At 71.1% G+C, this 56103-nt stretch carries 53 protein-coding genes, 2 tRNA genes and 1 pseudogene (2 of these 56 only partly in view); 26 read left to right on the top strand and 30 right to left on the bottom strand.

Annotated elements, in window-relative coordinates; all coding sequences use genetic code 11:
- Positions 1 to 64 carry the 5' portion of a decarboxylase gene (locus ACF088_RS10905; RefSeq protein ID WP_392375298.1) on the bottom strand. 680 nt of this gene lie to the left of the window's left edge, so only the first 64 of its 744 coding nucleotides appear in the window; the start codon lies at positions 62 to 64; its stop codon lies beyond the left edge, outside the window.
- A 281-nt stretch (positions 65 to 345) separates the two neighbouring features.
- Positions 346 to 1260 (bottom strand): decarboxylase, encoded by a 915-nt coding sequence (locus tag ACF088_RS10900; RefSeq protein ID WP_392375297.1) that lies wholly within the window; start codon positions 1258 to 1260, stop codon positions 346 to 348.
- 208 nt (positions 1261 to 1468) lie between these two features.
- Here ACF088_RS10900 and ACF088_RS10895 point away from each other — a divergent pair, with 208 nt between their 5' ends.
- Both ACF088_RS10895 and ACF088_RS10890 read left to right on the top strand, forming a co-directional pair.
- Entirely contained in the window at positions 1469 to 2434 is a 966-nt protein-coding gene (locus tag ACF088_RS10895; protein ID WP_392375296.1) for a D-2-hydroxyacid dehydrogenase, read from the top strand.
- Positions 2435 to 2514: 80 nt separating this feature from the next.
- Positions 2515 to 3936: an amidase gene (locus tag ACF088_RS10890; protein ID WP_392375295.1), complete on the top strand. Its 1422-nt coding sequence runs from the start codon at positions 2515 to 2517 to the stop codon at positions 3934 to 3936.
- 105 nt (positions 3937 to 4041) lie between these two features.
- Here ACF088_RS10890 and ACF088_RS10885 read toward each other — a convergent pair whose 3' ends face one another.
- A complete protein-coding gene (locus ACF088_RS10885) occupies positions 4042 to 4545 on the bottom strand; it encodes a DUF3830 family protein (protein WP_392375294.1) in 504 nt (167 codons plus the stop codon).
- A gap of 136 nt (positions 4546 to 4681) precedes the next feature.
- Here ACF088_RS10885 and ehuB point away from each other — a divergent pair, with 136 nt between their 5' ends.
- The 6 genes from ehuB (at position 4682) to ACF088_RS10855 (ending at position 9207) form a co-directional block, all read left to right on the top strand.
- Positions 4682 to 5593 carry an ectoine/hydroxyectoine ABC transporter substrate-binding protein EhuB gene (ehuB, locus tag ACF088_RS10880; protein WP_392375293.1) on the top strand — a complete coding sequence of 304 codons (912 nt, stop codon included), beginning with the start codon at positions 4682 to 4684 and terminating at the stop codon, positions 5591 to 5593.
- The gene (gene ehuC / locus ACF088_RS10875; protein WP_392375292.1) at positions 5590 to 6321 is read left to right on the top strand and encodes an ectoine/hydroxyectoine ABC transporter permease subunit EhuC; all 732 of its coding nucleotides are present in this window, start codon (positions 5590 to 5592) and stop codon (positions 6319 to 6321) included. Before ehuB ends, ehuC begins: the two co-directional genes overlap by 4 nt.
- Positions 6322 to 6353: 32 nt before the next feature.
- Positions 6354 to 6971 (top strand): ectoine/hydroxyectoine ABC transporter permease subunit EhuD, encoded by a 618-nt coding sequence (ehuD, locus tag ACF088_RS10870; RefSeq protein ID WP_392375586.1) that lies wholly within the window; start codon positions 6354 to 6356, stop codon positions 6969 to 6971.
- Positions 6961 to 7776 carry an ectoine/hydroxyectoine ABC transporter ATP-binding protein EhuA gene (gene ehuA, locus ACF088_RS10865; RefSeq protein ID WP_392375290.1) on the top strand — a complete coding sequence of 272 codons (816 nt, stop codon included), beginning with the start codon at positions 6961 to 6963 and terminating at the stop codon, positions 7774 to 7776. The genes ehuD and ehuA overlap by 11 nt, the downstream gene beginning before the upstream one ends.
- Before the next feature lie 525 nt (positions 7777 to 8301).
- On the top strand, positions 8302 to 9060 hold the full coding sequence (locus ACF088_RS10860) for an IclR family transcriptional regulator (RefSeq protein WP_392375289.1): 759 nt from the start codon (positions 8302 to 8304) through the stop codon (positions 9058 to 9060).
- Positions 9061 to 9133: 73 nt separating this feature from the next.
- Positions 9134 to 9207: transfer RNA gene (locus tag ACF088_RS10855), tRNA-Lys, on the top strand.
- Positions 9208 to 9361: 154 nt separating this feature from the next.
- On the opposite strand, the gene ACF088_RS10850 is transcribed toward ACF088_RS10855, so the two are convergent.
- The 4 genes from ACF088_RS10850 to ACF088_RS10835 form a co-directional block, all read right to left on the bottom strand.
- A complete protein-coding gene (locus tag ACF088_RS10850) occupies positions 9362 to 11200 on the bottom strand; it encodes an AMP-binding protein (protein WP_392375288.1) in 1839 nt (612 codons plus the stop codon).
- Between the two features lie 204 nt (positions 11201 to 11404).
- Complete coding sequence (locus tag ACF088_RS10845; RefSeq protein WP_392375286.1) at positions 11405 to 11998, bottom strand: lytic polysaccharide monooxygenase; 594 nt, start codon at positions 11996 to 11998, stop codon at positions 11405 to 11407.
- 321 nt (positions 11999 to 12319) lie between these two features.
- On the bottom strand, positions 12320 to 13504 hold the full coding sequence (locus ACF088_RS10840; RefSeq protein ID WP_392375284.1) for a hypothetical protein: 1185 nt from the start codon (positions 13502 to 13504) through the stop codon (positions 12320 to 12322).
- Between the two features lie 326 nt (positions 13505 to 13830).
- Positions 13831 to 14250, bottom strand: coding sequence for an SsgA family sporulation/cell division regulator (locus ACF088_RS10835; protein ID WP_392375282.1), 420 nt, complete (start codon positions 14248 to 14250; stop codon positions 13831 to 13833).
- Positions 14251 to 14707: 457 nt separating this feature from the next.
- On the opposite strand from ACF088_RS10835, the gene ACF088_RS10830 reads away from it, so the two are divergent.
- The 3 genes from ACF088_RS10830 to ACF088_RS10820 all read left to right on the top strand — a co-directional run bounded on the left by ACF088_RS10830 (position 14708) and on the right by ACF088_RS10820 (position 20145).
- Positions 14708 to 14781, top strand: a tRNA-Lys gene (locus ACF088_RS10830).
- Between the two features lie 1375 nt (positions 14782 to 16156).
- Positions 16157 to 18193, top strand: a complete 2037-nt coding sequence (locus ACF088_RS10825; RefSeq protein WP_392375280.1) for a glycosyltransferase family 2 protein — start codon at positions 16157 to 16159, stop codon at positions 18191 to 18193.
- Positions 18190 to 20145 (top strand): galactose oxidase-like domain-containing protein, encoded by a 1956-nt coding sequence (locus ACF088_RS10820; protein WP_392375278.1) that lies wholly within the window; start codon positions 18190 to 18192, stop codon positions 20143 to 20145. The genes ACF088_RS10825 and ACF088_RS10820 overlap by 4 nt, the downstream gene beginning before the upstream one ends.
- A gap of 134 nt (positions 20146 to 20279) precedes the next feature.
- Here ACF088_RS10820 and ACF088_RS10815 read toward each other — a convergent pair whose 3' ends face one another.
- The 12 genes from ACF088_RS10815 to ACF088_RS10760 all read right to left on the bottom strand — a co-directional run bounded on the left by ACF088_RS10815 (position 20280) and on the right by ACF088_RS10760 (position 33212).
- Positions 20280 to 21359, bottom strand: coding sequence for a glycoside hydrolase family 6 protein (locus tag ACF088_RS10815; protein ID WP_392375276.1), 1080 nt, complete (start codon positions 21357 to 21359; stop codon positions 20280 to 20282).
- A gap of 142 nt (positions 21360 to 21501) precedes the next feature.
- Positions 21502 to 22554: a sortase domain-bontaining protein gene (locus tag ACF088_RS10810; protein ID WP_392375274.1), complete on the bottom strand. Its 1053-nt coding sequence runs from the start codon at positions 22552 to 22554 to the stop codon at positions 21502 to 21504.
- A gap of 121 nt (positions 22555 to 22675) precedes the next feature.
- Positions 22676 to 23221: a hypothetical protein gene (locus ACF088_RS10805; RefSeq protein WP_392375272.1), complete on the bottom strand. Its 546-nt coding sequence runs from the start codon at positions 23219 to 23221 to the stop codon at positions 22676 to 22678.
- A 338-nt stretch (positions 23222 to 23559) separates the two neighbouring features.
- Positions 23560 to 24339, bottom strand: coding sequence for an HAD-IIA family hydrolase (locus tag ACF088_RS10800; protein WP_088797813.1), 780 nt, complete (start codon positions 24337 to 24339; stop codon positions 23560 to 23562).
- A 179-nt stretch (positions 24340 to 24518) separates the two neighbouring features.
- Entirely contained in the window at positions 24519 to 25598 is a 1080-nt protein-coding gene (locus ACF088_RS10795) for a 2-aminoethylphosphonate ABC transporter substrate-binding protein (protein WP_392375269.1), read from the bottom strand.
- A 148-nt stretch (positions 25599 to 25746) separates the two neighbouring features.
- A complete protein-coding gene (locus ACF088_RS10790) occupies positions 25747 to 26544 on the bottom strand; it encodes an ABC transporter permease (RefSeq protein ID WP_392375268.1) in 798 nt (265 codons plus the stop codon).
- The gene (locus ACF088_RS10785) at positions 26531 to 27607 is read right to left on the bottom strand and encodes a 2-aminoethylphosphonate ABC transporter permease subunit (RefSeq protein ID WP_392375266.1); all 1077 of its coding nucleotides are present in this window, start codon (positions 27605 to 27607) and stop codon (positions 26531 to 26533) included. The genes ACF088_RS10790 and ACF088_RS10785 overlap by 14 nt, the downstream gene beginning before the upstream one ends.
- On the bottom strand, positions 27600 to 28832 hold the full coding sequence (locus tag ACF088_RS10780) for an ABC transporter ATP-binding protein (RefSeq protein WP_392375264.1): 1233 nt from the start codon (positions 28830 to 28832) through the stop codon (positions 27600 to 27602). The genes ACF088_RS10785 and ACF088_RS10780 overlap by 8 nt, the downstream gene beginning before the upstream one ends.
- A 1-nt stretch (position 28833) precedes the next feature.
- Entirely contained in the window at positions 28834 to 29487 is a 654-nt protein-coding gene (locus tag ACF088_RS10775) for an HAD family hydrolase (protein WP_392375584.1), read from the bottom strand.
- Positions 29488 to 29645: 158 nt separating this feature from the next.
- A complete protein-coding gene (locus tag ACF088_RS10770; protein ID WP_392375262.1) occupies positions 29646 to 30767 on the bottom strand; it encodes a TIGR03364 family FAD-dependent oxidoreductase in 1122 nt (373 codons plus the stop codon).
- Between the two features lie 200 nt (positions 30768 to 30967).
- On the bottom strand, positions 30968 to 31741 hold the full coding sequence (locus ACF088_RS10765) for a GntR family transcriptional regulator (RefSeq protein ID WP_392375260.1): 774 nt from the start codon (positions 31739 to 31741) through the stop codon (positions 30968 to 30970).
- 310 nt (positions 31742 to 32051) lie between these two features.
- Positions 32052 to 33212 (bottom strand): ROK family transcriptional regulator, encoded by a 1161-nt coding sequence (locus tag ACF088_RS10760; RefSeq protein ID WP_392375258.1) that lies wholly within the window; start codon positions 33210 to 33212, stop codon positions 32052 to 32054.
- A 56-nt stretch (positions 33213 to 33268) separates the two neighbouring features.
- Between ACF088_RS10760 and ACF088_RS10755 the strand changes: the two genes are divergently transcribed.
- Together ACF088_RS10755 and ACF088_RS10750 are read left to right on the top strand one after the other, a co-directional pair.
- Complete coding sequence (locus ACF088_RS10755) at positions 33269 to 34390, top strand: Gfo/Idh/MocA family oxidoreductase (RefSeq protein ID WP_392375256.1); 1122 nt, start codon at positions 33269 to 33271, stop codon at positions 34388 to 34390.
- The gene (locus ACF088_RS10750; protein ID WP_392375254.1) at positions 34387 to 34908 is read left to right on the top strand and encodes a heme-degrading domain-containing protein; all 522 of its coding nucleotides are present in this window, start codon (positions 34387 to 34389) and stop codon (positions 34906 to 34908) included. The genes ACF088_RS10755 and ACF088_RS10750 overlap by 4 nt, the downstream gene beginning before the upstream one ends.
- Positions 34909 to 35226: 318 nt before the next feature.
- Here ACF088_RS10750 and ACF088_RS10745 read toward each other — a convergent pair whose 3' ends face one another.
- Both ACF088_RS10745 and ACF088_RS10740 read right to left on the bottom strand, forming a co-directional pair.
- Positions 35227 to 35580, bottom strand: coding sequence for a hypothetical protein (locus ACF088_RS10745; RefSeq protein ID WP_392375252.1), 354 nt, complete (start codon positions 35578 to 35580; stop codon positions 35227 to 35229).
- Between the two features lie 16 nt (positions 35581 to 35596).
- On the bottom strand, positions 35597 to 36319 hold the full coding sequence (locus tag ACF088_RS10740; protein ID WP_392375583.1) for a transcriptional regulator: 723 nt from the start codon (positions 36317 to 36319) through the stop codon (positions 35597 to 35599).
- A 60-nt stretch (positions 36320 to 36379) separates the two neighbouring features.
- On the opposite strand from ACF088_RS10740, the gene ACF088_RS10735 reads away from it, so the two are divergent.
- Positions 36380 to 36688, top strand: coding sequence for a hypothetical protein (locus tag ACF088_RS10735; RefSeq protein WP_392375595.1), 309 nt, complete (start codon positions 36380 to 36382; stop codon positions 36686 to 36688).
- A 33-nt stretch (positions 36689 to 36721) separates the two neighbouring features.
- Here the strand turns inward: ACF088_RS10735 and ACF088_RS10730 are convergent.
- A pseudogene (locus tag ACF088_RS10730) lies at positions 36722 to 36850 on the bottom strand (helix-turn-helix domain-containing protein); the annotation flags it as partial.
- Between the two features lie 228 nt (positions 36851 to 37078).
- Between ACF088_RS10730 and ACF088_RS10725 the strand changes: the two are divergent.
- The 6 genes from ACF088_RS10725 to ACF088_RS10700 all read left to right on the top strand — a co-directional run bounded on the left by ACF088_RS10725 (position 37079) and on the right by ACF088_RS10700 (position 40439).
- On the top strand, positions 37079 to 37246 hold the full coding sequence (locus ACF088_RS10725; RefSeq protein ID WP_392375250.1) for a hypothetical protein: 168 nt from the start codon (positions 37079 to 37081) through the stop codon (positions 37244 to 37246).
- Positions 37243 to 37449, top strand: a complete 207-nt coding sequence (locus ACF088_RS10720) for a hypothetical protein (protein ID WP_392375248.1) — start codon at positions 37243 to 37245, stop codon at positions 37447 to 37449. The genes ACF088_RS10725 and ACF088_RS10720 overlap by 4 nt, the downstream gene beginning before the upstream one ends.
- A 228-nt stretch (positions 37450 to 37677) precedes the next feature.
- On the top strand, positions 37678 to 37938 hold the full coding sequence (gene tgmA / locus ACF088_RS10715) for a putative ATP-grasp-modified RiPP (protein WP_392375246.1): 261 nt from the start codon (positions 37678 to 37680) through the stop codon (positions 37936 to 37938).
- Positions 37939 to 37943: 5 nt separating this feature from the next.
- Positions 37944 to 38903, top strand: coding sequence for an ATP-grasp ribosomal peptide maturase (tgmB, locus tag ACF088_RS10710; protein WP_392375244.1), 960 nt, complete (start codon positions 37944 to 37946; stop codon positions 38901 to 38903).
- A complete protein-coding gene (gene tgmC, locus ACF088_RS10705; protein ID WP_392375242.1) occupies positions 38900 to 40063 on the top strand; it encodes an ATP-grasp peptide maturase system methyltransferase in 1164 nt (387 codons plus the stop codon). The genes tgmB and tgmC overlap by 4 nt, the downstream gene beginning before the upstream one ends.
- Before the next feature lie 214 nt (positions 40064 to 40277).
- Positions 40278 to 40439 (top strand): hypothetical protein, encoded by a 162-nt coding sequence (locus tag ACF088_RS10700; RefSeq protein ID WP_392375240.1) that lies wholly within the window; start codon positions 40278 to 40280, stop codon positions 40437 to 40439.
- Here ACF088_RS10700 and ACF088_RS10695 read toward each other — a convergent pair.
- The 3 genes from ACF088_RS10695 to ACF088_RS10685 form a co-directional block, all read right to left on the bottom strand.
- Positions 40426 to 41283, bottom strand: coding sequence for a fumarylacetoacetate hydrolase family protein (locus tag ACF088_RS10695; protein ID WP_392375238.1), 858 nt, complete (start codon positions 41281 to 41283; stop codon positions 40426 to 40428). The genes ACF088_RS10700 and ACF088_RS10695 overlap by 14 nt on opposite strands.
- 138 nt (positions 41284 to 41421) lie before the next feature.
- On the bottom strand, positions 41422 to 42444 hold the full coding sequence (locus tag ACF088_RS10690) for a YidC/Oxa1 family membrane protein insertase (protein ID WP_392375236.1): 1023 nt from the start codon (positions 42442 to 42444) through the stop codon (positions 41422 to 41424).
- 144 nt (positions 42445 to 42588) lie between these two features.
- A complete protein-coding gene (locus ACF088_RS10685; RefSeq protein WP_392375234.1) occupies positions 42589 to 42894 on the bottom strand; it encodes a DUF6412 domain-containing protein in 306 nt (101 codons plus the stop codon).
- Positions 42895 to 43057: 163 nt separating this feature from the next.
- On the opposite strand from ACF088_RS10685, the gene ACF088_RS10680 reads away from it, so the two are divergent.
- The 3 genes from ACF088_RS10680 to ACF088_RS10670 all read left to right on the top strand — a co-directional run bounded on the left by ACF088_RS10680 (position 43058) and on the right by ACF088_RS10670 (position 47459).
- Positions 43058 to 44965, top strand: coding sequence for an AMP-dependent synthetase/ligase (locus ACF088_RS10680; protein ID WP_392375232.1), 1908 nt, complete (start codon positions 43058 to 43060; stop codon positions 44963 to 44965).
- A 213-nt stretch (positions 44966 to 45178) separates the two neighbouring features.
- Positions 45179 to 45826 (top strand): DUF4142 domain-containing protein, encoded by a 648-nt coding sequence (locus tag ACF088_RS10675; protein ID WP_392375230.1) that lies wholly within the window; start codon positions 45179 to 45181, stop codon positions 45824 to 45826.
- 148 nt (positions 45827 to 45974) lie between these two features.
- Positions 45975 to 47459, top strand: coding sequence for a DUF1996 domain-containing protein (locus ACF088_RS10670; protein WP_392375582.1), 1485 nt, complete (start codon positions 45975 to 45977; stop codon positions 47457 to 47459).
- A gap of 372 nt (positions 47460 to 47831) precedes the next feature.
- Here ACF088_RS10670 and ACF088_RS10665 read toward each other — a convergent pair whose 3' ends face one another.
- Positions 47832 to 48644 (bottom strand): PucR family transcriptional regulator, encoded by an 813-nt coding sequence (locus ACF088_RS10665; RefSeq protein ID WP_392375228.1) that lies wholly within the window; start codon positions 48642 to 48644, stop codon positions 47832 to 47834.
- Positions 48645 to 49209: 565 nt separating this feature from the next.
- Between ACF088_RS10665 and ACF088_RS10660 the strand changes: the two genes are divergently transcribed.
- From ACF088_RS10660 to ACF088_RS10650, 3 genes are all read left to right on the top strand, one after another.
- Entirely contained in the window at positions 49210 to 49959 is a 750-nt protein-coding gene (locus ACF088_RS10660; protein ID WP_392375226.1) for a hypothetical protein, read from the top strand.
- Entirely contained in the window at positions 49956 to 51509 is a 1554-nt protein-coding gene (locus tag ACF088_RS10655) for an NADH-ubiquinone oxidoreductase-F iron-sulfur binding region domain-containing protein (RefSeq protein WP_392375224.1), read from the top strand. The genes ACF088_RS10660 and ACF088_RS10655 overlap by 4 nt, the downstream gene beginning before the upstream one ends.
- Before the next feature lie 211 nt (positions 51510 to 51720).
- Entirely contained in the window at positions 51721 to 52680 is a 960-nt protein-coding gene (locus tag ACF088_RS10650) for an SCO0930 family lipoprotein (protein WP_392375222.1), read from the top strand.
- On the opposite strand, the gene ACF088_RS10645 is transcribed toward ACF088_RS10650, so the two are convergent.
- From ACF088_RS10645 to ACF088_RS10630, 4 genes are all read right to left on the bottom strand, one after another.
- The gene (locus tag ACF088_RS10645) at positions 52664 to 54238 is read right to left on the bottom strand and encodes a sodium:solute symporter (RefSeq protein WP_392375220.1); all 1575 of its coding nucleotides are present in this window, start codon (positions 54236 to 54238) and stop codon (positions 52664 to 52666) included. The two genes, ACF088_RS10650 and ACF088_RS10645, sit on opposite strands and share 17 nt — an antisense overlap.
- Positions 54235 to 54468 (bottom strand): DUF3311 domain-containing protein, encoded by a 234-nt coding sequence (locus ACF088_RS10640; RefSeq protein ID WP_392375218.1) that lies wholly within the window; start codon positions 54466 to 54468, stop codon positions 54235 to 54237. The genes ACF088_RS10645 and ACF088_RS10640 overlap by 4 nt, the downstream gene beginning before the upstream one ends.
- A 32-nt stretch (positions 54469 to 54500) precedes the next feature.
- Entirely contained in the window at positions 54501 to 55289 is a 789-nt protein-coding gene (locus ACF088_RS10635; protein WP_392375216.1) for a class E sortase, read from the bottom strand.
- A gap of 68 nt (positions 55290 to 55357) precedes the next feature.
- Positions 55358 to 56103, bottom strand: partial view of a DUF445 domain-containing protein gene (locus ACF088_RS10630; RefSeq protein ID WP_392375214.1) — the 3' portion only. The gene runs 607 nt beyond the window's last position; the window shows 746 of its 1353 coding nt (coding positions 608–1353); its start codon lies off the right edge, out of view — the gene reads right to left on this strand; it ends in the stop codon at positions 55358 to 55360.

Raw genomic sequence — 56103 nt, 5'->3', positions numbered from 1 at the left:
ATTCGAGCCGGGGGTAGTCATCCTCCGCGGAGTAGCCGGGGTAGAGGAAGCCGACCGATGCCATGCAGTTCTCCCTTGCGTGTACGGCTGCGGGTGCAGGGGCGTTTTTGGAGACGGGTGCGTTCGTGGAGAGCAGGTGCGTTCGTGGAGACGGGTGCGTTCGAGGAGACGGGTGCACTCGTGGAACAAGTGCATGCGTCGATGCGGGTGCATTCGTCGATGCGGGTGAATGCGGCAATGCGAGTGCCTTCACCGGGTGGTGCCGGGAGGTGCGGAAGGGGCGCTGCCGGCGCGTGGGACCACACCGGCAGCATCCGTGGTGGTGCGGGCGGGTGCGGACCCGCCTCACACCGGGGGCAGACCTCCCGTGTCCTCGGGTGGATAGGGCGGGGGTTCCAGACCGTCGAGGGCCTCCCCGTCCGGTACCGCGGCGGATCCGGCGAAGGCGGCCTCGGGGGTCGCCCGCGTAAGGCCTTCGCCCGGTTCCACAGGGTCCGATCCGGTCATCGCGGCCGGACCGCGGCGCGCCACCGGATCGAGCAGCGCCTGGTACGGGCCGACCGCCTGGACGCCGATGGCGCGCAGCGCCGCCCACATCGTGACCTGATTGGCGGACAGCACCGGCATCCGCAGTTCGGCCTCCAGCTGTGGGATGACGTCGTAGGTCGGCAGATTCGTACAGCTGATGAAGAGGGCATCGGCGGAGCCGACGACGGCCGCGCGGGCCATGTCGACGACGTCGCGGTACGGCACCTTCCAGATGTGCCGGGTCAGGCCGAGGTAGGCGCGGCCGGTGACCGTGATGCCTGCTTCACCGAGGTAGTCCTCCAGGGAGTCGGTGACCGATTTCGTGTAGGGCGTGACCACGGCGATGCGCCGTGCGCCGATCTCGCGCAGCGCTTCGATCAATGCGCCCGATGTCGTGAGGGAGGGAACCTCCCCCGCCTGGGCCATGGCGGCGCACATGGCCCGCTCGCCCGCCACCCCGGCGACAAAGCTGCCGGATGTGCAGGCATAGGAGATGACCTGCGGTGATACCGCGCACAACGCCTGGACGGCGGCGTGCAGCGTTTCGTGCTCGCTGACCAGACGGGCCAGATCGAGGCTGACCTCGACGGGCACAAAAGGGGTGCGGGTGAGGTGGAGGGACACGTCGTCGGGGACCCAGCGCCACAGCTCTCTGTCGAGAGCGAAGTCGAAGGGAGCGACGACGCCCACGCCGAGCTGCGGCTGTGGGCCACCCAGAAAAGAGACGTCCATGAAGGCCCCTAGAACAAAAACGAAGGGCTGGGATGGCCAGGCCAGTGGCCGGGGATGAGGTGCAGCCGGATCAAGCCGGGACGTCGGAACAGTGCCGTTGTTGACACGGTAGATACGACTTCTTAGCGTGGTCAATCCTCGCATCCCAGGCATCTGTCGGCGCCCCTTTCCATGGAAAGGGACTCACGTTTCAGAACGGTTTCTGGCTATGTCCGAAAGCACCGTCCTCGTCCTCGGTTCCGACCCGCCGCCGAAGCTCGACCGGCTCGCCGGCCGGGCTCGGGTGATCTTCACCGATGAGGACTCGCTCGCTGACCGACTCCCCTCCGCCGACGTGCTGTTGGCCTGGGATTTCACCTCCGATGCGATCCGCAGAGCCTGGCCGGAGAAGGGCCCCAGGCCCCGCTGGGTGCACACCGCCAGCGCGGGTGTGGACCAGCTGCTGTGCCCGGCGCTGATCGCCGACGACACGTGGGTGACCAATGCCCGGGGGGTTTTCGAGCAGCCGATCGCCGAGTATGTGGCCGGGCTGGTGATCGCCATGGCCAAGGACTTCTACGGAAGTTGGGAGCTGCAGCGGCAGCGGCGCTGGCAGCACCGCGAGACCCTGCGGCTGGCCGGCAGCCGGGCCGTCGTGGTGGGCTCCGGGCCGATCGGCCGGGCCATCGGCACCACCCTCCTGGCACTGGGTGTCAAGGTCGATCTGGTCGGCCGCCGGGAGCGCTCGGACGACCCGGAATTCGGCCTCGTCCATGCGAGTGACGCACTGAACGGCCTCCTGCCCCAGGCGGATTGGGTGGTCTGCGCGGCGCCCCTGACCGAGGCCACCCGCGGCCTGTTCGACAAGGCGGCGTTCTCCCGGATGTCGCCGCGGGCCCGGTTCATCAACATCGGGCGCGGGCCGCTGGTCGTCGAGGACGCCCTGGTGGCGGCGCTGCGCGAGTGGCGGATCGCGGCGGCGGCGCTGGACGTCTTCGAGCAGGAGCCGCTCGCCACGGACAGCCCGCTGTGGGACGTCCCGCATCTGATCATCTCGCCCCATATGAGTGGCGACACCCTGGGCTGGCGGGACGCCCTCGCCGAGCAGTTCCAGGACAACTTCGACCAGTGGTCGGCCGGCAAGCCGCTGCACAACCTCGTCGACAAGCGGCTCGGGTACGTACCGGTGAAGTGACGGCGCCGGCTGCCGGACCCAGGCGCGGCACCCCGCCCCCGCCGCCGTCCCGCTCGGGGCGGCCGATGCTCGGAGGACGTATGACCACCGAACCGACCCACCTCGCCGACCTCACCGCCACCCGGCTCACGGCCGGGTACGCGGCCGGCGAATTCTCTCCCGTCGAAGCGGTCCGGGCGGTGCTGGAGCGCGCCGAGGCCGCACAGGCCGCGACGAACTGCTTCACCCGGATCGACCCGGACGAGGCGCTGTCGGCCGCCAAGGAAGCGGAGGAACGCTGGCGGGCCGGTACGCCTGCCGGACCGGTGGACGGGGTGCCCGTCACCGTCAAGGACCTGATCCTCACCCGGGGCGTCCCGACGCTGCGCGGTTCGCGGACGGTGCGGGCCGAGGGCCCGTGGGAGGAGGATGCCCCGTCGGTCGCCCGGCTGCGGGAGTCCGGGGCGGTGTTCGTCGGCAAGACCACCACCCCGGAGTTCGGCTGGAAGGGCGTCACCGACAGTCCACGGCACGGGGTGACGGGCAATCCGTACGACCCGGGGCGCACCGCGGGCGGCTCCAGCGGCGGCAGTGCGGCGGCGGTGGCGCTGGGCGCCGGGCCGCTGAGTCTGGGGACGGACGGCGGCGGTTCGGTCCGCATCCCGGCGTCGTTCTGCGGGATCTTCGCCCTCAAGGCGACCTACGGGCGGGTGCCGCTGTATCCGGCGAGCCCGTTCGGGACGCTGGCGCATGTCGGGCCGATGACCCGGGACGCGGCGGACGCGGCGCTGATGATGGAGGTGATCTGCGGCGCGGACTGGCGGGACTGGTCCCAGCTCGGCCCGGCCGGCGGGTCGTTCCGGGAGGCGCTGGCGGGTCCGGTCTCCGGGCTGCGGGTGGCCTACAGCCCGTCACTCGGCTGGGAGGTGCCGGTGGCCCCGGAGGTCGCCGCGGCGGTCCGGAGGGCCGTCGACACGCTGGCCGGGCTCGGCGCGTCCGTCGAGGAGATCGACCCGGGCATCGCGGACCCGGTGGAGGCCTTCCACACGCTGTGGTTCAGCGGTGCGGCCCGGGTGGTGCAGCATCTGGACGACGCGGACCGGGCGCTGCTCGATCCGGGGCTCCAGGAGATCTGCGAGCAGGGCGCCCGCTACAGCGCGCTGGACTATCTGGCCGCGGTCGATACCCGTATGGCGCTCGGTCAGGCCATGGGGCGCTTCCACAGCGCCTACGACCTGCTGGTGACCCCGACCGAGCCGATCACCGCCTTCGCGGCGGGCGTCGAGGTACCGCCCGGGTCCGGCCACACCCGCTGGACGGGCTGGACGCCGTTCACCTACCCGTTCAACCTCACCCAGCAGCCGGCCGCGACGCTGCCCTGCGGGGTGGACGGCGACGGGATGCCGATCGGCGTCCAGCTGGTCGGTGCGCGGCACGCGGACGCGCTGGTGCTGCGCGCCGCGCACGCCCTCTACGAAGCGGGGACCGCGGAGATCCCCGCACCTCCTGCCCCCAGGGGCTGACCACGGCGTCCCGTCGTCCGCCTGCGGGCGGACGACGCAGACGACGCGGACGACGCGGACGACGCGGACGACGCGGACGACGCGGACGACAGGAGAGTGATCACGCTACCGGGCCCGCCGGAAGTTGAGGGTCTCCCCCAGGGCTCCGGCCCGCCACAGGTCCTGACAGGCGTCGGCCATCCGGTCCAGGCCGTCGACGACACTGCCCCACACGATGCCCGGCACCCAGCCCGCGTCACCGTTGATCAGCAGATTGTTGCGCTCGTAGAACAGCGCAAGGTCGACAACGGTGGCGCGGCCCTGGTGTTCGGCCTGGGACTCGTAACCGTAGGACTTCGTACCCAGTTGGGTGTCGGTGAAGGTGAAGTAGCACAGATCGCCGGGGATCGGGGTGATCGTCGGGTTCTCCAGCGGCGGCTCCTCCGGAGCGAACGGCGGGAGCAGGGCGTAGATCTCGTTGCGGGCGTATTTGGCGTGATAGACGTCGCCGCCCAGCGGGAGCGCGTCCCATACGGCATTGCAGGTGATCGGCGCGCGGTCGTCGAGCAACTTGGCCGTGCAGCTCACGCCGCGCTTGTCCAGGGAGACTTCGATGAAGCGATCGGTCATGCCCCGATCGTAGGTGGGCAATACCGGCGTACGGAACAACTCCGGGGCGCTTCTATCAAGGGCTGGAAACGATTGGCATAGGTGTCACGCGTTCGGGTAGCCGCGCGCCCATGGCTCCACCACAGGAGAACACAAAATGATCAAGAGAAAATCGGCAAGCGGCATCCGGCGGCGAACGCTGCTCGCGGGGGTGGCGGCGCTCGGCGCGGCGGGTGCGATGGGAACGGGCACGGGCTGCTCCCGGGTTGATGTCTCCGGGGCGACCGGGGGCGGACACCAACTGGAGGACCTGCGGAAAAAGGGCACCGTTCGCATGGGCATCGCCAGCGAGCCGCCCTATGCCTCCATCAACAGCAAGGGCGAGCTGACCGGCGAGGCCCCCGCGGTCGCCAAGACGATCTTCCGGCGGCTGGGAATCAAGAACTTCGAGCCGGTACCGGTCGAATTCGGCGCACTGGTGCCGGGACTGCACTCCTTTCAGTACGACGTGATCGTCGCGGGCATGTTCATCAACAAGGCCCGCTGTGCGGCCGTCCTCTTCTCCGACCCGGATTACGAGAGCAAGGACGCTTTTCTCGTCCTCAAGGGCAACCCGAAAAATATCCACTCTTATGCAGATATCGCCAAGGGGCACTACCGGATGGGTTCCGGTATCGGCTATGCCGAGATCGACTACGCGGTCGGCAACGGCGTCGAGAAGAGCACCATCCAGACCTACGGCGACCAGATCGCCGGGATGGAGGCCCTGGAGGCCGGCCGGATCGACGTCTTCGCCGGCACCGCGCTGACCATGATCGAGGCGCTGAAGACCGGCGCCCACCCCAAGGTCGAGATGACCCGGCCGTTCACGCCGGAGGTCGACGGCAAGCCCCAGCGCGACGGCGGCGGTTACGGCTTCCGGATCGGCGAGACCAAGCTGCGCGACGCCTTCAACCGCGAGCTGCAGAAGATGAAGAAGAGCGGCGAACTCCTGCGCATCGCCCGGCCGTACGGGTTCACCAAGGAGTTCCAGACCGACCTCACGGCGAAGGAGCTCTGCAAGAAATGACCGGCGCTCTGTGGGGACTTTTCTTCGAGGGACTGTGGATCACCATCCAGCTGATGGTCTACAGCGCCGCCCTGGCCGCGGCCGTCGCCTTCGGCATCGGCCTGGCCCGCACCTCACGCTTCTGGATCGTCCGCTTCCTGTCCGGGGCCTATGTGGAGTTCTTCCGCGGCACCTCGGCCCTGGTGCTGATGTTCTGGCTGTTCTTCGCGCTGCCGCTGCTGGGCTGGCAGTTGGTCGGTATCTGGGCGGGCACCCTGGCACTGGGCCTGTCGTACGGCGCGTACGGCTCCGAGATCGTCCGAGGCGCCGTACAGGCGGTGGCACCCGCCCAGCTCGAGGCGGCCATCGCGCTGAGCTTCACGCCCTGGCAGCGGCTGCGGAAGGTGATACTCCCGCAGGCCGTCCCCGAGATGATGCCGCCCTTCAACAACCTGCTGATCGAACTGCTCAAGGGCACCGCGCTGGCGTCGCTGCTGTCCATCGGCGAACTCACCTTCCAGGCCAAGCTCGCCCGGCTGTCCACGGGCCAGAGCGCCCAGATCTACGGCATCATCCTCGTCCTGTACTTCGTGGTCGCGTTTGTGATGACCCGGATCATGCGGGTGCTGGAGCGCCGCGCCAAGGCCTCGGTCGGCCGGGCGGTACCCAAGGGTGAGGGCTGGTTCTCCCGCAAACTGCCCGTCGAGAAGCAGGGCCCCGAGGCGCTGGCCACCGGAGGAAAGCCGTGAACAACTGGTCATGGAGCTACGTCGGCGAGATCATGCCCGACATCCTCAAAGGCCTGTGGATCACCGTCCAGGCAACGATCTACGGCTCGCTGGTGTCCTTCGCGCTCGGGCTGGTGTGGGCACTGGCCCTGCGCGCACCGAGCCGCTGGGTGACCTGGCCGGTCAGCATCTTCGTCGAGTTCATCCGCAACACCCCGCTGCTGGTGCAGCTGTTCTTCCTGTTCTTCGTCCTGCCGGGCTGGGGCCTGGCCTTCGCGCCGCTGACCACCGGTGTCATCGGCCTGGGCCTGCACTACTCGACGTACACCTCCGAGGTCTACCGCGCCGGGATCGACGGGGTGCCGCCCGGCCAGTGGGAGGCCGCCACGGCGCTGAGCCTGCCGCGCCGGCGCACCTGGACCGCGGTGATCCTTCCGCAGGCGTTCCGCCGGGTGGTGCCCGCGCTGGGCAACTACGTCATCGCGATGTTCAAGGACACGCCGCTGCTGGCCGGTATCACCGTCGCCGACATGCTCTTCCAGGCGAACAGCATCAGCGCCACCACCTTCGACTACCTGGAGCCGATCACCGTCGTCGGCATCCTCTTCGTGGTCATCTCCTACCCCACCTCCCTTCTCCTGCGAGCCCTGGAGCGTCGCCTTGTCCGCTGACCACACCCCCTCGAAAGAATCGGCCAACCCGGCGGTGGACGGCACCGAGCTGATCCGCTTCGACAAGGTCACCAAGCGGTTCGGGACCCACACGGTCCTGGACTCGCTGGACCTGAAGGTCTACTCCGGCAAGCACGTCACCCTCATCGGCCCGTCCGGTTCCGGCAAAACCACCATCCTGCGGCTGCTGATGACGCTGCTGAAGCCGGACGAGGGCACCATCAAGGTCGGTGGCGAGTATCTGACCCACGAGGAAAAGGGCGGCAAGCTCGTACCGGCCGGGGAGAAGCACTGCCGCGAGGTGCGCAAGAACATCGGCATGGTGTTCCAGCAGTTCAACCTGTTCCCGAACATGAAGGTGCTGCGGAACATCACCGAGGCGCCGGTGCACGTCCTCGGGCTGGACAAGGACGCCGCCGAGGAACGGGCCCGCGAACTCCTCGACCTGGTGGGCCTGACCGAGCACCTCGACAAGTACCCCACCCAGCTCTCCGGCGGCCAGCAGCAGCGGGTCGCCATCGCCCGGGCGCTGGCGATGCGCCCGCAGGTGCTGCTGCTGGACGAAGTGACCTCCGCCCTCGACCCGGAGCTGGTGGCCGGGGTGCTGGACGTCCTGCGGGACATCGCCCACACCACGGACATCACCATGCTGTGTGTCACCCACGAGATGAACTTCGCCCGGGACATCTCCGACTGCGTCATGATGTTCGACCAGGGGCGGGTGATCGAATTCGGGCCGCCGGAGCAGATCTTCAGCGAGCCGGAACACGAGCGCACCCGGGAATTCCTGAGCGCCGTTCTGTGAACGGCAGCCGCTAGGCGCCGAGTCCGGGTGGTGCGTTCCCTGCGGGGAACGCATCACCCTTTCTCGTTTCCGCACACCGGCGCCATGACAGCCAGGAGCCGCCCCGGCGTCAGGGGCGGTTCCCACGGCGTGAGCTGTTCGGCGTCATGAGGCCGGATTCAGCTCCCCGGGTACCGAGGGACCGAGCGCCCTGTTTCCGGGCCGACTCGCGGAACCGGCCACGGATGTGGCCGGTTCCGTACGCTTCCGGAGTCCTCGCCCTCCCCCGTCCCGGGGTATCCGGGTGCCGTGGGGCGCAAAGCGCCAGGACACCGGTGCCATCATGACCTTGGCATATGCCGAAGTCTCAAGCCCCAGTCCAGAAACGCCGGGCACGCTTCTTTTCAGTCAAGACCCCCTCCCTTGAGGGCCGTTGACCGCTATCGTGAGGGCAACGCCGTTGTCCGGGATCGGCCGCACAAGCGCCGGCCGAGACCACCAACGACCGTCATGACGCAAGCGGTAACAACCTGCTAGGGGGACACCGTGGCGCTGAAGCCCGAGCCGACCGCGCCGTTCCATTCGGTGCAGTACGCCCTCCGCGTGCTCGAAACGATCTCCAGGCACACCGACGGTGTGACCGATGCGCAGATCGCCCGCGCAACGGGACTGCCCCCGGGCCAGCTCGCCCACATGCTGTCGATGCTCCGGCGCGAGGGCTACGTCGAACAGGTCACCGACGGCGCCTATGTCGTAGGCGAATCGCTCCTGCTCCTGGGAACGGGCGGCGACCGCAACCAGGCGCTGCGCGACAAGCTCCAGCTCACCCTCGACCACCTGCGTGATTCGGTCGGCGCGGCGGTCTACATCAGCCGGTACATCGACGGCGAGGTGAAGATCCTCCACTACGCCGACGGACCGCTGGCCCCCAAGGTCAACGAGTGGGCCGAATTCCACCGCACGGCGCACGCCAGCGCGGTCGGTAAATGCCTGCTGGCGCAGCTCGACCACGACGGCCGCAAGGATCACCTCTCACGCCACAAGACCGCCCGGCTCACCTCCCGGACGATCACCAACGAGAAGGTCCTGTTCCACAAGCTCGACAGCCAGCCGCCCACGGTCCCGGTCCTCGATCTCCAGGAGTACGCCGTCGGCACGGTCTGCGCGGCCGTACCGATCACCGCCGGTGCGACGGTCGGCTGCCTCGCCCTCTCCATGCCGCTGGAGCACGCCCACCGCCTGCGCCAGGCTGCCGACACCCTGAACCGCCAGGCCGCGCCGGTGCTGCTGTCGCTGGCGATCTGAGCCCCTGCGCCCCGGCCCGCTGCCGTGGTCATCAGCACCCCGCTCGACCAGGTAGTATTTCTTTCGTCAGCGCGCGCCGCTAGCTCAGTTGGTTAGAGCAGCTGACTCTTAATCAGCGGGTCCGGGGTTCGAGTCCCTGGCGGCGCACGTATCAAGTGGGCGTTTCCGGTTCTCCGGGAACGCCCACTTTGTTGTGCCGTGACGGGGTGGGCCGGATCACCGGGCCGCATCCCGGGCCGCATCCCGGTCCGGATCACCGGGCCGCATCACCGGCCGGGCCATCCGTCGAGGGGGACCGGAGTCACCGGTCCAGGAGCTGGGTCCGGTCGTGATCGCGGTACAGCGTCAGCAGTGCGGTCCGGTCCGCGGCGGTGAACCGGCGGTAGGTGCGGCCGGCCGGAACGGCGGGGACGACTGATGCGACCGGGGAGACCGGCGTGGCCGGCGCGACGGGCTCGGCAGGGTCCGCCGGGGAGACCGGGAAGGCCGGGGAGACCGGGGACCACCAGACCGGCTCCGGGCACCGGAACCCGGTCCGTCGCAGGGCGGCCCGGTGCACCTTGTGGGTGGCGGTCACCGGCAGCGCGTCCATGGTCCGTACGAACCGGGGAGCCATCTTCGTCCCGAGATCGGGCTGGGCGGCGAGGAAGGCCACGAAGTCGTCCGGGTCGAACACGGCGCCGTCCCGCAGCGCCAGGGCCGCCATGACCTGGTCCCCCGCGACCGGGTCGGGTACCGCGTACACGGCCACACCGGCGGCCGGGGCGTACCGGGCGAGGATGTTCTCGATCATCGCGGCGGCCAGATTCTCGCTGTCGACCCGCAGCCGGTCATCCGTGCGCCCGGCGAAGTGGAAGAACCCCGCGGCGTCCCGGAAGAAGAGGTCGCCGGTCCAGTACCAGCCCGCGCCGACCCGGCCTTCGCCCCGGCCGCGGGTGCGGGCGGCGGTCGCCTCGGGGTTACGCCAGTAGCCCTCGAAGGAGCTGCGGCCGCGGTTGACCAGTTCCCCTGTCGCCCGGTCCCCGTTCAGCAGCCGGCCCGCCGGGTCGAGGCGGGCGCGCGGCAGCTCGGCACCGGTCTCCGGATCGACGACGGCGAGATCGCCCCCGGGGGCCGGCCGGCCGATGGCGCCGGGCGGAGTGTCCGGGGTGCGCTGGATCGCGGCGCCGCCCTCGGAGGAGCCGTACCCCTCGGTCAGGCGGACGCCGAAGCGTTCGGCGAAGCGGGCGGCGTCGACGGCGCCCGCCTCGGTACCGAAGCCGCAGCGCAGCGTATGGTCCCGGTCGTCGGGGGCGGGCGGGGTGGCGAGCAGGTACTGCACGGCCCGGCCGACGTAGGTGAAGTAGGTGGCCCCGTAGCGGCGCACATCGGGGAGGAAGGCGGAGGCCGAGAAGCGGTGGCGCAGCGCCACGGCGGCCCCTCCGGCGAGCGCCGGGGCCCAGCCGGCGATCACGGCATTGCCGTGGAACATCGGCATACAGAGGTAGTGGACGTCATCCCGGCGCACCCCGAAATACCCGGCCAGCGAGTGTCCGGCGGCGGCCAGCCGGCCCTGGGTGCACAGGGCGGCCTTGGGCGCGCCGGTGGAGCCGGAGGTGAAGTAGAGCAGCATCCGGGAGGCGGGCGTCGGGGTGCGGGTGGAGCCGCGTCCGCCGGTCGCGATCTCGCCGGGCGTCGCGCCCTCGTACGGCCCGAGCAGGTCCCGGTAGGCCGGGTCGTCCACGACGAGGATCCGCCGGGGCGGGACGGGGAGGTCCAGGCCGGCGAGCAGTGGCAGCTGGGCGCGTTCGGTGATCAGCAGCGCGCAGTCGGTATGGCTGATGTCGCGGGCGAGTTCCGGCCCGCGGCGCGTGGGGTTGATCCCGGCGACCGCGGCCCCGGCGAGCGCCGCCGCACTCAGCCACAGCGGGTACTCGGGCACATTGCCGAGCAGCACCCCGAGGTGCGGCTCGGCACCACGCGGCAGCAGCTCCCCCAGCAGTGCCGCCCGCGCGGCGGCGCCACCCGCCAGCTCGTGATGGGTGAGCACCAGATCCCCGTACTTCGCTCCCACCCGGTGATCACCCCACTGCGCCTGCACAAGCTCCGCGACGGTGACGGCGCCGGAACGTGTCTGACCGCTGGTGCCGTTGGCTGCCATGGCGTCGGAGGGTAGCTGACGTTGCGTCAGGTGGGGAGGGGCGGCGGCGGGTGGGCCTTCCCGGGGGGAGTGGGGAGGCCCGGCGGGGGGTGTGGTGCGGCGGCCCCGCCGGCTCGCCGGGGCGCCAGGACGCCAGGACGTCGGGGCGCCAGGACGTCGGGACATCAGGGCGTCGGGGCGTCGGGGCGTCAGGGCGTCAGGGCGTCAGGAGAGGTCGACGTCCGAGCAGGCGTAGAAGGCGTTGCCCGTGTCGGCGATGTTCCAGACGCCGAGGATGATGTGGCGGCCGGACTTCTGGGTGGGGACGGTGCCCTGGTGCTGGACGGTTTCGCCCGGCCGGGCGCCACCCATGGGAACCGTCATGAACGGTTCGGATTCGAGGTCGGCGCGGGTGAGCGGCTTGGTGGGGTCGTACCCGTCCTTGGTGATGAAGTACTCGAAGTCCGTGGTGGCATGTCGTGCCGTCAGCCGCCAGGTGAAGGTGTAGCCCTGCCCGGGCGAGAGCTTGGTGCCGGGCCAGTTGCCGCCGCGCGGATCGTCCAGCTCGGCGAAGTTCTGATGCCCACCGGAACAGATCCTGCCGTCCGCCGGGCCGGCGGCCGGGAAGCCCTTGGGGCCCTCGACGCTCTGTGGTTCGTACTGGATCGCGCCGCAGTCCTTGACGGTGCCCTTGGCGCAGAGCGCCTGCCGGCTGGGGGGTGCGTCGCTGTAGCCGTGACTGGAGGCGCTGCCCGTCGAGAGGAGGGAGACGCCGAGGACACCGAGGCCGATCACGGCCGTACTGATCTTTTTGCGCATGCTTCGCTCCTGAAGAACGTGGGGGAGTTCCATGCCGGGAGAAATGCAGTGCACTGCGGTGCCGAACTCTGCGGTCTAGACCAAGCAGCAGAGTAGAACTGCACCATTGGCATGTCCAGACCAATCACCGCATCAGTCGGTGTGGTGCGGACCCGCATCAGTCGGTGTGGTGCGGACCCGTGCCGGTCGGTGTGGTGCGGACCCGTGCGGGTGCGGAGCGGACCCAGTGCCGGGAGCCACGCCGGCACGTACGCCGGGGCGCACGCCTGGGCGCGCGCCACCCCGCACCGGGCCTTGCCGGGGCTTTTGCGTCTGGTCAGGTCAGGCTGCCGCCGTGAGCGGGGCCGCGGTGGGGCGGGCTGCGGCCTGTACGAGGGCCGTATAGGTGCGGCGGAGGGCGATCAGTGACTCCTGGGCCTCGCGGTAGACGGCGGCGTCGGGGCCGCCGCGGTGGGCGAGGGTCCGTACGGGTGCACAGTGGCGGTCCATCGCGCTGAGCCAGGCACGGTGCTGTGCCGGGAGATGGCGTCGCAGCAACTGGCGCCGGCCCTCGCCCATACGGCGTCCGCCGATACCCAGCACCGCCTCGGCCGCCTGGAGCACCGGCGGCTCCAGGGCACCCTGTTCGACGAGCGCACCGAGCACCGCACGCTGCTGCGGTGTGGCCGGTGCGGCCGTCAGTTCCGCCGCCTCGGCGAGGAGCTGGGCGCGCAGCGCATGCTGGACACGGACCAGGCGGCGCAGCGCCGTCGGGGTGGAGGAGTCGTCGGGTGACCGGCCCGCAAGGGTTTCGGCGAGCCGGAAGAGCCAGATCCCGTGCGCCTCCAGACGGGTCGCAGCCAGCATCAACCGGTCCAGACGGCTGAGCGGCTGGCCCTCCGGGGCCCAGCGGACGATCGGCACGAGCACCTCGGTGCGGGCCAGTTGATCGATGGGGATATGGCGGCGGGGTTTGCGCTCGGGGACCCAGTTGTGGAGCGCGAGGGTGGGCAGGGCGACGAACTGATCGTGGTCGATACGGTGGGCGATCGCCGCCCACAGATCGAGGAACGCCTCGTCGGCGACCTCACGAGCGGCCGGAGCCTGCGGGTCGAGACCACACCAGCCGCAGGAGACCGCGATCACCGCGATCCGCAGGGCGGCGGCCTCCGCGTTGCGCAGGGAGAGGCGGGAGACGCGTTGCCGCAGGGCGGACAACTCCTCGGCACGGTGAGCTCGTTCGACGAGCGCGATGGCAGCCGCACGATCGGGCGCGACCGCGGCCGCCCGTGCCATGGCGTCCAGCCGGGTCCAGGTTCCGATCATGGAACGGACGGGCGGCCGCTCGGGCAGAAAGCCGTGGGCACAGGGGTCGTGCGGGGAGACGGCGGCAGGTTCGGCGGGAGCGGCGGAGGTGGCCGGGGTGGCCGGGGTGGCCGGGGTGGCCGACGGTATGCCGGGGGCGGAGTCCGATGTCGGGGCCGGCGTTCCGGAGCCCGCCGGCGGCACGGCGGACGGGCCGGACACACCGGCCGGTATAGCGGCGCCGGGCGCGGTCGCCGCCCCGCCCGCAGGTCCGGTCGACGACCTGCCACCGCCGGTGGCCACGGACCTGGCCGCGGGCACACCCGCAGCCCGGGTCGCGCCCACCGCCCCCGGCGCACTCGCAGCCGTGCCCGCACTCGCAGTCCGGGCCGCGCCCGTGGCCGTGGCCGTACTTGCAGCCGTGACCTCGGCGGCGCTGGTCGTCGCGGCCGTGGCCGTGGCCGTGTTCGCAGCCACACTCGCAGTCGCGGCCGTAGTCGTAGTCGTAGTGGTAGTCGTAGTCGTGATCATGATCGCCCTGCCCCCCTTCAGCACTTCCCGGCGAACAGCCGGGCCAGGTGAGTGTCCATGTCGAGATAGCGGTCCTCATGGCCGGGCGGAACGATCGCCGTGGTCTGCTCCAGCCAGGCGGTCAGCTCGACCGCACGCACCGATAGCTCGCAGACGCTGTCATCGGTGGACAGCTCGATGTGCACGCGACGCAATGCGCCCGGCCGGCGGAAGGGCCACACCCGTACGTCCCCCTCACCTGCTTCGTCGTACAGCCCCGCCAGCAGCAGATCACGGGCGAACAGCCAGGTGGCCACCTTCTGGCCACGGCTGATGAACGCGACCTCGACCTCGTAGGGGCGGTCGCTGCGATAGCCGAACCGACCGGCCACCGGAACCGCTTCATCCGGCCCGAGGAGGAGCTGCATCTCAAGGGTGCGCTTGGCTGTCGACACCACGACGATCAACCTTTCCGACGGAGGGGCGAGTCCCGGGGACCCGGTCCGGGGCGCGCGTCCTGGCAGACGTTGCTGGGGAGGGTGGGGTTGCAAGAGGAAGAGGAGGAGTGACGGACGCCATGGCCGACACCCTCCGGGCGTGCTCCGTTCTTTCGTCCCGACGTTCGCTTCAGCCTCTCAATCGGCAGGAGATATCGCATGTTGACGGGGCAACTGATGGCCTACCGCCATGGAGTCGATGAAATCGATCTATGCAGAACAATGCGGGCGGAACATAGGACGAAGGTCGCCGGACCAAGGGCCTTTTGCCCCCTATGAGGTGACCCTCTGATGAGGTACGGCCGACCTGCCGGACGTCACCGCGAGTGGCCCGGATCACATGGGCCGAGCGCGTGAGCACAGCCGTCGGGGGTACGGAGCACGTCTTGAGTTCGTGTAAAGTTCTCCAGGTCAGCGCGCGCCGCTAGCTCAGTTGGTTAGAGCAGCTGACTCTTAATCAGCGGGTCCGGGGTTCGAGTCCCTGGCGGCGCACGTAAGACTGAGGCCCCTCGCCATGCGGGGGGCCTCAGTCATGGGGTCGACCGGACGGATGACCACCCCCGCCCTCCCCCTCTCTCCGCCCTCCCCCCTCCCCCTCATCTCGGTCGACCTTCGAAGCCGGACGGCGCACGCCATGCCCCGGACACCCCCGCCCCCATGACGCCATGAGAGCCATGACCGCCACGCACGCCATGACCGCCACGCGCGCCATGACCGCCATCGAGGCCATGGCCGCCATGCGCGGGTGTCCGCGACCTCGACCCGGCCGCCCGCTCCCCTGATCGCCTGGACCCGGCAGTCGAGTCGATTCCCTTGCGATCACAAACGGTAATTATCCGATCGCACACAGATTCGCCCGCCGGCGGCTGCCGTCTTTTCTCCGCAGGCTCCCCACCCTGCCGCCGGCATCTTTCCGGAGCCGCCCACCCCCGACAGACCCGCTCGCGGCCGGCAGCTACGACCCCGGCCTCCGAGGTGACCAAGGCGGCGACGGCGCCATAACGACAGGGCCCCGGAAATCGCGGCGCGGTCACCCGCGGAGGGCACTTCCGGCGCTCCCCCGTCGCCGGTCGCCAATAGGTCGAGAGGGCAGGGATTTCCCTGCCTCCCCTCCCGGGAAGTAGCCACAGCTTCAGCCAAATCGGCATACTCGGTGGTAACTTCACCAGAGTCGGCAAACGGGCCGAACACGTCACGGATCCACCCCTCGCCCGCCCGGCCGGTGAATTCCCGCAGGCGCCGACCCATGCCGTACATCCGGATCCTCAAGTCCCCTGAACAGGCGGTTTGTTCAGGAGGTGGCGACCTCCACGCCTCCGCCGCACCCCACCCGAGAATCCCTTGAAGCGCCACTTGCTTTTGCCGGTTGATGGCGGATCGACCGGGGCAATATCGGTACGGGGCGCACCCTTTACTCACAGGATCCTGCCGAACACCCAGAGCAAGGACACCTCGGCGATTGCCCTGATATCCGTTGACAGCGGGAGGATTGGCACCAGTCCCGTATCAAGGTGATGGACCCGGCGCCACGCCCGGCCCCGCCTTGCGCACTCTTGTACACAATTCCCTGGTCAACTCTTGCCATCACGACGGCATTTAGGGAACCTGACCTGATCACTCGGCGAAATGAGGGCCGCATCCAGCCGAGCGGGAACAGTCGGGCACGCCGGTTGGCGTGATGTGAACACGGGGAAATCGCCGCTTGGCAGGATCGCGGCAGCGTTGCATACGCAACCGGAGATGGCTGCCACCATCTGACGGTGCAGGCGGCCGACATCAGAGCGCCCGAGTCGGCCGCGGGGGACCGCGGACTCGGGCCAGCAGCAAACGGCACGCAGCCCAGTGTTGCGTGCGGGGGGATGGACTCATGACGTCGCCGCCTGACGGCTCCCGGCCGCAGCGCCCGTACGACCCGTCGGCCACGGCGCGCCTGCGCGTGCCACGCCAGCACTGGCAGCGGCGGGTCCAGCGCAAGCCGCTGCCGCGCTATGACTACGAGCACTACAGCCGGCTGGCCGGGCCGCTCACCCGGCCCGACCCGGACAAGCCCTACAAGGTCCGCTACCGCTCGCTGCTCGCGGACGAACCGCACCGCATACGGGCGGCGCTGCTGCTCGGCGCCGCGCCGCTGGTCTCGTTCGGGCTGCTGGTCTGGCTGATGCAGCCGAACCACTGGACCGAACGCGACTACCCCGCCTATGACTTCCTGCCGGCGCTGGACGTCGTCATGCTGGTCTCGATCGGGCTGATCGAGTTGTTCCGGTGCATGAATGTGCTCTCCAACGCGCATGCCACCCTGGTCGCCCGCGACCCCGTGCCGGTCATACCCGAGAACGGCACCCGCGTCGCCTTCCTCACCTCGTTCGTGCCGGGCAAGGAACCCCTCGCCATGGTGACGAAGACGCTGGAGGCGGCGGTCAAGATCCGCCACCGCGGTCTGCTGCACATCTGGCTGCTGGACGAGGGCGACGACCCCGAGGTCAAGGAAGTCTGCCGGCGCCTGGGCGTTCACCACTTCAGCCGCAAGGGCGTCCCGGAGTGGAACCAGGCCAAGGGCCCGCACCGCGCGAAGACCAAGCACGGCAACTACAACGCCTGGCTGCAGGCACACGGCGACGCCTACGACTACTTCGCCTCCGTCGACACCGACCACGTCCCGCTGCCCAACTACCTGGAGCGGATGCTGGGCTTCTTCCGCGACCCGGACGTCGGCTTTGTCATCGGCCCGCAGGTGTACGGCAATTACGACACCTTCGTCACCAAGGCCGCCGAGTCCCAGCAGTTCCTCTTCCATGCGCTGGTCCAGCGGGCCGGCAACCGCTATGGCGCCCCCATGTTCGTCGGTACGTCCAACGCCGTACGCATCAGCGCGCTGAAGCAGATCGGCGGGCTGTACGACTCGATCACCGAGGACATGGCGACCGGCTTCGAGATGCACCGGCACAGCAACCCGCAGACCGGGAAGAAATGGCGCTCGGTCTACACCCCGGACGTGCTCGCGGTCGGCGAGGGGCCCACGGCCTGGACCGACTTCTTCACCCAGCAGCTGCGCTGGTCGCGCGGGACGTACGAAACGATCCTCAAGCAGTTCTGGAAGGCGCCGTTCACGCTGCCGGCGGGCCGGCTCTTCAACTACACCATGATGGTGATCTTCTATCCGATGTCGGCGCTGAACTGGATCCTGGCGGCGCTCAGTTGTGCGCTGTTCCTGGGCCTGGGGGCGTCGGGTGTGCAGATCGATCCCGCGGTGTGGATGATGCTCTACGGCAATGCCTCGGCGCTGCAGATCGGCCTGTACATCTGGAACCGGCGGCACAATGTCTCGCCGCACGAGCCGGAGGGCTCCGGCGGGGTCGCCGGCATGGTGATGTCCGCGCTGTCCGCGCCGATCTACGCCCGGTCGTTGTTCGATACGGTGCTGCGCCGCAAGAGCAAGTTCGTGGTCACGCCGAAGGGCGACTCCTCCAGCCCGGACACGCTCTTCGGGACGTTCCGGGTGCACCTGTTCTTCCTGCTCGTCTTCGGGGGGTCGCTGGCCGCCTCGTTCGTGCTGGGGCACAGCCACCCGGCGATGGTCACCTGGGCGACGCTCGCGATGCTGATCACCGCCGCGCCGATCATCGCCTGGCGGCTGACCGTACGGGGCGAGCAGCGGAAACGGAGGGAGGCGGCCGCCACCGGGGGTGCCGCCACCGGGGGTGCCGCCACCGGGGGTGCCGCCACCGGGGCCTCGGCCGAGGCCGGGCCCACCGCCGTTCCGGCCCCCGGCCCGTCGGCCGACCCGGCCGCCGACCCGCCTGTGGCCCCTGACCAGGCCATCGGCCAGGCCCCTGACCAGGCCGCCGATCCGGCCCTTACCGCCGAACAGACCCTGCAGATCGCCCTTGGGGGACGTCACACATGAAGTACCGTCCGAACCGTCGCACCCGCAGAGTGGCGATAGCGGCGGCGGTGGTGCTCGCGCTGGCCGCGATGAACGGGCCGGCCCTCTACGGCTTCGCCTCGGAGCAGTACCACCAGTACGAGATCAACAAGCCCGAGTACAAGGCGGCGAACGGCCACTGGGACGTCGTCAACGTCCCGGACAAGTACCGCATCAACACCATCCACGCGGCCCTGCTGCACACCGGGAAGGTGCTGCTGGTCGCCGGCTCCGGCAACAATGCGGCCAATTTCAAGGCCAAGTCGTTCCGTACGGTCCTGTGGGATCCGGAGAAGAACACCTTCAAGAACATCCCCACGCCCAAGGACCTCTTCTGCTCCGGGCACACCCAGCTCCCCGACGGCAAGCTGCTGGTGGCCGGCGGGACCCAGCGCTACGAGAAGCTGAACGGCGATGTGAAGAAGGCCGGCGGCCTCATGATCCTCTACAACGAGAATCCGGACGCCCCGAAGACCTTCCCGGCCGGCACGCTCTTCACCGGCAAGAAGAACGGCAAGACCTTCGCCTCCAAGGACCCGGTCGTGGTGCCGCGGGCGAAGAAGGTCACCGACCGGGCGACCGGCAAGGTCAGCGTGGTGCACAGCGAGGCCCGGGTCTATGTCGAGGCCCTCAAGGACGGCCGCAGCTACTCCACCGGCTCCCAGGACAACTACCGGATCCACGGCCTGACCGGCGCGGACGCCCATAACTTCTACGGAATCGCGCAGAAGTTGTCCTTCGACAAGAAGGACTTCCAGGGGATCAAGGACTCCTTCGAATTCGACCCGGTGGCGGAGCGCTACATACCCGTCGACCCGATGAACGAGGCCCGCTGGTATCCGACGCTCACCACGCTGCAGGACGGCAAGGTCCTCTCCGTCTCCGGGCTGGACGAGATCGGGCAGGTCGTCCCCGGCAAGCAGGAGGTCTACGACCCGAAGACGAAGAAGTGGACCTATCTCCCCAAGCGGCGCTTCTTCCCGACCTACCCGGCGCTCTTCCTCACCGACCAGGGCCGGATCTTCTACACCGGCTCCAACGCCGGCTACGGCCCGGACAACATCGGCCGCACTCCCGGCATCTGGGACCTGAAGTCCAACAAGTTCCAGGTCGTGCCCGGGATGAGCGATCCGAAGATCCTGGAGACCTCGATGTCGGTGCTGCTGCCGCCGGCCCAGGAGCAGCGGTACATGGTGCTGGGCGGAGGCGGGGTCGGCGAGGACCCGAAGGCCACGGACAAGACCCGCATCGTGGATCTGCACGCCCCGTCACCGCGCTTCAAGGACGGGCCTCCGCTGTATGCGAAGGCCCGCTACCCGAGCAGCGTGATCATGCCGGACGACACCGTGCTGACCACGAACGGCTCCGGTGACTACCGCGGCCGCAGCGACTCCAACATCCTCAAGGCGGAGCTGTACGACCCGGCGGCCAACTCCGCCCGTCAGGTGGCCGACCCGCTGGTGGGCCGTAACTACCACTCGGGTGCGCTGCTGCTGCCCGACGGCCGGGTGATGACCTTCGGCTCCGACTCTCTCTACGCCGACAAGGACAACACCAAGCCGGGCGTCTTCCAGCAGCAGATCGACCTCTACACCCCGCCGTACCTCTACCGGAAGTCGCGTCCCGAGCTGACGGAGAAGGGGCCGAGGACCGTCTCGCTCGGCAGCAGCGCGACATTCGACTCCCCGCACGCCGCCGGCATCAAGAAGATGCGGCTGATGCGCCCCGGCTCGTTCACCCATGTCACCAATGTCGAACAGCGCTCGATCGCACTGGACTTCACGGTGGCCAAGGGCGGGGACGGAGTGACGGTCACCCTGCCCAAGGACCCGTCGCTGGTGCCGCCCGGGTGGTACATGATGAACGCGGTGGACGGCCGGGGGACCCCGTCGAAGGCGGTGTGGGTGAAGGTGCCGGCGACGCGGGGCCGGTGAGCGTGACGGCACCTCCCCCGACACGTCCCACGGCAGCTCGGGCGGCGGTCAGTTGCTGAATGGGGCGGGGGGGGCGAGGCGTTCGTACGTGGCCGCAGGCCAGGCCGGACGCTCGCCGCGCCGCGCCGCGCCCGCTATTTCGCGCTACGCGCCAGCTCCAGGGCGTACTTGGGCCACCAGCTGCCCGCCTTGGGTCCGCCCTTGCAGGTGCCGTCCGACTCTCCCGGGCGCTTGATCCACAGGTAGGCGGCTATCCGGGGGTCGTCGGTCTTGGTGGTCGGTGGGGCGCCCAGGGCGCGGCCGGGCGGGTTGCACCAGTTTTCCGGGTCGTCGCCGCCGGGGGCCGGACCGTTGCCGTTGCGGCTGGTGTCGATGACGAAGGGCTTGCCGCCGACCATGGCGGACAGCCGCTTGCCGTACTTCGTGTTCTCCGCGGTGGTCTGGTAGTTGGAGATGTTCAGTGCGAAGCCGTCGGCGCGGTCGATGCCGGCCCGCTTGAGGGGTTCGACCATCTGGCCCGGGTCCTTGATCCAGTGGGGATTGCCGGCGTCCAGATAGACCTTGGTGTGGGGCAGCGCCTTGAGCTTGCCGACCGCTTCCGTCAGCAGGGCGTAGCGCTCCTCGTGGAACTGCTGCGGGGTGCACTTGTCCGCGATGTGCGGCAGCGCGTCGGGCTCCAGGATGACGGTGGTGGCGCGGTCACCGATGCCTTTGCGTACGCCGTCCAGCCAGGCCCGGTACGCGTTGCCGTCGGCCGCACCACCCTGGGAGTAGCGGCCGCAGTCGCGGTGCGGGATGTTGTAGAGGACGAGCAGCGCCTCGCGGTCGGCCTTGGCGGCCGCTTGAGTGAAGCCGCGCGCCTCCCCCTCTGGGTCGTCGACTCCTATCCATTCCGCGACCGGCTGCGCCGCGATCTTGTTGGCCAGGCGGGCGTCCGCGGCCTTGCCCTCATTGCCGTAATCGGACACCTGGCGGGCCGCCTTGCTGTCCGGGTTGACCCAGAACGGGGCGACGGCCTTGGGGCGTTGGCCCGGTTTACCGGGAACGCTGTCGTCCTTGTCGCCGGACGAGGAGCAGCCGGCGAGCAGCAGCAGAGCCAGTGCCCCCACCGCCGCCGTCGTCGATGCCGCCCCGGCATGCGCGGTCCGCCGTCGGCCGTCGCGAGGCCCGCCGGGCGGACCGACACCGGCCGGCCGTCGCAGATCGCCGTACATCCACTCCCCCTCGGAACATCGAACAGGGCCGGCGGGGACCGCCGACCTCACCATCGTGGCACACGGCCATCCGCCGGGGTCGGCCTGTGGATGAGCTGTCCACAGGCTGCTAAGACGCTTGACGAATGGCGCTCGTGATGGTTCAGCCGCCCCGTGCGTCGGCCGCCTGAAGGGACGTCAAGTAGGCCGATACCACGACCACGTTCGAGACACCGTCGCCACGAGCGCGAGGGGCAGCAGCAGGCCCGTGGCCGCCGTCGTCGACGATCAGCCGGAGTTCGGAGCGGCCCCGGTCGCGGGCGGCGTAGGCCCTGCGCGCGTCGAAGCGGTCATGGTCGTAGAGCTGGACGTCCTCGACGGTGAAGCGTGCGGTGCTGCCGTCGGAGCGCTGGATGTCCACCCGCTCCCCCGGCTTGAGGGCGGCCAGACGGTGCACGAGGGTCTGCCGGGCACGCGGGTCGCGGTCGCCGGCGGCCCGGCCCACGAGCAGCGCCGCGCCCGCCTCGCCCGGTTGCGGCCCTTCGGCGTACCAGCCGACGAGGGCCGGGGAGGTGTCCGGGGGCGGGGTGAGGATGCCGTGTTCGTCGAGGCCTCGTGCGGCGATGCCGCCCTCCCGTACACCGAGGGCGTCGATGGTGATGCCAACGGGCTCTGCGGTCACGGCGGCGGGCAACGGCGCATGCGCATGAGGAGGTGCCTGACGGCCCAACGGCCGCCCGACGGCGGCAACATCACCGGTCGTGGCGAGCTGCGCGGCCACCCCGCCCGCCAGGTCGCGGCCCCACAGCCACAGGCCGAGCAGCAGCACGGCCCAGGCCACACCGGCGAGGAGCTTTCCGGGCTTTCCGGCCTTTCCGGGAGTGGTGCCCGGATGACGACCGGGGTGGTGGCTGGGACTGCGGCTGCGGCAGTGACCGGGGCTGTGGGCGGGTGCGGGGGCGGAGTTGGTGCCGGGGTGGCGGCTGTGACCAGGGGTGGGGCCGAGGTTGGTGCCGGGATCGCGGCTGTGACCAGGGGTGGGGCCGAGGTTGGTGCCGGGTGGGGCGAAGGTGCTGAGGGGGCCATGGGGGCTGAGGGGATCATGGGGGCTGACGGGGCCGTGAGGCCCGGAGGCACGGGGCGCGCCGGAAGAGAGGGAGGCGCCCCTCGTGCCGGGCGGCCCGGCGGCGGTATGGCCGCCGTCCCTGCCACGCACACCACCCCTGCCACCTGCGCCGCACAGGGCAGGCACCCCAACCGTTGCCCCGGCCTGCCCCTGTCCCTCAGCACTCATCTGTTCTTCGGTGCTCACCACTTCCTCAGTGCTCACCGCTTCCTCAGTGCTCATCGGCCTCACCCCGCCGCTCGCGGCGCAGTCGCATCCGGAGCCGGAGCAGTTGGCCCGCGATGACCAGGATGGCGCCGCCGGCCAGCACCAGGCCGACGGCCGAGGTGCTGCTCAGCTCGCGACTCGGCGAGGCCTCGGCTGGCGCGCCGGTGTGGGGGGCCGGAGCGGGACGGACCGCGGGAGCGGGGTGGAGGGCCGACGCGGCGCGGAGGGCCGGCGCGGGGTGGGCAGCAACGGCCTCGGGGATCGTGCCGACCTGCGCCGTCCCCGTAGAGGTGACTGTGGGGACCCTTGCGGGGATCCCCGCGGGGGTCCCCCTGAGGACCGCCGTAGGAATCGCCGTGCGGCCGGTGCCGTCCGAAGTGGCCGAGGCGAGGATGACCGAGGCAGAGATGACCGGGGCAGGGGCGGCCGAAGCAGCGGCGGCGGAGACCGTTCCGGTCCCGGTGGCGCGTGCGTCCCCGCCGTACACGGGCGGCGTCATCACCGCGCAAGCCGCGACCGCGGCGCAGAAAGCGAGTTGCCGTGAGCGCATGGTGAACCTCCGATAACTCCGAAGGTCCGCCCGCGCGGGCCCGGCCGCATCCGGTGCGGTCCGAGGCTGCGCCGTTCGGGTGGGGGTCCGGTCGGAGGTCCGGGCCGTCCGAGGTCCGGGCCGTCCGCGGCGCGCCGATGCTCCCGGACGCCGGGGCTCCGGGACGCCGGGGCTCCGGAGGTCCGCGGCGCGGGACGCTCCCGGACGCCGGACGCCCCGAACCTGGCCGGACGCCCCGAACCTGGCCGGACCGGAAACGGCCGCCCGGCCAGGTCGATCAACTGAGCACGCCGGAGGCCGGACGCCGCTCACCCGGGCTCATGGGCCCCCGACACCGCTCACACCAGGTCGATGAGGTCCGCGATCGAGTCCACCACACGGGAGGGCCGGAACGGGTGCCGGTCGACCTCCTCGGGGCGGGTCAGTCCGGTCAGTACGAGGAAGGTCTCCATGCCCGCCTCCAGCCCGGCCAGCACATCGGTGTCCATCCGGTCGCCGATCATCGCGGAGGTCTCGGAGTGGGCGCCGATGACGTTGAGCCCGTGCCGCATCATCAGCGGGTTGGGCTTGCCGACGAAGTACGGATCGACGCCCGTGGCCTTGGTGATCAGCGCGGCCACCGAACCGGTCGCGGGCAGCGCGCCCTGCGGGGAGGGGCCGGTCTCGTCGGGGTTGGTGGCGATGAACCGCGCCCCCTCGTTGATCAGCCGGATCGCCTTTGTCAGCGCCTCGAAGCTGTAGGTACGGGTCTCGCCGAGGACGACATAGTCCGGGGAGTGGTCGGTCAGGACGTAGCCGATGTCGTGCAGGGCGGTGGTCAGGCCCGCCTCCCCGATGACGTACGCGGTGCCGCCGGGCCGCTGGTCGTCCAGGAACTGGGCGGTGGCCAGCGCGGAGGTCCAGATGGACTCCCACGGCACCTCCAGCCCGATGCGGTTCAGGCGGGCGTGCAGGTCACGCGGGGTGTAGATGGAATTGTTGGTCAGCACGAGAAAGGGCTTGCCCGACTCGCGAAGTCGCTTGATGAAGGCGTCCGCCCCGGGGACCGGAATGCCCTCGTGCATCAGGACGCCGTCCATGTCGGTGAGCCATGACTCGATCGGCTTGCGCTCTGCCACTGCCGGACTCCTGCCGTGCGTGTTGACCAGGGGCGCCGGCCGTCTCCGTCCGTATGCCATCCGTCGTGGTCCACGGCGGATGGCCCACGGAACCTGCATACGGAACGTACATACGGCCGACACACCCACCCTAAGTCAGCGGGCCGAGGCCCCGACCCGGCGCTCACCCGCGCCGGGGATCAGCTCCCCGTAGCCTCCCGCCACGCCTCCACGTACGAGTCCAGGTTCTTGTCGATGTCGTTCCAGTCCGGCTGGAAGATCTCGACGTTCTTCATGATCTTGGCGAGTTCGGTGGCGTGGGCGTCGGTGGCCTTGATGTCCTTACGGGAGGTGAAGCCGCCGCCCACCGAGGAGACCTGGCGCTGGACGGGGGCGGAGAGCAGGTAGTCCAGGAACTTCTGGGCGTTGGCGCGGTGCGGGGCGTTCTTGACCAGGCCGGCCGCGTACGGGAGCGCGAAGGTGGTGGGCTTCGCTCCGGGCTTGGCTGCGGGGAAGAAGATGCCCTGGTGCGGCATCGACTTCATGTTGGCGTAGTTCATCTGGACGTCGCCGTTGGCGACCAGGAGTTCGCCCTTGTCGGTCTTGGGGGCGAGCTGGCCGGTGGAGGAGGACGGGCCGACGTTGTTGGCCTGGAGCTTCTTGAGGAAGGACATGGCCGGGCCCTTGCCGCCGAAGTCGTGCAGGGCCTTGATGAGGACGGCGGTACCGTCGCCGGCGACGCCGGGCGTGGAGTACTGGAGGTGGTTCTTGAGCTTGGGGTCCAGCAGGTCCTGCCAGGTGGCGGGGGGCTGCTTCAGCTCCTTCTTGTTGTAGATGAAGCAGAAGTAGTTGTTCACGATCGAGGTCCACTTGCCGGACGGGTCCTTGTCCGCCGCGGCGACCTGGTCGGCCCCCTTGGGACGGTAGGTGTCCAGGAGGCCCTTGCCGTCGGCCTGCTGGATGAACGGCGGGAGGGTGACGACCACGTCCGCCTTGGTGTTGGCCCGTTCGCGGGCGAGGCGCTGGACGGCGGCTCCGGAGCCGGACTCGACGTAGTTGACCTTGATGCCGGTCTTCTTCTCGAAGTCCTTGAAGACCGTGTCGTAGAAACCGTCGCCCTTCTCGCTCTTGAGGCCGTCGGCGCTGTAGACGGTGATCTCCTTGGCGTGGGGGTCGGCGGTGGAGGCGCCGCCGCACGCGGTGAGCGAGGTGCCGAGGGCGAGGGCGCCGCAGCAGGCGGCGAGCGGCTTGCGGAAGGGACGGGGGCGGGGACGGGACATGGCGCGATAACTCCTCGGAAGGGCCAGGCTGTTGCGGGGGGGGAGGGAGCGGCAGGAGGGCCTTGGTGCGGATACGGGGGTCAGCGGTAGGAGGCCTTGGTCCGGAAACGGGGGTCAGCGGTAGGAGGCCTTGGTCCGGAAACGGGGGTCAGCGATAGGAGGCCTTGGTGCGGATGCGGGAGACGCCCAGGAGGACGAGCAGGGTGGTGGCCATCAGGGCGACCGCCAGTGCGGCACCGGCGAAGAGGGAGCCGCGGTCGGTGGCGGCGAAGATCTGGACCGGCAGCGGCAGCCAGTCCGGGGGATAGATCATCATCGTGGCGCTCAGCTCGCCCATGGACAGGGCGAAGCACAGGCCCACCGCGGCGGTGAGGGACGGCAGCAGCAGGGGGAGCTTGACCCGCCACAGGACGTAGGAGGGGCGGGCGCCGAGGCCGGCCGCGCTCTGTTCGTACGCCGGGTCGAGGCGGGCCAGCGCGGCCGTCACGGACTGGTAGGCGAAGGCGGTGACCAGCACGGTGTGGGCGATGATCACGATCTGCGGGGTGCCGTTGAGGAGGAAGGGGGGACGGGAGAAGGCCACGAGGAGGGAGAGGCCCACGACCACGGAGGGGACGGCGACGGGCAGCAGGAACAGGCCGTCGAGGAGGCGGCGGGCGCGGCGGCCGAGCCGTTCGGCGGCCAGGGCCGCCCAGGTGCCGGCGGTCAGGGCGCCGGCGCTCGCCGCCAGTGCGGTCAGGACGCTGGTGAGCAAGGCGTCGAGCGCATCACCACGGGCGATGTCCTGATAGTGCGTCAGGGTCGCCCCGGAGGGCAGCGCCCCGCTCCAGTTGCTCGCGAAGGACGCGGCGACGATCACCACCAGCGGCAGGGCGAAGACGGGCAGGAAGAGGGCGAGGAAGAGGACGTGGACGGCCCGGCGGGCGGTCCTGCTATGCACCAGCATGGTCGGGGGCACCTCCGGTATGTGATCTGGCGCCGCCGCCCGTACGGGACATCACGGTCCTGCGGGGCACGGTCCGGTGGAGCACCGTCCGGTGGAGCACGGTCCGGTAGAGGGCGTAGAGCACGACGGACAGCGCGATGTTGACGACGGCGACGACGCAGGCTCCGGTGTAGTCACCGTCGAGAATGGCCTTGGTATAGACGAGCATCGGCAGGGTGACGACGTCCTTGGCGCCGGTGAACAGCACGATCCCGAACTCGTTGAGGCAGAGGACGAGGACGAGTGCGCCGCCCGCCGCGAGCGAGGGCAGCGCCTCCGGCAGGATCACCGTCCGTACGATCCGCCAGGGCCGGGCACCGAGCGAGGCAGCGGCCTCCAACTGGCCGGTCTCGACCTGTGAGAAGGCGGCGAGCAGCGGCCGCATCACGAACGGGGTGAAGTAGGTGACCTCGGCCAGCAGGACGCCCCAGGGGGTGTGGAGGAAGTCCAGCGGCCCCTGGGCGGCGCCGGTCACATCCGTCCACAGGCCGTTGGCCATGCCGACGGTGCCGTAGAGGAACAGCAGGGCGAGGGTGATCAGGAAGGACGGGAAGGCGAGGAAGATGTCGATGAAGCGGCCGAGTGCCTTGCCTCCGGGGAGCGGGACGAAGGCGATCACGAGGGAGAGCGCCAGTCCGAGGAGCAGGGCGCCGGCGGTGGCGCCGACGGCGATCAGCACGGTGTTCGTCAGCGCCTCGCGGAAGGAGGCCTCGGCGAGGACCGTGGCGTAGGGGGCGGTGGAGTGGCCGCCGTCCTCGGGGCTGAAGGACTGCCACACCACCAGGGCCAGGGGGTAGAGGAAGACCAGCGCGAGGGCGGCGACCGGGGGCAGGGCCCAGAGGGCGGGCCCGGTGCGGCGGGGGCGGGTGGCAGGGCGGACTCTCGCCGTGGCCCGGGCCGCCGCGGCCGTCCCGGCCGTCCCAGTGGCCCCGGTGGCCCCGGCTGCCCCTGTGGCTCCGGTTGCCCCTGTGGTCCCGGCAGTCCTGGCCGTCCCGGCCACCACCGCCGTATCCGTCCTAGGCATGAGGGACCCCGTCCTCGGCATGCGGAACACCGCCCACGACAGGCGGCGCACCGTCCTCGGCCCGCGGTGCACCATCCTCGGTGAGCCCCGCCGGGATGAGGACCGCGTCCTCGGGCGCGAAGTGCAGTGCGACCTCGTCGCCCAGTGCCGGTGTCTCCCGCAGTTCGCGCACGTCGGCCAGGACGCGGTGGCCGTCGACCGCCGCATACAGACGGTGCGTCGAGCCGCGCCACTGCACCTCGGTGATCGTGCCGCGCAGGGTGGTGCCGTGGCCGCCGCCGTGCGGGCTCTCGCCGAGGCCGACGAGGTGCGGGCGCAGACAGAGAGTTGCGGCGGCGCCCTCGGCCACGCCGTCGCCGACGGGCACGGTCAGCGTCCGGCCGGCGAAGTCGACCCCGTCACCGCGCACCGTCACCGGCAGCAGATTGGCGGTGCCGACGAAGGAGGCGGTGAACTCGGTGCGCGGGCGGCGGTAGAGCTGCTGCGGGGTGCCGCAGTCCTGCAGCCGGGCCTTGTCCAGCACCGCGATCCGGTCGGCCAGGGTCAGCGCCTCGACCTGGTCGTGGGTGACGTAGAGGATCGACACCTCGGGCAGTTCGCGGTGCAGGCGGGCGAGTTCGGCGAGCATGCCGGAGCGCAGCTGGGCGTCGAGTGCGGACAGCGGTTCGTCCAGCAGCAGCACGCCGGGGCGGATGGCCAGGGCCCGTGCGATGGCGACCCGCTGCTGTTGTCCGCCGGACAGCTCCCTGGGGTGCCGGTCGGCGTAGGCGGCCATCCCGGTCATCTCCAGTGCCTCGGCGACCCGGCCGGGGATCTCGGCGCGCGGCGTCTTCTGCGCCTTGAGTCCGAAGGCGACGTTCTCGGCGACCTTCATGTGCGGGAACAGCGCGTACTGCTGGACGACCATGCCGATGCCGCGCTGGTGGGGCGGCAGTCCGGTCACGTCCCGGCCACCGATCAGCACCCGTCCCGAGACCGGCCGGACGAATCCGGCGACCGCCCGCAGCGCGGTGGTCTTCCCGGAGCCGGACGGGCCGAGCAGGGCCATCACCTCGCCCGGTTCGACGGTCAGGTCGAAGGAGTCCAGGACGGTGTGTTCCGCGTGCTTGCCGTAGGCGACCGAGACGTGGTCGAAGCGGATGCCCGAGGGCGGCGCGGCCTGAGCGGTGGACGGGCCGGCGGTCCGGCCGGGCGTCGTGGCGGCTGGGGCGGCTGGGGCGGCCATCTCACACCACTCCCAGCAGCGCGGGCAGTTCGGCGACCGAGCCGAGGACGTGGGTGGCGCCGGCGGACTCCAGCTGTGCCCTGCCGTGCGCGCCGGTGAGCACACCGGCGACAACCGAGGCACCGGCCCGCCGACCCGAGAGCATGTCGTAGGAGGTGTCTCCGGCCACCGCGATCCGCTGGACGGAGTCGGTGGCGTGGGTGCGCAGCAGCGCGGTGAGGACCATGTCGGGGTAGGGGCGGCCGCGACCGCCCGCGTCGGCCGGGCAGAGGGTGAGCCCGGCCAGGTCCTGCCAGCCGAGGGCGCCGAGGATGGCGTCCTGGGTGACCCGGGCGAAGCCGGTGGAGAGCACGACGGTGCGGCCGGCCGCCTGCAGCGCCTCGATGGCCTCGCGGGCCCCGGGGATCGGCGCGATCCGTCCGCCGTCGACCAGTTCCCCGTAGGCCGTCTCGAAGGCGGTGTTGGCGCGCTGGGCGGCGTCCTCGTCGCCGAAGAGGTGGCGGAAGACGGAGATCTTGGACTCGCCCATGGTGGCCCGAACGTAGGCGAGCTTCTCGGCATGGCCGGGGCTGCCCGGTTCGACGCCCAGGTGGCGGGCGGCGACGTCGAAGGCCTGCTCGACCAGGCCGCCGTCGGCGACGGTGGTGCCGGCCATGTCGAGGACGATCAGGTCGATGGCGATGGCGGTGTTGTCGCTGTTGTCGGCCTTGTCGACCTTGTCGGTGTCGCCGGCCTTGTCGGTTTCGTCGGCGTGAACGGTGTCGTCGGTGTTGTCGGTGTTGTCGGTCATCTCGCTGCTATCGGTCAACTCACTCACCAGCCCAGTTCGTTCGCGGTGGTCTCGGCGATTGCCGGGGAACAGGTCATGCCGCGCCCGCCGGGCCCGGTGACCAGCCAGACGCCGTCGCGGACCTGCTGGCGGTGCACCACACGGGTGGTGTCGGTGCACTGCGCGTAGACCCCGGCCCAGCGGTGGCGGATACGGGGCAGCGGGCGGCCCAGGATCGATTCGACGACACCGGTCAGGTGCTCGTAGGGCTCCTCGACGGTGTCGAAGGCGAACGGCGTCGCGTACTCGTGGGTGTCGCCGATGGTCAGTCCGCCGTCGGCGCGCTGGACCATCAGCAGCTGCATCTTGTGCGCGGCGGCGGCCGGCGCCTGTGCCTGACCCGCGTTGAGCGCGTCCAGGGCCGCACTCCGGTATGCGGGGTAGTAGCGGAAGCTGTCGGCGTCGGCGACGGAGGTGGTCAGTGGCTCGCCGAGCGGCTCGGTCTGCATCATCTGCAGCCGCACCCGGCGCACCGGCAGATCGGGGACCAGCTCACGGACCAGGCCGCCGAGCCAGGCACCGGTGCACAGGATGACGGCGTCGCCGCGGTGGAGGTCGCCGTGGTCGTCGCGTACGGCGCGCTCGCCGGTCACCTCGCGGACCTCACGGCCGCCGAGATAGGTGTAACGGCCGGACTCCAACAACGCCGCCTTCAGTGCGCGTTGGGCGATCCGGGGCTCGACGGCTGCGTCCCGCTCGCACCACAGCGCGCCGGCGAACCCGCCGCGCAGGGCGGGGTTGCGGGCACGGGCCTCGCCGGCGTCGAGCAGCCGGTAGCCGCGGGCGGCCGCGTCGGGGCGGCGGGTGGCGGCCTCGGCGACGGCCAGCTCGGCGGCGTTCTTGACGACGGTCAGCGAGCCGATGGCCCGGAAGCCGAGCTCGGGGACGCGGGCGCCGATGCCCTCCCACAGCTCGCGGGCGCGCAGGGCGGTCGCCAGCTCCTCGCCACCGGCCCGGCCGCTGATCCAGATCTGTCCGAAGTTACGGACCGAGGCGCCGCGGGCCTCGTCCTCCCGCTCGATGTGCAGGACGTCATGGCCCCGCTCGACCGCCTGCCAGGCGTGCATGGTTCCCAGTACGCCGGCTCCGACAACTATGACTCGCATGCCCCAGACGGTCGCGGCGGTGGGTGACCCGGCGGGGGCGTACCGGCGACGCGACGGTGAACAGGGTCCCAAAGTTGGCCTAGACCCGTTATCTTCTCGTGACCTTTGGGGGGTCGGGCTTCAGGTTCGAGCCCAGCCCCCGCCCCGGGCTCGGCTCCTCGGCCGGCGGCCGGCGGCCGGCGGCCGGCCCCTCCCGCCCCTCAGTCCGACGTGGCCGGCTTCCCCAAGTGGGCGGTGAAGGAGAACCGGTCCCCCCGGTAGAGCGAGCGCACCCGCTCCAGCGGGCGGCCCCGGGTGTCCCGCGAAAGCCGGTGGATCAGCAGCATCGGCAGTGCGCCCGGCGTGCCGATCAGCAGCGCCTCGCGCGGAGTGGCGAGGACGGTCTCCAGCCGCTCGTCCGCGTCGCCGAAGCCGATGCCCAGCCGCTGGTGGAGATAGCCGTAAAAGGACGAGTCCGGTGCGAAATCGGTGGCCAGGTCCGGCACCCGCTCGACGGCGACATAGGTGCTCTCCAGCCCGACCCGCTCGTCGTCGGCGAGCAGCACCCGTTCCATGTGCCATACGGCATCGCCCACTTCGAGCCCCAGGTCGGCGGCAAGCTGCGGCGGGCACGGGAACCGGTCCAGGCTGACGAGATGCCGGCCCGGCTTGCGACCCTGGCTGCGTACGCCCTCCGTATAGCTCGCGAGCGACAGCGACTGCTCCATCTTGGGGCCCGCGACGACCGTGCCCCGCCCCAGCCGTCGCAGCCGCCCCTCCAGGATCAGCTCACGCAGTGCCTGGCGCAGGGTCTCGCGGGAGACCTCGAAGCGCAGCGCCAGCTCGCGCTCGGTGGGCAATACCTCGCCCTCGCCCAACTCCTCCAGCAGCGCGGCGATGTCGACCTTGGCCGCGTAGTACTTGGGAATGCGTCCGTGCTCGGGGACGCCGGACCGGATGGGTGCGCCAGGATCCTGGCCGTACGGGAACTCCACGCGGTGATCCTCGCACTACGGGCGCGGGCGGTACGCGGACGGTGCACGGACGGCACGCGGGCGGTACGCGGACGGTGCACGGCGACCAGGGCCGCGAGGTACCCAAGAGGGTCCGCCCGGCTCAGGACGTGCGCCCGGCCCAGGAGCCACGTCGGCCCGGGAGGCACGTCGGCTCAGGAGGCACGCCCGGCCCAGGAGGCACGTCAGCCCGGGAGGCACGTCGGCTCAGGAGCACGCCCGGCCCATGAGGCGCCTCAGCCCAGGAGCCACATCGGCCCAGGAGGCACGTCGGCCCGGGAGGCACGTCGGCTCAGGAGGCGCGCCCGGCCGCCAGGCCGGACTGCCGCCCCCCGAACAGTGGCGCCAGCACCAGTTCCGCCGCGCCGTCCGCGACCACCCGTGCACCGCCGCGGGCGAGCGCCACCGGCACCGTCCCCCCGGCCCCGGCCCCGCCCCGTGTGCGCGCCTGCTCGGCGAGTGCCTCGGTCACGCCCCCGAGGAACGCGTCGGGGTGATCCAGTACGGTGCGCCCGCCGAGCAGCACCCGGTCGATGTCCAGCAGCTCGACGAGGTTGGCGGCGCCCACGCCCAACGCCCGTGCCGCGCCCGGCAGATCGCCGCGGGCCACCGCCGCCAGGCACAGCGCCTCGATACAGCCGCGCCGTCCGCAGCTGCAGCGCGGACCGTCCCACTGCACGATCTGGTGGCCGAATTCACCGGCGCCGGTGCGCGGACCGCGGTAGAGGCTGCCGCCCAGCACGAGCCCGGCGCCGAGGCCGGTGCCCAGGTGGAGGTATCCGAACGAGCCCGCGCCCGCCGGTATCCCCTGGGCAAGGCCGAGTGCCGCCGCGTTGGTGTCCTTGTCGAGGACGACGGGCAGGCCGAGGCGTCCGGCGAGCGCGTCCCGCAAGGGGAAGCCGTCCCACCGGGGCGCGCCGGTGACCCGGTGCAGGACGCCGGTGGTGTGGTCCAGCGGGCCGGGGCAGGCCACTCCGGCGCCCAGTACCGGCGGCCCGCCGGCCTGCGCACGCAGCGCGGCGACCTCCCGTTCGGCGGTGGCGAGCACGTGCTCGGCGCCCGCCTCGAAGGCGAGCGGGGCGCGGCGTACGCCGACCGCTTCGCCCGCGAGGTCGGCGAGTACGGCGGTGAGCTCATCGCGGTCCAGCTGCAGTCCGACGGCGTGCCGGGAGCCGGGGACCAGCCGCAGGACGGTGGCGGGCTTACCGCCCGTGGAGGCGCGGCGGCCCGCCTCGGCGACCAGGCCGTCGGCCCGCAGCCGGGCGGTGATCTTGCTGACGGCCTGCGGGGTCAGCCCGGTGCGGCCGGCGAGCTCCCGCCGGCTGACGCCCTCCTCGCCGGCCGCGCGCAGCAGCCCGAGCACCAGTGCGGCATTGTGGCCGCGCAGGGCGGGGAGATTGGCACCCGGAGGGCCGGCGGCGGAGCCGTCAGGGGAGAGGTCGTTGCTGGTCACCCACCCATTGTCCGCATCGCTTGCACTTTGGCAACAGCGTTGCTTAAGTGGGAGCCATGAGCGAGAAGAGCGACTCCACCGGCACCGCTGCCCCCCACGACCCGCTCCGCGTCGGCCTCATCGGTTACGGCCTGGCGGGCTCGGTCTTCCACGCCCCGCTGATCGCGGCCACCGAGGGCCTGCAGCTCGACACCGTCTCGACCGCCAACCCGGAGCGGCAGGCGCAGGCCCGCGCCGAGCATCCCGGGGTCCGTACGGTCGACACCCCCGAGGCCGTGCTCGCCCGCGCCGCGGACCTCGATCTGATCGTGCTGGCGACGCCGAACAAGACGCATGTGCCGCTCGCCACCGCCGCCCTGGAGGCCGGTCTGCCGGTGGTGGTCGACAAGCCGCTGGCCGCGACCGCCGCCGAGGCCGAGAAGCTCGGGGCGCTCGCCGAGGACCGCGGCCTGCTGCTCTCCGTCTTCCAGAACCGCCGCTGGGACAACGACTTCCGCACCGCCCGCAAGCTGATCGAGCAGGGCGAACTCGGCGACATCTACCGCTTCGAGTCCCGCTTCGAGCGCTGGCGGCCGCAGCCCAAGGGCGGCTGGCGCGAGTCCGGCGACCCGGCGGAGATCGGCGGACTGCTCTACGACCTCGGCAGCCACCTCGTCGACCAGGCACTGGTCCTCTTCGGCCCGGCCGTCGCCGTCTACGCCGAGTCCGTGGTCCGCCGCCCGGGCGCGGAGGCCGACGACGACTCCTTCCTCGCCCTCACCCACGCGAACGGCGTCCGCTCCCACCTGTGGATGAGCGCCACCGCGGCCATGCTGGGCCCGCGCTTGCGGGTGCTGGGCAGCCGGGCGGGCTATGTGAAGCACGGCCTGGACCCGCAGGAGGCCGCGCTGCGCGAGGGCCGCCGGCCCGGTGACGAGGAGGGCGGATGGGGCGTGGAGCCGGAGTCCCGCTGGGGCCGGCTCGGTGCCGGGTCCTCCCCGCAGAGCGGCGGCGGCGAACGGGTACCGACGCTGCCGGGCGACTACCCCGCGTACTACGCCGCGATCGCACGGGCACTGCGCGAGGGCGGCCGGCCGCCGGTGACCGCCACCGAGGCCGCGGCCGCGCTGCGCGTCCTGGAGGCCGCGAAGCTCTCCGCCGCCGAAGGCCGTACGGTCCACATCGAGGCGCGCGCATGAGCGCGGCCGGTCCGGACCGAGGCACACCCGCGAGCGCGGCCGGCCCGCGGGCGGCGAACGACGAGATCCGCGAACTGGCGGCGCAGGAAGACCGGCTGGTCCTCGACGCCTTCAGCAACGAGGACGCCTGGCAACTGGGCTCGCTGCTGGTGGAGTTGGCGCGGGAGCGCGGCGCCGCGGTGACGGTCGGGATCCGGCGCGGCGCCCAGCAACTGTTCCACTGCGCCCTGGCGGGCACCTCCGCCGACAACGACGCCTGGATCGCCCGCAAGTCCGCCGTCGTCGACCGCTACGGCGAGTCCTCCTACCTGGTCGGCGCCCGCTTCCGCGCCAAGGGCCGCACCTTCGAGGACTCCTCCCGCCTCGACCCGGACCGCTATGCCGCCCACGGCGGAGCGTTCCCGGTCCGGCTGCGCGGCACGGGCGTGGTCGGCGTGGTCGCGGTGTCGGGACTGCCGCAGGCCGACGACCATGCGCTGGTGGTGGAGGGACTGGAGCGGTTTCTGGCGGCGGGCTGAGTGCCCGCTTTTGGTTCCGCGAGTGCCGCCGGTTCACCGAGACGGCCGGCGGGGGTGCCGAGGATATGCGCGAACTGACTGCGGATGCGGCCGGCGCCGGACGGCACCCGGCGACTGCACGCCGGGGAGAGTCTCCACATCGCTATGACCTGCACGAACGTGCTGGGAGGCCGCTTGCGGGGCTACCTTGATGGCTACACGTAGGCCCTTGATGGCTACACGTAGGCCCTTGATGGCTACACGTAGGCCCTTGATGGCTACGTAGGCCCACGCCCCCGCCCGGGACGGTCCGGACGGGGACTTTGTCGTCCTCAGTGTTCAGACGGTCTGCTCGATGCGCTCGAAGATGTCCGCATCCGTCTCCTGCTGCCAGGCCGGAAGGTCGGCCCAGTCGGCGACGTATCCGGGCTTCGGGTCTTCGAAGTGCTTGAACATCTGCGCGGTCCAGCAGATCGCGACGAAGCGGCCCTTCTGCTGGCGGGTAAGCCGTGTGGCGTGTCCTTCGCTGACCTTGATGAAGTCGCGAACCTGTCCGTACACGGCCGCGGCGGCTTCGCGCTCCCACTCGGGCGTCTCGTCCCACGGCGTGACGTAGCCGGGCTTCGGTTCACCCGGGTAGTGGTTGGTCACACCGGCGATCCATGCCTCGCGGAAGATCCGACCGTCACTCATGCACGTGTCCCTCTCGTCATGCGGTACGCAAAAGCGCCGCGATTCGGTGATCAAGGTTCGAGACTCGGCTATCGGACAGGAGCGGGACAAGACGTCCTCGGAGTCCGTCCAGCTTCTTACCGATGAAGCCCGAGTTCGACTGGCCGGCCAGGCCGATCGCAGCCTCGGCGCAGTGCACGACTTGGTCGATGTCGCGCCGGTGGACTCCGAGGACGGCAAGGTCGCTCAGTACGGCGGCGCGGCGGCGGAGCGACAGAGGCTGGGCGAGGGCTGCGGTGAGAGCATCTTCCGCGAGGTCGGGGCGGCCGAGCTGGAGGTAGCAGGCTCCTCGCTCCTCGGGGAGACGGGAGCCGTCGAAGCGGAGCCAGCCGCCGTTGTGGGAGCGGCCGCCGAGGAAGTGCACCTTCTCAGCTTCGTCGAGGGCCCTGGTGCACGCGTCGAAGTCGCCCACGGCCGCGTACGCCTGGGCCTGGACGGCGGCGACCCAGTGGCGCGTGGACAGGGCACTTTCGCCCCGTCGGGCAATCCGGGAAGCCATCGCCAGCAGAGGCTGGGCAGCGGGCGCGCGGCGGGCGTACAGCTCGACGTAGGCGTGTCGGGTCATGGCGCAGGCCCAGAGGTCATGGTCACCACCGGCATGGGCCGCTTGGGCGGCCAGTGTGTAGCACTGGGCGGCGTCGGTGTAGCGGTTGGCGTCGAAGAAGAGTTCACCGGCGAGCTGATAGATGTCAGCCGCCATCGTGCACAGTCTGACCCTCTCCGCTGCGGTGTGCGCCTCGGCCAGGCCCTTCGTCGGGGCATGGAGCTGCTTGCGGACCGCCGGGAGGACGGTCCGTTTGGAGTCCGAGAGGGCGTAGACCTGCCAAAGGCTGCGGTGCAGGTCATCCCCTGTTTCCAGGAGAGCTGCCGCCGCATGTCCTCGGGATGCATCATCCGAACCGGGCAGGGTGACCAGCGCACCCGTGACGGCGAGCAGGCCCAGGACATCGCGGCGCTTCATATCGTCATCATCACCGTGGAGAAGGAGGGGAAGGGCAGAGGGCACGGCAGTTTCGGCCGGCTGTTCTTCGAAGAGAAGCCCTTCCAGCTCAGAGAGGGTGACTCCTAGCAGGCCGGCAATCTTGGGCCGTTGGTGAGGCTGTGGGGTAGCCCGGCCGCTCTCCCAACGGATCACGGTGGACGTGGCCACCGCGAGTGCTTCGGCGAACTCCTCCTGAGAGTAGCCCCGCGAGGCCCGCCGATCGGCAAAACGCCTACGCCTTAATGCCATTGGTCTCCCTCACGAAGAGCACACTCCCAGCTCGTGCCACCCGATGCCCGGAAAACGCCTGGGAGATGTGCGGGGTCCGCTCTGGGAGAAGGTAACGGATTGTCGTTCACTGGTCACACGCCGCTCGGAATTGGAAGGACCCTCCGGCGGCTCCCTCGATGCAGCGAACCGCACCCTGCCCTGTCCGAAGCCCGACCGATTGCTGCCCCATCCGAGAGGAGCGACCACATGACGACCTCCGAACTGCCCCGCAGGAACCCCGATGCCAGCGGCCGTACATACACGCCGCCGGATCCCCCGCAGGGCGCACCGAGCCGGGCTCTGCGGAAGCGGGCGGCCATCGGCTGGGAGAAGTTCATGCGACGCAGCGAGACCCGGCAGGAGACGAAGACGTGAACCCGGTCGTGCCCGACGGCTACGAGCAGCACCCGCTCCTGAACACGAACGTCCGCGATGTCGCCTCGCGCGGGGAGGGTCTTCTTGTCGCCGTCACGCACGAGCTCCACAGCCACGGCACGGTCCGGCTCGCGCACATCCGGCCCGAGAACGGCGTCGAGTGGACGACCGCGGCCGACAACATCCAGGCCGCGCGTCTCTGAGGCGGTGTCCGCTGATCGCCGTCCGCACCGTACCGGCGCGGGCAGAGAACAGTGCCGAAACCCTCCCCTCCCCCAGCCCGGGGGGCCAGGAGGAGAACAGTCAGATCTGCCCGCGTAGAGGCAGACGTTCGAGCCCCGCTCACCGCTATCAGGCCCTTGCCTGCGGGGACGTCCCGCGTCTGGGTGAGCGGTTTCCTGTACCACTCCACTCTCAACCCAAGGAGTCCCATGACCGCCGCCGTCGTACTCCCCGCCCCCACGCGGCCGTGGGGCGCGGGCCGCCTCGCGCCCTACCCGACCCTGATCCGCCGCCCCCACACCACGGTCACCATCGACCCCACGACGCAGCTCGGGGTGTTCCGTGACCGCGCCGGCCAGGTGGTCGAGATGGGCAAGCACGGCACCAGCTCCGGCACCGAGACCTCCACGACGACGAACTCGGACTCTCGGAACGACCAGGGCCACGACCAGGACAGCAACCAGGACTGATGACCATGACCGAGAAGAGGCCGGTCCTGGTGGCCACCGAGGCGGACGACATCACCGCCGACATGGTGATCACCGAACTCAACCGGCGCGAAGTGCCGGTGGTCCGGTTCAATCCCGTCGACATCGGCGAGGACCTCACGGTCTCGGCTCGGTTTGGCACCTGCCCGGCCCCCGTGGCCGGGCAGGTACGCACCCCGTCGAGGACCGCCGACCTGGCCCACGTCCGATCGGTGTACTGGCGCCGCCCGGAGTGGCCGTCGTTCCCCCATCTGGCCCCGAACGATTCCCGGTTTGCGACGGCGCAGGTCCGCTACGGACTCGGGGGCATCCTCTACGCCTTCGACAGCCCGCTCTGGGCCAACCACCCGTTGCGCATCGCCGCGGCCGACTACAAACCCGCCCAGCTCTCGCTCGCCCAGCAGCTCGGCTTCACCGTCCCGCCCACCCTCGTCACCAACGACCCTGTCGAGGCATGCCAGTTCATCCGCACGCAGGGGGACGCGATCTTCAAGACGCTGCGGTGGACCCCGTACACACGTGAGGGCGTGCCGGTGACCGGTTGGGCCGACCCTGTCACCGCCGACGAGATCGACGACAGTGTTCGTGTCACCCCCCACCTATTCCAGGCGAGGGTGGACAAGGTCGCCGACCTCCGAGTCCTGATCGTGGGCCGGCACACGTTCGCCGTGCGCATCGACTCCGAACTGCTCGACTGGCGCAAGGACTACAGCGCACTGACCTACACCGTCGAGCACCTCCCCGACCGGGTGGACAAGGCCCTGCACGCCTACCTGGACCACTTGGAGCTGGTATCGGGAAGCTTCGACCTCGCGGTGGACCGGGCAGGGGACTACTGGTGGTTGGAGCTGAACCCCAACGGTCAATGGGGGTGGCTGGAGACGGAGACCGGCCTCCCGATGTCCGCGGCCTTCGCCGACCTACTCATGCAAGGAGACAACCGATGACCGACTCCAGGGCCGAGCGGTGCCGCATGGCCGCCCTGCTCGCGAGCAAGGGCGCCCTGACGTCCCTGTGGCTGCGCGGGGCCGTTGAGAGCGTGGCGCGCGAGCAGTTCCTCCACCCCGGAGTCTTCCTCGACGAGGGGCGGACCTGGCGGCCCGTCACCGCCCTCGGCACCGACCCCAACGAGTGGCTGCAGATCGCCTATCGCGTCGACACCCTCACCACCCAGCTCGACGGCCACCTCACCGCCGACCAGGCCGGCGAGCCCATCGCGGGCGTGCCGACCTCCTCCTCGACCGACCCGACCACCGTCGTCAGCATGATCGAGGCCCTGAACCTCAAGCCGGAACACCGCGTCCTGGAGATCGGCACGGGCACCGGCTACTCGACGGCCCTGATGTGCCACTACCTCGGCGAGGACAACGTCACCACGGTCGAGGTCGACCCACAGGTGGCAGCGCGCGCAGATGCCGCCCTGGAAACCGTCGGCTACTCGACGTGGACCGTGACGGGTGACGGGCTTCTCGGCCATCCGCACCGGTCTCCGTACGACCGGGTCATCGCCACCTGCGCCGTCCGCCGAATCCCGTACACATGGGTCCGGCAGACGAAGCCTGGTGGCATCATCCTCAGCACAGTCGGCTCCTGGCCCTGGGGAACCGGCCTCGCCAGGGTCACCGTCGGCGATGACGGTACGGCCGAGGGCGCGATCATCGGACGCTCCTCCTTCATGCAGGCGCGGGCCCAGGCGGTGACGCCCTTGGCCGGTGACCTCTCCGCCCGGACCGCCCACGTGGACAGCGAGCGGGCCACACGGGTATCCCCTCTGGCCCTGGAAGAATGGATGCCCGCGTTCCTCGCGCAGCTCGCCGCGCCCAGTGCGCAGTTCGTCCGCGCCGCCCGCGACGACGGGGCACAGTTGCGATACCTCTTCGATCCCGAGCGGGAGTCGTTCGCCGAGTTCCTCGCCGACGGCGAGACCTGGACCGTCCGCCAGGGCGGCCCCGTGGCCCTCTGGGACGAGATCGAGCGCGCCCTCATCGCCTGGCAGGTCGACGGCAGTCCAGCTATCGAGGCTGTGCGGCTTCGCGTCACCAACAGATCACACCTGTACTGGATCGATGGCAGCCCGCCCCTGCGCTGGGAGCACCGGCTTATCTGAACCGCCGCCTCCGAGGAAGTCGCTCCCCCGCCCGTAGGAAGCACGATGGACGACGAACCACTGTCGCGGTGGCCGAGCGCCACGATGCGGAAATCGGACAGCTCCGCGCCGTTCCGCTCGGCGGCGGCCAGGGCCCGCGGGGGTCACAGCTGCCCCCTGAAAAGCACCCCGGGCGATCCACCGATGGAACGGACACCTGTGGGAGCCTTACGGCTTGGCGGCGAACCTCGCAGAGGCCGGACGCATCCTGTTCCCAGACACCAAGGTCACCTCGGGCTCGGGCCCGCGCCGAAACGCGGCCCGCAGCCCGGCGTGTGGCCCGGCGTGTGGCCCGGCGTGTGGTCAAGGCCCCCGCGGGACGTTCAGGCGTCCTTGAGTTCCTGGCGCTGGCGGCCCAGGCCGTCGATCTCCAGTTCCACGACGTCACCGGCCCGCAGGTACGGCTTGGGGTCCGGACGGCCCATGGCGACGCCGGCCGGGGTGCCGGTGTTGATGATGTCGCCGGGGTGGAGGGTCATGAACCGGCTGACGTAGCGGACGACTTCGGCCACCGGGAAGATCTGTTCGGCGGTGGTGCCGTCCTGTTTCAGGTCGCCGTTGACCCACAGCCGCAGGCCGAGGGCCTGCGGGTCGGGGACCTCGTCGGCGGTCACCAGCCACGGGCCCAGGGGGTTGAACGTCTCGCAGTTCTTGCCCTTGTCCCACTGCCCGCCGCGCTCGATCTGGAAGGCGCGCTCGGAGACATCGTGCGCCACGGCGTAGCCGGCCACCGCCGCCAGCGCCTGCTCGTCGCTCGCCAGGTAGCGGGCCCGGCGGCCGATGACGACCGCCAGCTCCACCTCCCAGTCGGTCTTCACACTGCCCCGCGGGACCAGCACGGTGTCCTCGGGGCCGACGACCGTGTCCGGGGCCTTCATGAAGAGGATCGGTTCCTCGGGGGGCGCGGCCCCCGTCTCCCGGGCGTGGTCGTGGTAGTTCAGCCCGATGCACACGATCTTGCCGATCCGGGCCAGCGGCGGACCGGTGCGCAGCCCGGCCGCATCGAGCGGTGGCAGCTCCCCGGATGCGGCGGCGCCGCGCAGGCGCGCCAGTGTTCCGTCGTCTCCGAGCAGTGCACCGTCGATGTCCGGCACCAGGCCGGACAGGTCCCGCAGAACCCCGGTCCCGTCGAGCAGCGCCGGGCGTTCGGCCCCCACCGTTCCGACACGCATCAGCTTCATCGGTTCCACTCCCGTGGTCGAAGGGTCGGCCCGGGAAAGGGAATTCCGGGCCGGCCGATGGGGACGGCCATCGAGCGATTTGGCCGATCGTCCAAGAACGGGGTCCGGTCCGCAAGACCCCGTTCACGGACTGGACCGTTACCGGGTGGTAGTGGCGACCTCCCCGGGAGCCCCGCCGGTCTGCGGCTTCGGCCCGTCGGCCGGGCGGGTCCCGGCCTGGGAGTTGGCCCTCGCCCGGGCCGCCCGCTGCCGGGCCGCGCGGCTCTTCGGCGCGCCCTTGCGGTCCAAACGCTGCGGCGCCGGACGCTGCTGCGCGGCCCGGGTGCCCGACGCACCGTCAGCCGGGGCGGGCGCCTGCTCCTCGGACGGGACGACGGCCTTCGCCCCGGTACGGGCCGGCTTGCCGTCGGCCGGGACCGCCGCGGTGGCCGCGTCCCCCTCGCCGCGCTCCCGGTCCCGGTGCAGCAGCGCCCGCTCGCAGGCCGTCCAGATCGTCGTCGTGACCGTGTAGAGCCCGGCGGCCAGCGGCACCACGGCCACCGTGATCAGCATGCCGAAGGACAGCAGCGGCATCACCTTGGCCATGGAGGCCATCCCGGGCAGTGCCGTGCTGCCGCCCGCGGCCGGCTGCGGGGCCTTGGCCATCGTGGCCCTCGCCCGCCGGAAGTTCCAGGTGGCGACCGCCGCGATCAGCGCGAACAGCACGAGGTAGACCCGCCCGTGCGGCCCGAAGGCCCCGCCGTCCGCCAGCGCCTCGCTCCAGTGACCGCCGAGCGGCGCCCCCAGCAGCGTGTGGTCCAGGAGGCCGCCGCCCCCGGTGGAGAACAGGTGGTACATCACGAAGAAGACCGGCAGCTGCAGCAGGCTGGGCAGACAGCCGGCCAGGGGCGAGGAGCCGGTCTTGGCGTACAGCTCGGACGTCGCCTTCTGCAGCCGCTCGGGGTTGCCCTTGTGCTTGCGCTGCAGTGCGGCGAGCTGTGGGGCGAGCGCCGAGCGGGCCTTCTCGCCGCGGGCCGCGGCGCGGGCGAGGGGGTGCAGCGCGGCGCGGACGCCGAGGGTGAACAACACGATGGTGGCGGCCATGGCCGCGGTGCCGAAGAGCGGGGCGATCGCCTCGGCGCCGTGCGCCAGCGCGTCGCCGAGAAAGCCGAACATGGACATGGGTGAGCCCTCCACGGGTCTCGTCGTGCCGGAGTGGGGATTCGGCGTGACGAGCCGCGCGGACGCGGAATGCGGTGCGGTGACCGGACCGGATGCGCTGCGGTGAGCAGACCGGATGCGGTGCGGTGAGCGGACCGGGCGCGCCTACGCGGCCGTCGGGAGGGGACGGCCCGGTGCTCGGGGGCGCGGGCGGCCGGCCGCGTCGGGATCACGTTGTGGCAGGAAGGCCGTACGCCGCTCGCGGTCGCGCAGGGCCGTACGGATCCGGCCCGGTGGCAGCGGCCGGGCGCAGGCCGCGATCAGGAAGGCGCGGCACAGGAGCAGCAGCGCGCCGGTGGTCGCGGCGGCGGTCAGGGCGGTGGTGAGCCCGGTCTGCGTGAGCAGGAATCCGGCCAGGACGACGAGGAGCGCCGAGGTGTACAGGCGCCAGGCATCGAGGATGCGGTACATCCGGCGCCCTCCCCGGGTTGTCCGGTCGTCAAGACTTATCGGCTTCCGCTCAAGAGTAGCCACAGAGCTGGGCAGCCGGGAGGCCGGCCGATAACTTGCCCCCCTGCCGCCGTCGGGACGGCGGCAGGACCAGGGGGCCAAGGGGGAACACCTAGGAGGTGCTGTGCGCGACATCAGCGTTCCGGCCGTGGCGGCTCGACTGCGGACCGGCGGTCTCGCCGACTCCGTCTTCGACACCGCCACCCACCAGCCGGATTTCGCTCAGCTCGCCCGCCGCGACGCCAGAGCGCCCGGCGGCTGGCAGGAGGTGTCCGCGGCGGAATTCCGGGACGAGGTCATGGCCCTGGCCAGGGGGCTGCTGGCGGACGGCGTACGGCCCGGCACCCGGGTCGCGCTGATGTCCCGTACGCGCTACGAGTGGACGCTGTTCACCTATGCGCTGTGGGCGATCGGCGGACAGCTCGTGCCGGTCTATCCGACCGCATCGGCCGAGCAGCTGCGCTGCATCCTCGTCGGGGCGAAGGTCACCGCGATCGTCGTCGAGAACGAGGCACAGGCCATGACCGTGGCCGAGGCCTGCAACGAGCAGGCCACGCTGCGCCAGCTGTGGCAGCTGGACCTGGACTGCGTCCGGCGGCTGACGGAGGAGGGCACCCGGCTGCCCGAGGCGGATGTGCACCGGCTGCGCCACCTGGTCTCCCCGGACGGGATCGCGGCGATCGTGTACACCTCGGGAACCACCGGGCGCCCGCGCGGCTGTGTGATCACCCACGCCAATCTCGCCGCCGAGTGCGACACCCTCTACGCGGGCTGGGGCGGGCTGCTGGCCGCGCCCGGCGAACGCCCCTCGCTGCTGGCCTTTCTGCCGTTCGCGCAGATCTACGGGCTGATGGTGCAGGTGGCGTGTCTGCGCGGCGGGGTGAAGCTCGCCCATCAGCCCGATGCGTCGTCGGAGGAACTGCTGCCGGCCCTCGCCTCGTTCCGTCCGACCTTTCTGTTCGCGGTGCCGTACGTCTTCGAGAAGATCTGCACCCGCGCCCGGCTGGCCGCGGAAGCGGCGGGCCGGCGGCGGACGTTCGACGCGGCGATGACGGTGGCGGTGCGCTACGCGGAGGCGCTCGCCGAGGAGGCGCGGGGCACCGGGCGCGGGCCCGACCCGTTCCTGCGGGCCCGGCACGCGCTCTACGACCGGCTGGTGTACTCCCGCATCCGGGAGACGCTGGGCGGCCGGGTGCACACCGCGGTCTCCGGCGGTTCACCGCTCCTGCGTGAACTGGGGCTGCTCTTCGCCGGGATGGGCATCACCGTCTATGACGGCTACGGCCTGACGGAGACCAGCGGCGCGATCACCGTACAGCCGCCCGGCAAGGTGCGGTTCGGCACGGTGGGCCGGCCGCTGCCGGGCAGCGCGGTGCATCTGGCGCTGGACGGCGAGGTGTGGGTGCGCGGTCCGGTGGTGTTCGCCGGCTATCTCGACGACGACGGCACTCCGGGCAGCGGAGGCAGCGGACTCTACGACGGCTGGCTGCCGACCGGCGACCTCGGGCATCTGGACGAGGACGGCTATCTCGCCATCACCGGCCGCAAGAAGGACATCCTCATCACCAGCAACGGCAAGAGCGTGGCACCGCAAGGCCTGGAGCAGCGGCTGTGCTCCCATCCGCTGGTCTCACAGGCCGTGGTGGTCGGCGACAACCGGCCCTACGTCACCGCGCTGCTCACGCTGGACCCCGAGGCGCTGGCGCACTGGCGCAAGCTGCGTGACGAGCCCGGCGCCGACAGCACGGCACCGACGCCGGAGGAACAGCTGCAGGCGGAGGTGCGGCGGGCGGTGGCGCGCGCGAACGCGTCGGTGTCACGGGCCGAGTCGATCCGCGCCTTCCGGGTGCTGCCGGGCGAGTTCAGCCAGGAGTCCGGGCTGATGACGCCGTCGCTCAAGCTGCGCCGGGCGGCGATCGTACGGACGTATGCGGCGGAGATCGACGCCCTGTACGCGGAGGGCAAGCGCGAGGAGCCCGGAACGCGGCGGGACCGCCGCCGCTGGGCGGCGGCGGGGCTGTACGCGCGCTGAGCGCACAGCTCGCACCGCGTTGGACGGGCCCGGCCGGGCATACGAAATCCGACGCACGTCACCCGTTTACCCGGCCGGGCCCGCACGCGGCACCGTAGCAGTGCCGCGGCGGACCCGGCCGTTATTTGTCCAGGGGTGAGGACCCGGGCCCGCCGACCCGGTACGGCACTTAGCGTCCGGTGGGATTCCAGTAGTGACGAACCGGGAGGCCGTGTGCGGTCGATCCTCAGCAATTCCGCAACATCGGGGCGGACCATCGCCACCGGACTGGTGGTAGCCGCGCTCGTGGCCACGCTCGCGGCGCTGCTGCTGCCCGTCCAGCTCTTCGGCGAGTCCGCGGCCGCGGCGACCACCACCCTCACGTACGACGACGACGGCGGCGGCACGGTCAACACCCGCTACGGTCCGCTCACCGCGATGGACCGGGACTTCGTACGCAAGGTCAAGCTGGCCGGACTGTGGGAGCTGCCCTCGGGCCGGATGGCGCAGCAGCGCGGGACGACCGCCGCCGTCCGCACGGCCGGCAACCATCTCGTGGTGGGACACACCGAGTTGGACCGGCGGTCGAACGAGGCCGGGCGGGCACTGGGCGTCGACCTGCCCACCGAGCCCAACGCCGCCCAGCAGGGCTGGCTCGGGCAGCTCACCAACGCCCAGGGCAAGGACTTCGACCCGCTGTTCGCGGAGCTGCTGCGCCGGGCCCACGGCAAGGTCTTCGGGCTGGTGGCCCTGGTCCGTGACCAGACCACGAACACGATGGTGCGCGCCCTGGCGGACCGCGCCAACGCCGTGGTGCTGGACCACATCACGGCGCTGGAGCACACCGGCAGGGTCGACTTCCACACCCTGCACACCAGCTGACCGAGCGCAGCTGCCGCTTTGAGCGGATGCGCCCCACCACGACCCTCTGTGAACCGAAACAGGACGACACCCCTCACATCGGACGAAGCGAAGTGATCTCATGAGGCAACGGCAACAGGCCCATAAACGCTCGCGTTTGACGAACAGAATGCTCATCGGCGCGACCGCCCTCCTGCTGGGCGGCGGCGGGCTGGCCGCCTACGCCACCACGGCGCTGGCGGGCAACAGCACCTCCTCCGGCACGGCGTCCGGCCATCAGCACACCGCGTCCGGCATCACCATCTCCTGCCCCGATGTGGGCGAACGGCTGCGGACCGTCCCGCGCAGCGCCCAGCTCCCGGTCTCCAAGGGGCTGTCCGCCCTCGACAAGCAGGTGCACGACGCGTACCACAAGATGATGGGCGGCAGCGGTACCGCCGTCATGGCCCCGCTCAAGGCGCAGCGGGAGAAGACCATCAAGATGATGGTCACCGCGATCGCCAAGAACACCAAGCGGCCGGGCTATCTGATCAAGATGAGCGGCTGTACCACCAAGCCCGTGGACGAGGGCGCCGGCGCGGGCGGCAACGACTCCACCAAGTCCGTGCAGGACGGCTGGTACCAGGGGCAGACCCAGAACCAGACCCAGGGGCAGGACCAGGGGCAGGGCGGCCAGATACCGGGCCAGGACCAGCAAGGCCAGGGCCAGGGCCAGGACCAGCAAGGGCAGGGCCAGCAGGGCCAGAACGGCGGCCAGCAGGGCCAGGCCGGCGGCCCCTCCCCCGACGACTTCGTCGACATCACCAGCGTCCAGCCGAACGCGGACGCCCCGCCGTTCGCCGCCCCCAAGGGAGGCAACGCCTCGACGGGCACCTTCACCACCGAGTGCGGGCGCAACGAGGACGGCCACTTCAACTCCGACAACGTCATCGTGACCCCGGGCGTCAGCAACGGCGCCCACCACACCCACGACTACGTCGGCAACAAGGCCACCGACGCCTTCGCCGACGACAACAAGCTCGCCGCCTCCGACACCACCTGCAACAACGGCGACCAGTCCACCCACTACTGGCCCGTGCTGCGCAAGCTGGACGGCAACGCGGAGCAGAAGCCGGGCGCCGCGCAGGACGCCAACGTCGGCACGACCCTGACCCCGGCCACGGTGACCCTGAAGTTCCGTGGCAGCCAGGTCGGCCAGGTCGAGGCGATGCCCCGCTTCATGAAGATCATCACCGGCGATGCCAAGGCGTTCACCAACGGCACCAAGAACGCCAACGCCTCCTGGAGCTGCACCGGCTTCGAGGACCGGCAGCTGAAGGACAAGTACCCGCTGTGCCCGCAGGGCTCCCAGGTGGTGCGGACCTTCGCCTTCCAGAACTGCTGGAACGGCCGGGACATCGACAGCGGCAACCACCGCGACCACGTGGCGTTCTCGGACCAGAACGGCGTCTGCCCCAACGGCTTCAAGGCGATCCCGCAGCTCACCCAGCGGATCACCTACGACGTTCCGCAGGGCCAGAGCTTCGCGGTGGACAGCTTCCCCGAGCAGCTGCACAAACCGGTGACCGACCACGGTGACTTCATCAACGTGATGCCGGACCAGCTGATGAGCAAGGCGGTCGACTGCATCAACGGCGGCCGCAACTGCACCTGAGGACCGGCCGGCCCCGGTGAGCCCTGAGCCCCTTGGGGGAGATCCCTCAAGGGGCTCGCTCACGGGTCCTTGGCCGGTGTGGCCGTTGGCCGTGATCCTTGGCCGTGGCCCTGACCCCGTGGCCCTGACCCCGTGGCCGTGCCCCCCGGGGCCCTGACCCCGAGGCGGTGACCCCGAGGCCGCCGCCCGTGGCCCGTGGCCCGTGGCCCGTGGCCCGTGGCCCGTGGCCCGTGGCAAAGCAGCGGCCCCGACCCGGATGTCCCGGGGGTCGGGGCCGCTGCTCTGCGCCGGGTGGCCGTCGCTGTACCGGAGGGCTCTCGCCGTACCGGCCGGCCGTCAGCTCAAGGGGCGCGGTGGTTCAACCGTCGGTCCTCAAAGACCGTTGACGCGGGCCTCACGGGCCATGCCCAGCGGGCGTATGGACGAGGCGACGGTCCGTGCGCGGCGGCCGGCCCGTGCGCGATAGCTGCGGACATGCGCCATCAGGCGGCGGCTGCGCAGCGCCATCTCCAGCTCGAAGCGGGTACGCGGGTCGCGCAGTACCGGGCCGAAGAGCTTCTCGATCTGACGCAGACGGTAACGGACCGTCTGGGGGTGCACATGCAGCAGTTTCGCCGCCTCGGGGGCACCGCCGCCCTCCAGCCATGCCAGCAGCGTGACTTCGAGCCGCTCGCTCTGCCGGGGCGTCAGCTCCTCCAGCGGGCCCAGCCAGCGGGAGGTCAGCGCGTCCGCCAGCGACTCGTCCTGGAGCAGCAGCAGCGCCGAGAGGTGGTCGTCGACGAACGCGGGCCGCGACTCGGGGCCGACCCGGCCCGGGGCCAGCGTCAGCAGATAACGGGCCCAACGCAGCGAGGACGCGGTGTCGGTGGCCGGTACGACGTGTCCCACCGCGGCCGGCCGCCCCTTGAGCGCCGCCTCCAGGCGGGCCCGGGTCTGGGTGGCCGGGTCGGGGACGAACAGACAGGTGTACCCGTCGACGGAGCCGATGAGGGCGTGTCCGAGCGCCGCGGCGAGCTGGGCGGCCTCGACGGGTGTGGCGAGGACGACGGCCTGGAGGGTGTCGGGGATGGGCCAGCCGGCCGCACGGGACAGCTCGGTCAACCCCTCGTCCGGAAGCTCCCGTTGTCCGGCGAGTACGTCGAACAGGTCCTGGCGGGCCCGGGCCACCGGCATCGGAGTCACCACGGACGGCACTGCCCGAGGTTTACTCTCCGACTCTTTTTGGTACCCAAGAACTGTCAGCAAGGCCTGTTCAAGTGCCCATTGTGCCTCTTCTACGGGAGTATCCCCGAGAAGTGCGGACAATGCGGGAAATCCGCGTTGCAACTCCGCGACCAACTTGTCGGCGAGATCCGGAAGTTCATTTCTGACTACCCGGTTCCACTCGCCTCGTGGACGCGACCAGATGCGGTTCAGGAGATCACACATCGCTACCTCGATCCTGGCGGGGATGCGGCTGTTACTGGGGATTGGCGCCCCCCGTGCGCCTGAGTCGGCATCATCCGGAGTCACCCCGCGGGACCGCGATGCCAGTGCAGGAATTTGTCACAGCGCGATAAACCTTACGAAAGCCTGAACGCGTTCGGAGATGCTTTTACACATCCGCATTACGGCCCTGTGTATCCGGCCGGTTACAGAATGTTCAGTGTTACCGGGGGTCACCCGAACAAAAGCCCCGGGCAAATTACGCCCCCGGGAGATTTCATCGAAATTCGCATCCCGCACCCGCGCCCTGACACCGGGAGGTCCGATGTCCGCACCGCGTATGCAGAGCCGCCGCGCCGCACACCGAGCCCGGCCTTCGCCTTTCGTGCCTCGCCCCCGGCGTCCCCCGAACGAACCCGGGCCGCCGGCCCGCCGACCGGCCGGCGGCTTCGCCGGAACCGCCGCGCTCCGCCCGGCGCTTCCGGCCGCTCTGCTGCTCTTCCTCGCCGTCATGCTGCGCTCCGGCGCGATGGACGGCCTGATGAACTTCCTCGACTTCGGCGCCGGGGTACTCGCGCTGGTCTCCCTGTCGGTCACCGTGCTGTGGGGCCTGGCCGCCACCGACCGGATGGTGCTGAAGTCCGGCCACCGGCTGCTCGCCCAGGCCGTGCACCGCGGCACCGGCGTCGCCGGCCTCGGCTTCCTCGGCCTGCACATCTGGGTCAAGGTCACCGAGGGCCACACCGATGCGACGGCCGCCGCGGTGCCCTTCACCGATGGCGCCCGCCCCGGCCTCATCGGCCTCGGCACCCTCGCCGCCTACGTGTTCATCGCCGTCGCGGTGACCGGCGCGGTGCGCGGCGCCTTCACCGGCATCACCGCCTCCCGGTGGTGGCGGGGGCTGCACATGGGCGCGTACGCCGCCTGGGGCCTGGCCCTGGTGCACGGCCTCAGGGCGGGCCGCCCCGCGGCCGGCTATGCCCTCGTCGGCTACGCCATCTGCCTCATCGCGGTGGCCGTACGACTCGCGCTGCGGATACGCGACTCACGCAGGAACTCAGGAGAACTCCCATGACCGCCCCCGCCCCCACCCGCCCGCTCCCGGCCGTCCCCGGCCCCCCGGAGCCCGTGCCGACGCTGGCGTCCTTCGGCCCGCCCCGCCTGCTGGCGGGGCTCGACGAGATGCCGCGCATGGGCCGGGTGGCGCATCTTTCCCGGCACGGCAGCCTGCCCCAGCTCAGCTCCACGGAGCTGGTGGCGCTGGCCGAGGACATCGACCTGCGCGGCCGGGGAGGTGCGGGCTTCCCCTTCGCCCGCAAGCTCACCGCCGTCATGGACGGGATGCGCAAGGCCGACGGCAAGGGCGCGGTGGTCGTCAACGGCAGTGAGGGCGAGCCCAGTTGTCTCAAGGACACCGCACTGCTGCTGCACGCCCCGCATCTGATGATCGACGGCGCGCTGCTGGCCGCCGACGCGCTGGGCGCCCAGGAGATCGCGATCGGCGTGACCCGCATGGACGTGCTGAAATCCGTGCAGAGCGCCATCGACGAACGCGGCCCGGTGCGGCCGACGTTACGGGTCACCCTGCTGACCGAACGGTTCGTCACCGGCGAGGGCTCCGCGATGACCAACGGGCTGGGCGGCGGCCCCGGCCTGCCCTCGGGCCGCAAGATCCGCTCCAGCGAGCGCGGGCTGAACGGTGTGCCGACGCTGCTGTCGAACACCGAGACCTACGCCCAGCTCGCCGTGGCCGCCCGGCTCGGTGCGCTCGGCTACCGCTCCGTGGGCCTGCCCACGGAGCCCGGCACGCTGCTGCTGACGGTCGCCGGCAGCCGGGTGGTGGAGGTGCCCTACGGCGTCTCGCTGGCCCGGGTGCTGGCGCTGTGCGGCATGGACCAGGGCCAGGGCGTGCTGATCGGCGGCTACCACGGCACCTTCGTGTCGCCCACCGACGCGCTCACCGCGTCGCTGTCGAAGGAGTCGCTGGCCGAGTACAACGCGGTGCTCGGTGCGGGAGCGGTGCTGCCGCTGCCCTACGACACCTGCCCAGCGGGCGAGACGGTACGCGTCGCGCAGTGGATGGGTGCCGAATCGGCCGGCCAGTGCGGCCCCTGCGCGCTGGGGCTGCCCGCGCTCGCCGAGCAGCTCGACCGCGCCGTACGGGGCGGCGGCGGTGCCGCCCTGGAAGCCGTACAGGCGCGGATGCGGGCGGTCGAGAAGCGCGGCGCCTGCAGCCATCCGGACGGCACCGCGCGCTTTGTCGCCTCGGCTCTCGCCGCCTTCCCCGAGGAGTTCGAGCGGCATGCGCAGGGGTTCGGATGCGGCCGCCCGGTGACCGGTGCGCTGCCGGTCACCGGGAGCCGGCCGCTGCCGTCCACCGTGCCCCAGCCGGCCCCCGCCCCCGCCCGGGTGGCCGCGCCGCCGCAGGAGAGGCTGCTGGTCGACTGGACGCTGTGCCGCGGCCACGGCCTGTGCGCGGATGTGGTGCCCGGCATCATCAAGCTGGGCCCGGACGGCTATCCGGAGAAGGCCAGCATGCCGCTGCCGGCCCGGATGCGGCGCCGTGCGCAGCTCGCGGTGCGCCGCTGCCCGGCACTCGCACTGCGGGTGCAGGGCGGCAGCTGAGCTGCGGGGGCGGGGCGTCAACCGGGGCGCGGGGCAAGGTTTTTGCCCGCGGAGAAAATTCTTCGGCTCCGTTGAACGCCCGGCACCCCGTAGCGCGTATTCCCCCGGCGACGGCACCCCGCCGGGCCCCCGGGCCGCATCGGCGCCCGGGCCACCGTCCCAGCCCTCACCTCAGCAAGCGACGGAATCACCAACCGACCAAGGAGACATCATGAGCACTCGACGTCGTGCGGGTCTCGCGGCCGCGGCGGTCGCCACCCTGGCCCTGACCGCCGCCTGCGGCAGCAGCGCCAACCAGAGCGCCGGCACCGCCACCACCGACAACGTCCAGCCCGCCGGCCAGGGCACCAGCGACTACGGCTACGGGTCCTCCGGCTCGGGCGACAACGGCTACGGCGGCCAGGCGGGCGGCGACAACGGCGGCAAGGCCCCGCAGTCCGCGCCCAGCGCCGGCACGCTGGCCCTGCACCAGGACACCGAACTCGGGCCGGTCGTCACCGACTCCAAGGGCATGACCCTCTACCGCTTCGACAAGGACACCGCGGACCCCTCCAAGTCCAACTGCTCCGGCTCCTGCGCCACCACCTGGCCGGTGGTCCCCGCCGACGGCGCCGCCGCCCCGGCCGGCATCGACAAGAGCAAGCTGGGCTCGGTCACCCGCGCCGACGGCACCAAGCAGCTCACCATCGGCGGCTGGCCCGCCTACCGCTACGCCAAGGACACCAAGCCCGGCGACACCAAGGGCCAGGGCGTGGGCGGCACCTGGAACGCGCTGGCCGCCGACGGCAAGAAGGCCGGCGCCCAAAAGCCCGGCGATGTCTCGGTGTTCAACCACCCCCAGCTCGGCTCGATCCTCGTCGACGGCATGGGCCGCACCCTGTACCGCTTCAACAAGGACAGCGCCTGGCCGATGAAGTTCGGCTGCAACGACGCCTGCCTGGACACCTGGAAGCCCGCCAAGCCGGCCGACCGCTCCAAGCTCAACGGCATCGCCCCCAAGCTCATCTCCACCGTCACCCGCCCCGACGGCACCCGCCAGCTGGCCGTCGACTGCTGGCCGGTCTACTGGTTCACCGGCGACAAGCAGCCCGGTGACATCAACGGCCAGGGCAAGATGGGCCTGTGGTTCGCGGTCTCCAAGGAGGGCAAGAAGATCACGACGACGCCGTAGGGCCGGCCGCCCCGTCCCGCGAGCGGGCACCGTCCCGGGGGAACTCGTCGTCCAGCGCCAGCACCTCGGTGTCCGGCCTCTCGTCTGCATCGCGCGGCCCCAGCCAGGTGACCCCCAGCGCCACCGCCACATTCACGGCGAGCGCGACGATCCCCGCATTCATCCCCCAGACCGGGTCGTGTCCCCCGAAGACCAGGACACAGACGAGCGCGAAGCCCGCCACCAGGCCGCTCACCGCGGCGCAGAGCGTCAGCCGCCGCCACACCAGCCCCAGCAGCAGCATCGGCACGAGCTGTGCCATGCCCTCGTACGAAATCAAGGACAGCCGGACGAGGGTGTCGGGGGCGGTGTAGGTCAGCAGCAGCGCCAGCGCTCCGGCCACCACCACGACCAGCTGCGACCACAGCTTCTGCCGCCCGCCCGCCGTCCGCCGCCGTCCTTCCCCGGAAGCCTCCCCGGCCCCGGTGTCCGGACGCCAGCGCGCCCCCAGCACGCTCCTCCCCCACATCGTGCCGATGACCAGCATGAACACGGCCATCGGCACGATGGAGGAGAGGGCGGCGGCCACCCCGGTCAGCCCCACGGCCCAGGCCGGAAGGGAGTCCACCACCAGCTTGAACAGCGCGAGATCGGAGTGCGCGCCCACCAGCCCGGGCACCACGAACAGCGCCGCCATACCCAGCAGCATCGGCACGAACAACAGCACGTTGTAGAAGGGGAGATAGAGGGCGTTACGGCGCAGCACATCGGCATTGCGGGCCCCCAGATAGCCCGCCACGGTCGTCGGGAAGATCACCACCGTGAGGGAGTTGACGACGGTGGTGGTGACGAACCAGACCGGGCCCAGGCCGCCCGGCTCATGGCCCGGGAAGGTCAGCCACTGCGGCTTCTCGGCGACGATCCGGTGCAGGAAGGGCCCGTAGCCGCCGAAGTAGTGCAGCGGCACATAGACCGCGAGGAAGCCGAGGGTGGCGATGACGAGGAGGTCCTTGAGCACCGACACCCAGGCGCTGCCGCGCAGCCCGCTGATCACGACGAAGCCGGTGGTGACGGCGAAGGCTATGAAATAGGCCCAGTTGAGGCTGATGGCGCCATAGGAAATGGTGGAGACGACCACCCCCATGCCGGTGATCTGCAGCTGGATGTACGGCAGCAGGCAGACGGTGGCCAGGACGGCGACGGCGGCGCCGAGCCAGGGCGCCCGGTAGCGGTGCGCGACCATGTCGGTGATGCCGACCAGGTGGTGGCGGCGGGCGTAGGCCCACAGCATCGGCCCGACGACGTACCCGAGCGCATAGCCGCAGGACATGTAGGCCAGGACGTAGAGCACCGGGGCACCGAATTTGTAGCCCCAGCCGGCCGCGCCGAGGTAGCTGAAGCTCGTATAGCTCTCGCCCGCCATCAGCACCCAGATGAAGACGGTCCCCAGGCTCCGGCCGCCCACCGACCACTCCGTCAGCCCCCCGCCGGAGCCGCGGCCGCGCACCGCGAGCAGGCCGAGGGCGACGGTGAGCACCATGAAACCGCCGAAGACCGCGGTGGACACCGTGGCGTTCATCCCCGGCCCCGCTTGCGGTCGCCGCGCCGCGCCAGCCCTACCGACAGCGGAGTCGCCAGCGTCGCCACCAGCATCCAGAAGAACAGGAACGGCAGGCCGAGCACCGTCGGTGTCACCCGGTTCACCAGCGGCAGCACCGCCAGGAACAGCACATACGGCAGCAGCAGCCACAGCAGCGCGGGGCGCCTTCTCGAACCCGGGGATCGCCCGCCGGAGGTCTCGTTTCGCACGGGGGTTGAGCCTAGGCGACCCACACCCGCCCTCACCGGGACTGTGTCGACCGCAACACGCCCCAGACCACCAGCCGGTAGGTGGAGGTGTACTCCGGCGTACAGGTCGTCAGGGTCAGATAGGCGCCGGGCGCCGTGAAGCGGTAGGCGGGGTGCACGCTGCTGTACGGGACGGTGGCGAGGACCGTGCCGTCGGCGGGGGTGGTCCGCTGCAGGGCGCGCCGGACCACGTAGGTGTAGTGGGCCTCGGCGGTGTCGAGGAGGACGGTGTCGCCGGCCCGCAGCCGGTCGAGACGGCGGAACGGCTCGCCGTGGGTGTTGCGGTGCCCGGCCAGTGCGACATTGCCGGCCTCGCCGGGCTGGGCGCTGTGCGGATAGTGGCCGACGTAGCCCTTGTTGAGGACCGCTGCCTTGCCGACGCCCTGGGCGACGGGGGCGGTGAGGCCGATCCGCGGGATGCGCAGGACGGCGTACGCCAGGTTCCGGGGCGGCGCCGGGGGCCGGCCGGCGCTGCGGCGGGCGGGTGTGCCGGACGGCGGGCCGCCGGGCCCGGTCCGGGCCGCCGCCCCCTCGTCGCCACCGGGCGCCCGGGGCGCGGCGGTTGACGGCGGCCGGGCGTCCCACTGCCGCTCCAGCCGGTCCACCTGGTCGTGCGCCGCGTGCTGCGCCTGACGGTTCGTCCACCACAGCTGGTGGACGACGAACAGCAGGAGTACGGCGCCGAGCGTCACGGCCAGCTCGGCACCCGTCCACAGCGCCCGCGCGGCACGGGAGCGACGGGTGCGCCGCCCCTGTACGACTACCGGTATCCGCTCCCGCACGCGGGCACCGTAAGCCCTGCGGGCCGAAGCCACCAGAGGCGGCGCACGACCCGGTCCCCGGGCGGGGGTCAGCCGCCGAAGGCCTGCGAGACGGCGTAGATGGCGAGGCCGGCCAGTGCGCCGACGACGGTGCCGTTGATCCGGATGAACTGCAGGTCGCGGCCGATGTGCGCCTCGATCTTCTTCGAGGTGTGCTCGGCGTCCCAGCCGGCGACGGTCTCGGTGATCAGGGAGGTGATCTCGCTCTGATACGTCGTCACCACATAGACGGCCGCGCCCTCCAGCCAGCCGTCCACCTTCTCCTGCAGCCGCTCCTCGTCGGCCAGCCGCCGGCCCAGGGACAGCAGCGCCGCCCGCACCCGCAGCCGCAGCTCGCTGCGCTCGTCCTCGGCCGCGGCGACGATCATGGCGCGCACCGAGCCCCAGGCCGAGGTGATCAGATCCTGCACCTCGCCGCGCCCCAGCACCTCGGACTTCAGCCGCTCGACCTTGGCCCGGGTGTCCGGATCGGACTGCAGATCGGCCGCGAAGTCCCGCAGGAAGCGGTCGATGGCCCCGCGCGCCGGATGCTCGGGCATGTCCCGCATCTCGGTGACGAAGCGCATCAGCTCCTTGTAGACCCGGTCGCCCACCCTGCGGTCGACGAACCGCGGGGTCCATCCGGGGGCGCCGCCGGAGACCGCGCTCATCACGGAGTCGCCGTGCTCGACCAGCCAGTCGTGGGCGCGGGCGACGAGCAGGTCCACCACCCGCCGGTGGCCGCCCTCGGCGACGATCTTCTCCAGCATCGTGCCGATCCCGGGCGCGATCTCGT

The organism is Streptomyces sp. NPDC015125 (genome assembly GCF_043080045.1).
Classification (GTDB): domain Bacteria; phylum Actinomycetota; class Actinomycetes; order Streptomycetales; family Streptomycetaceae; genus Streptomyces.
This window is presented reverse-complemented; position numbering and strand designations above follow the sequence as displayed.

Bases quoted from the DNA above. Each gene is read 5' to 3' on its own strand.
- ACF088_RS10900 (WP_392375297.1), bottom strand. From the start codon at position 1,260: ATGGACGTCTCTTTTCTGGGTGGCCCACAGCCGCAGCTCGGCGTGGGC.
- ACF088_RS10895 (WP_392375296.1), top strand. From the start codon at position 1,469: ATGTCCGAAAGCACCGTCCTCGTCCTCGGTTCCGACCCGCCGCCGAAG.
- ACF088_RS10890 (WP_392375295.1), top strand. From the start codon at position 2,515: ATGACCACCGAACCGACCCACCTCGCCGACCTCACCGCCACCCGGCTC.
- ACF088_RS10885 (WP_392375294.1), bottom strand. From the start codon at position 4,545: ATGACCGATCGCTTCATCGAAGTCTCCCTGGACAAGCGCGGCGTGAGC.
- ehuB (WP_392375293.1), top strand. From the start codon at position 4,682: ATGATCAAGAGAAAATCGGCAAGCGGCATCCGGCGGCGAACGCTGCTC.
- ehuC (WP_392375292.1), top strand. From the start codon at position 5,590: ATGACCGGCGCTCTGTGGGGACTTTTCTTCGAGGGACTGTGGATCACC.
- ehuD (WP_392375586.1), top strand. From the start codon at position 6,354: ATGCCCGACATCCTCAAAGGCCTGTGGATCACCGTCCAGGCAACGATC.
- ACF088_RS10850 (WP_392375288.1), bottom strand. From the start codon at position 11,200: ATGGCAGCCAACGGCACCAGCGGTCAGACACGTTCCGGCGCCGTCACC.
- ACF088_RS10845 (WP_392375286.1), bottom strand. From the start codon at position 11,998: ATGCGCAAAAAGATCAGTACGGCCGTGATCGGCCTCGGTGTCCTCGGC.
- ACF088_RS10825 (WP_392375280.1), top strand. From the start codon at position 16,157: ATGACGTCGCCGCCTGACGGCTCCCGGCCGCAGCGCCCGTACGACCCG.
- ACF088_RS10820 (WP_392375278.1), top strand. From the start codon at position 18,190: ATGAAGTACCGTCCGAACCGTCGCACCCGCAGAGTGGCGATAGCGGCG.
- ACF088_RS10815 (WP_392375276.1), bottom strand. From the start codon at position 21,359: ATGTACGGCGATCTGCGACGGCCGGCCGGTGTCGGTCCGCCCGGCGGG.
- ACF088_RS10805 (WP_392375272.1), bottom strand. From the start codon at position 23,221: ATGCGCTCACGGCAACTCGCTTTCTGCGCCGCGGTCGCGGCTTGCGCG.
- ACF088_RS10795 (WP_392375269.1), bottom strand. From the start codon at position 25,598: ATGTCCCGTCCCCGCCCCCGTCCCTTCCGCAAGCCGCTCGCCGCCTGC.
- ACF088_RS10790 (WP_392375268.1), bottom strand. From the start codon at position 26,544: ATGCTGGTGCATAGCAGGACCGCCCGCCGGGCCGTCCACGTCCTCTTC.
- ACF088_RS10785 (WP_392375266.1), bottom strand. From the start codon at position 27,607: ATGCCTAGGACGGATACGGCGGTGGTGGCCGGGACGGCCAGGACTGCC.
- ACF088_RS10780 (WP_392375264.1), bottom strand. From the start codon at position 28,832: ATGGCCGCCCCAGCCGCCCCAGCCGCCACGACGCCCGGCCGGACCGCC.
- ACF088_RS10775 (WP_392375584.1), bottom strand. From the start codon at position 29,487: ATGGCCGGCACCACCGTCGCCGACGGCGGCCTGGTCGAGCAGGCCTTC.
- ACF088_RS10770 (WP_392375262.1), bottom strand. From the start codon at position 30,767: ATGCGAGTCATAGTTGTCGGAGCCGGCGTACTGGGAACCATGCACGCC.
- ACF088_RS10755 (WP_392375256.1), top strand. From the start codon at position 33,269: ATGAGCGAGAAGAGCGACTCCACCGGCACCGCTGCCCCCCACGACCCG.
- ACF088_RS10750 (WP_392375254.1), top strand. From the start codon at position 34,387: ATGAGCGCGGCCGGTCCGGACCGAGGCACACCCGCGAGCGCGGCCGGC.
- ACF088_RS10745 (WP_392375252.1), bottom strand. From the start codon at position 35,580: ATGAGTGACGGTCGGATCTTCCGCGAGGCATGGATCGCCGGTGTGACC.
- ACF088_RS10740 (WP_392375583.1), bottom strand. From the start codon at position 36,319: ATGGCGGCTGACATCTATCAGCTCGCCGGTGAACTCTTCTTCGACGCC.
- ACF088_RS10735 (WP_392375595.1), top strand. From the start codon at position 36,380: ATGGAGCTGCTTGCGGACCGCCGGGAGGACGGTCCGTTTGGAGTCCGA.
- ACF088_RS10725 (WP_392375250.1), top strand. From the start codon at position 37,079: ATGACGACCTCCGAACTGCCCCGCAGGAACCCCGATGCCAGCGGCCGT.
- tgmA (WP_392375246.1), top strand. From the start codon at position 37,678: ATGACCGCCGCCGTCGTACTCCCCGCCCCCACGCGGCCGTGGGGCGCG.
- tgmB (WP_392375244.1), top strand. From the start codon at position 37,944: ATGACCGAGAAGAGGCCGGTCCTGGTGGCCACCGAGGCGGACGACATC.
- tgmC (WP_392375242.1), top strand. From the start codon at position 38,900: ATGACCGACTCCAGGGCCGAGCGGTGCCGCATGGCCGCCCTGCTCGCG.
- ACF088_RS10695 (WP_392375238.1), bottom strand. From the start codon at position 41,283: ATGAAGCTGATGCGTGTCGGAACGGTGGGGGCCGAACGCCCGGCGCTG.
- ACF088_RS10690 (WP_392375236.1), bottom strand. From the start codon at position 42,444: ATGTCCATGTTCGGCTTTCTCGGCGACGCGCTGGCGCACGGCGCCGAG.
- ACF088_RS10685 (WP_392375234.1), bottom strand. From the start codon at position 42,894: ATGTACCGCATCCTCGATGCCTGGCGCCTGTACACCTCGGCGCTCCTC.
- ACF088_RS10670 (WP_392375582.1), top strand. From the start codon at position 45,975: ATGCTCATCGGCGCGACCGCCCTCCTGCTGGGCGGCGGCGGGCTGGCC.
- ACF088_RS10660 (WP_392375226.1), top strand. From the start codon at position 49,210: ATGTCCGCACCGCGTATGCAGAGCCGCCGCGCCGCACACCGAGCCCGG.
- ACF088_RS10655 (WP_392375224.1), top strand. From the start codon at position 49,956: ATGACCGCCCCCGCCCCCACCCGCCCGCTCCCGGCCGTCCCCGGCCCC.
- ACF088_RS10650 (WP_392375222.1), top strand. From the start codon at position 51,721: ATGAGCACTCGACGTCGTGCGGGTCTCGCGGCCGCGGCGGTCGCCACC.
- ACF088_RS10645 (WP_392375220.1), bottom strand. From the start codon at position 54,238: ATGAACGCCACGGTGTCCACCGCGGTCTTCGGCGGTTTCATGGTGCTC.